Source organism: Arthrobacter sp. Soil_N43 (assembly GCF_057655195.1).
The window spans coordinates 1-44,775 of sequence record NZ_JBDGML010000101.1; the positions used below are offsets into that span (position 1 = coordinate 1).

General features: G+C 66.8%; 43 protein-coding genes. 12 read left to right on the forward strand and 31 right to left on the reverse strand.

Annotation, left to right across the window (positions count from 1 at the left end; translation table 11 throughout):
* From AC3A3W_RS13530 to AC3A3W_RS13545, 4 genes are all read right to left on the reverse strand, one after another.
* Positions 1 to 639: translation initiation factor IF-2 N-terminal domain-containing protein (locus AC3A3W_RS13530; RefSeq protein ID WP_487443555.1), on the reverse strand; the 639-nt coding region annotated here is incomplete at its 3' end.
* A 152-nt stretch (positions 640 to 791) separates the two neighbouring features.
* The gene (locus AC3A3W_RS13535; protein ID WP_487443556.1) at positions 792 to 1,133 is read right to left on the reverse strand and encodes a YlxR family protein; all 342 of its coding nucleotides are present in this window, start codon (positions 1,131 to 1,133) and stop codon (positions 792 to 794) included.
* Positions 1,134 to 1,389: 256 nt separating this feature from the next.
* Positions 1,390 to 2,367, reverse strand: a complete 978-nt coding sequence (gene nusA, locus AC3A3W_RS13540) for a transcription termination factor NusA (protein WP_487443557.1) — start codon at positions 2,365 to 2,367, stop codon at positions 1,390 to 1,392.
* On the reverse strand, positions 2,367 to 2,984 hold the full coding sequence (locus tag AC3A3W_RS13545) for a ribosome maturation factor RimP (RefSeq protein ID WP_487443558.1): 618 nt from the start codon (positions 2,982 to 2,984) through the stop codon (positions 2,367 to 2,369). Before AC3A3W_RS13545 ends, nusA begins: the two co-directional genes overlap by 1 nt.
* A gap of 87 nt (positions 2,985 to 3,071) precedes the next feature.
* On the opposite strand from AC3A3W_RS13545, the gene AC3A3W_RS13550 reads away from it, so the two are divergent.
* From AC3A3W_RS13550 to AC3A3W_RS13560, 3 genes are all read left to right on the forward strand, one after another.
* Positions 3,072 to 4,277, forward strand: coding sequence for a DUF4439 domain-containing protein (locus AC3A3W_RS13550; RefSeq protein WP_487443559.1), 1,206 nt, complete (start codon positions 3,072 to 3,074; stop codon positions 4,275 to 4,277).
* 50 nt (positions 4,278 to 4,327) lie between these two features.
* Positions 4,328 to 5,071: a VIT1/CCC1 transporter family protein gene (locus AC3A3W_RS13555; protein WP_487443560.1), complete on the forward strand. Its 744-nt coding sequence runs from the start codon at positions 4,328 to 4,330 to the stop codon at positions 5,069 to 5,071.
* Between the two features lie 104 nt (positions 5,072 to 5,175).
* The gene (locus AC3A3W_RS13560; protein WP_487443561.1) at positions 5,176 to 6,210 is read left to right on the forward strand and encodes an aminoglycoside phosphotransferase family protein; all 1,035 of its coding nucleotides are present in this window, start codon (positions 5,176 to 5,178) and stop codon (positions 6,208 to 6,210) included.
* 19 nt (positions 6,211 to 6,229) lie between these two features.
* On the opposite strand, the gene AC3A3W_RS13565 is transcribed toward AC3A3W_RS13560, so the two are convergent.
* The 11 genes from AC3A3W_RS13565 to dxr form a co-directional block, all read right to left on the reverse strand.
* On the reverse strand, positions 6,230 to 7,693 hold the full coding sequence (locus AC3A3W_RS13565) for a pyridoxal phosphate-dependent decarboxylase family protein (protein ID WP_487443562.1): 1,464 nt from the start codon (positions 7,691 to 7,693) through the stop codon (positions 6,230 to 6,232).
* 43 nt (positions 7,694 to 7,736) lie between these two features.
* Positions 7,737 to 8,531: a sulfite exporter TauE/SafE family protein gene (locus AC3A3W_RS13570; protein WP_309988548.1), complete on the reverse strand. Its 795-nt coding sequence runs from the start codon at positions 8,529 to 8,531 to the stop codon at positions 7,737 to 7,739.
* Positions 8,532 to 8,549: 18 nt separating this feature from the next.
* Positions 8,550 to 10,361: a proline--tRNA ligase gene (locus AC3A3W_RS13575; RefSeq protein ID WP_487443563.1), complete on the reverse strand. Its 1,812-nt coding sequence runs from the start codon at positions 10,359 to 10,361 to the stop codon at positions 8,550 to 8,552.
* A 302-nt stretch (positions 10,362 to 10,663) separates the two neighbouring features.
* Entirely contained in the window at positions 10,664 to 11,263 is a 600-nt protein-coding gene (locus AC3A3W_RS13580) for a hypothetical protein (RefSeq protein WP_487443564.1), read from the reverse strand.
* A 231-nt stretch (positions 11,264 to 11,494) separates the two neighbouring features.
* Positions 11,495 to 12,382: a GNAT family N-acetyltransferase gene (locus AC3A3W_RS13585; RefSeq protein ID WP_487443593.1), complete on the reverse strand. Its 888-nt coding sequence runs from the start codon at positions 12,380 to 12,382 to the stop codon at positions 11,495 to 11,497.
* A complete protein-coding gene (ispG, locus tag AC3A3W_RS13590) occupies positions 12,345 to 13,511 on the reverse strand; it encodes a flavodoxin-dependent (E)-4-hydroxy-3-methylbut-2-enyl-diphosphate synthase (protein WP_205654503.1) in 1,167 nt (388 codons plus the stop codon). Before ispG ends, AC3A3W_RS13585 begins: the two co-directional genes overlap by 38 nt.
* A gap of 47 nt (positions 13,512 to 13,558) precedes the next feature.
* Positions 13,559 to 13,849 (reverse strand): YciI family protein, encoded by a 291-nt coding sequence (locus tag AC3A3W_RS13595; RefSeq protein WP_487443565.1) that lies wholly within the window; start codon positions 13,847 to 13,849, stop codon positions 13,559 to 13,561.
* A gap of 25 nt (positions 13,850 to 13,874) precedes the next feature.
* Positions 13,875 to 14,360 (reverse strand): hypothetical protein, encoded by a 486-nt coding sequence (locus AC3A3W_RS13600; RefSeq protein WP_487443566.1) that lies wholly within the window; start codon positions 14,358 to 14,360, stop codon positions 13,875 to 13,877.
* Entirely contained in the window at positions 14,357 to 15,052 is a 696-nt protein-coding gene (locus AC3A3W_RS13605) for a MarR family transcriptional regulator (RefSeq protein ID WP_487443567.1), read from the reverse strand. The genes AC3A3W_RS13600 and AC3A3W_RS13605 overlap by 4 nt, the downstream gene beginning before the upstream one ends.
* 102 nt (positions 15,053 to 15,154) lie before the next feature.
* Positions 15,155 to 16,486: a M50 family metallopeptidase gene (locus tag AC3A3W_RS13610; protein WP_487443568.1), complete on the reverse strand. Its 1,332-nt coding sequence runs from the start codon at positions 16,484 to 16,486 to the stop codon at positions 15,155 to 15,157.
* Between the two features lie 18 nt (positions 16,487 to 16,504).
* Positions 16,505 to 17,734 carry a 1-deoxy-D-xylulose-5-phosphate reductoisomerase gene (gene dxr / locus AC3A3W_RS13615; RefSeq protein WP_487443569.1) on the reverse strand — a complete coding sequence of 410 codons (1,230 nt, stop codon included), beginning with the start codon at positions 17,732 to 17,734 and terminating at the stop codon, positions 16,505 to 16,507.
* Between the two features lie 140 nt (positions 17,735 to 17,874).
* On the opposite strand from dxr, the gene AC3A3W_RS13620 reads away from it, so the two are divergent.
* On the forward strand, positions 17,875 to 18,942 hold the full coding sequence (locus AC3A3W_RS13620; RefSeq protein ID WP_487443570.1) for a LacI family DNA-binding transcriptional regulator: 1,068 nt from the start codon (positions 17,875 to 17,877) through the stop codon (positions 18,940 to 18,942).
* 28 nt (positions 18,943 to 18,970) lie between these two features.
* On the opposite strand, the gene AC3A3W_RS13625 is transcribed toward AC3A3W_RS13620, so the two are convergent.
* From AC3A3W_RS13625 to AC3A3W_RS13640, 4 genes are read right to left on the reverse strand one after another with little or no spacing between them, the layout of a single operon-like run.
* Positions 18,971 to 20,419: a glycoside hydrolase family 32 protein gene (locus AC3A3W_RS13625; protein WP_487443571.1), complete on the reverse strand. Its 1,449-nt coding sequence runs from the start codon at positions 20,417 to 20,419 to the stop codon at positions 18,971 to 18,973.
* A gap of 23 nt (positions 20,420 to 20,442) precedes the next feature.
* Positions 20,443 to 21,348, reverse strand: coding sequence for a carbohydrate ABC transporter permease (locus tag AC3A3W_RS13630; protein WP_487443572.1), 906 nt, complete (start codon positions 21,346 to 21,348; stop codon positions 20,443 to 20,445).
* Between the two features lie 8 nt (positions 21,349 to 21,356).
* Positions 21,357 to 22,316, reverse strand: a complete 960-nt coding sequence (locus AC3A3W_RS13635) for a carbohydrate ABC transporter permease (protein WP_487443573.1) — start codon at positions 22,314 to 22,316, stop codon at positions 21,357 to 21,359.
* On the reverse strand, positions 22,313 to 23,734 hold the full coding sequence (locus AC3A3W_RS13640; RefSeq protein WP_487443574.1) for an extracellular solute-binding protein: 1,422 nt from the start codon (positions 23,732 to 23,734) through the stop codon (positions 22,313 to 22,315). Before AC3A3W_RS13640 ends, AC3A3W_RS13635 begins: the two co-directional genes overlap by 4 nt.
* Before the next feature lie 120 nt (positions 23,735 to 23,854).
* On the opposite strand from AC3A3W_RS13640, the gene AC3A3W_RS13645 reads away from it, so the two are divergent.
* The gene (locus AC3A3W_RS13645; RefSeq protein ID WP_487443575.1) at positions 23,855 to 25,333 is read left to right on the forward strand and encodes a lipase maturation factor family protein; all 1,479 of its coding nucleotides are present in this window, start codon (positions 23,855 to 23,857) and stop codon (positions 25,331 to 25,333) included.
* A 21-nt stretch (positions 25,334 to 25,354) separates the two neighbouring features.
* On the opposite strand, the gene AC3A3W_RS13650 is transcribed toward AC3A3W_RS13645, so the two are convergent.
* From AC3A3W_RS13650 to AC3A3W_RS13680, 7 genes are read right to left on the reverse strand one after another with little or no spacing between them, the layout of a single operon-like run.
* The gene (locus tag AC3A3W_RS13650; RefSeq protein WP_487443576.1) at positions 25,355 to 26,194 is read right to left on the reverse strand and encodes an HpcH/HpaI aldolase/citrate lyase family protein; all 840 of its coding nucleotides are present in this window, start codon (positions 26,192 to 26,194) and stop codon (positions 25,355 to 25,357) included.
* Positions 26,195 to 26,209: 15 nt separating this feature from the next.
* Positions 26,210 to 26,809 carry a MaoC family dehydratase gene (locus AC3A3W_RS13655; protein ID WP_487443577.1) on the reverse strand — a complete coding sequence of 200 codons (600 nt, stop codon included), beginning with the start codon at positions 26,807 to 26,809 and terminating at the stop codon, positions 26,210 to 26,212.
* Positions 26,806 to 27,558 carry a CoA transferase subunit B gene (locus AC3A3W_RS13660; RefSeq protein WP_487443578.1) on the reverse strand — a complete coding sequence of 251 codons (753 nt, stop codon included), beginning with the start codon at positions 27,556 to 27,558 and terminating at the stop codon, positions 26,806 to 26,808. Before AC3A3W_RS13660 ends, AC3A3W_RS13655 begins: the two co-directional genes overlap by 4 nt.
* Positions 27,559 to 27,560: 2 nt before the next feature.
* Positions 27,561 to 28,397 carry a CoA transferase subunit A gene (locus AC3A3W_RS13665; protein WP_487443594.1) on the reverse strand — a complete coding sequence of 279 codons (837 nt, stop codon included), beginning with the start codon at positions 28,395 to 28,397 and terminating at the stop codon, positions 27,561 to 27,563.
* 44 nt (positions 28,398 to 28,441) lie between these two features.
* Positions 28,442 to 29,617, reverse strand: coding sequence for an acyl-CoA dehydrogenase family protein (locus AC3A3W_RS13670; protein WP_487443579.1), 1,176 nt, complete (start codon positions 29,615 to 29,617; stop codon positions 28,442 to 28,444).
* Positions 29,618 to 29,619: 2 nt separating this feature from the next.
* Positions 29,620 to 31,818 (reverse strand): acetyl/propionyl/methylcrotonyl-CoA carboxylase subunit alpha, encoded by a 2,199-nt coding sequence (locus tag AC3A3W_RS13675; RefSeq protein WP_487443580.1) that lies wholly within the window; start codon positions 31,816 to 31,818, stop codon positions 29,620 to 29,622.
* Positions 31,819 to 31,837: 19 nt separating this feature from the next.
* Positions 31,838 to 33,445: a carboxyl transferase domain-containing protein gene (locus AC3A3W_RS13680; protein ID WP_487443581.1), complete on the reverse strand. Its 1,608-nt coding sequence runs from the start codon at positions 33,443 to 33,445 to the stop codon at positions 31,838 to 31,840.
* 209 nt (positions 33,446 to 33,654) lie between these two features.
* Between AC3A3W_RS13680 and AC3A3W_RS13685 the strand changes: the two genes are divergently transcribed.
* Positions 33,655 to 34,272: an SACE_7040 family transcriptional regulator gene (locus tag AC3A3W_RS13685; RefSeq protein WP_487443595.1), complete on the forward strand. Its 618-nt coding sequence runs from the start codon at positions 33,655 to 33,657 to the stop codon at positions 34,270 to 34,272.
* A 140-nt stretch (positions 34,273 to 34,412) separates the two neighbouring features.
* On the opposite strand, the gene AC3A3W_RS13690 is transcribed toward AC3A3W_RS13685, so the two are convergent.
* Genes AC3A3W_RS13690 through pdhA form a run of 3 tightly spaced genes read right to left on the reverse strand, consistent with a single transcriptional unit; the run spans position 34,413 to position 38,010 of the window.
* Entirely contained in the window at positions 34,413 to 35,828 is a 1,416-nt protein-coding gene (locus tag AC3A3W_RS13690) for a dihydrolipoamide acetyltransferase family protein (RefSeq protein ID WP_487443582.1), read from the reverse strand.
* Complete coding sequence (locus AC3A3W_RS13695) at positions 35,825 to 36,835, reverse strand: alpha-ketoacid dehydrogenase subunit beta (RefSeq protein ID WP_487443583.1); 1,011 nt, start codon at positions 36,833 to 36,835, stop codon at positions 35,825 to 35,827. The genes AC3A3W_RS13690 and AC3A3W_RS13695 overlap by 4 nt, the downstream gene beginning before the upstream one ends.
* Positions 36,835 to 38,010, reverse strand: coding sequence for a pyruvate dehydrogenase (acetyl-transferring) E1 component subunit alpha (pdhA, locus tag AC3A3W_RS13700; protein ID WP_487443584.1), 1,176 nt, complete (start codon positions 38,008 to 38,010; stop codon positions 36,835 to 36,837). Before pdhA ends, AC3A3W_RS13695 begins: the two co-directional genes overlap by 1 nt.
* A gap of 195 nt (positions 38,011 to 38,205) precedes the next feature.
* Here pdhA and AC3A3W_RS13705 point away from each other — a divergent pair, with 195 nt between their 5' ends.
* Positions 38,206 to 38,679 (forward strand): Lrp/AsnC family transcriptional regulator, encoded by a 474-nt coding sequence (locus tag AC3A3W_RS13705; RefSeq protein ID WP_487443585.1) that lies wholly within the window; start codon positions 38,206 to 38,208, stop codon positions 38,677 to 38,679.
* Positions 38,680 to 38,690: 11 nt separating this feature from the next.
* The gene (locus tag AC3A3W_RS13710; protein WP_487443586.1) at positions 38,691 to 39,188 is read left to right on the forward strand and encodes a hypothetical protein; all 498 of its coding nucleotides are present in this window, start codon (positions 38,691 to 38,693) and stop codon (positions 39,186 to 39,188) included.
* A gap of 93 nt (positions 39,189 to 39,281) precedes the next feature.
* On the opposite strand, the gene AC3A3W_RS13715 is transcribed toward AC3A3W_RS13710, so the two are convergent.
* Both AC3A3W_RS13715 and AC3A3W_RS13720 read right to left on the reverse strand, forming a co-directional pair.
* Positions 39,282 to 40,898, reverse strand: coding sequence for a solute symporter family protein (locus AC3A3W_RS13715; protein WP_487443587.1), 1,617 nt, complete (start codon positions 40,896 to 40,898; stop codon positions 39,282 to 39,284).
* A complete protein-coding gene (locus tag AC3A3W_RS13720) occupies positions 40,895 to 41,290 on the reverse strand; it encodes a DUF485 domain-containing protein (RefSeq protein WP_487443588.1) in 396 nt (131 codons plus the stop codon). Before AC3A3W_RS13720 ends, AC3A3W_RS13715 begins: the two co-directional genes overlap by 4 nt.
* A 180-nt stretch (positions 41,291 to 41,470) precedes the next feature.
* Here AC3A3W_RS13720 and AC3A3W_RS13725 point away from each other — a divergent pair, with 180 nt between their 5' ends.
* The 4 genes from AC3A3W_RS13725 to AC3A3W_RS13740 form a co-directional block, all read left to right on the forward strand.
* The gene (locus tag AC3A3W_RS13725; RefSeq protein ID WP_487443589.1) at positions 41,471 to 42,661 is read left to right on the forward strand and encodes a sensor histidine kinase; all 1,191 of its coding nucleotides are present in this window, start codon (positions 41,471 to 41,473) and stop codon (positions 42,659 to 42,661) included.
* A 44-nt stretch (positions 42,662 to 42,705) separates the two neighbouring features.
* Complete coding sequence (locus AC3A3W_RS13730; RefSeq protein ID WP_487443590.1) at positions 42,706 to 43,425, forward strand: LytR/AlgR family response regulator transcription factor; 720 nt, start codon at positions 42,706 to 42,708, stop codon at positions 43,423 to 43,425.
* On the forward strand, positions 43,422 to 43,769 hold the full coding sequence (locus AC3A3W_RS13735; protein ID WP_487443591.1) for a DUF485 domain-containing protein: 348 nt from the start codon (positions 43,422 to 43,424) through the stop codon (positions 43,767 to 43,769). Before AC3A3W_RS13730 ends, AC3A3W_RS13735 begins: the two co-directional genes overlap by 4 nt.
* A gap of 7 nt (positions 43,770 to 43,776) precedes the next feature.
* A partial coding sequence (locus AC3A3W_RS13740) for a sodium/solute symporter (RefSeq protein ID WP_487443592.1) occupies positions 43,777 to 44,775 on the forward strand: 999 nt, incomplete at its 3' end.

Genomic DNA, 44,775 nt, shown 5'->3' on the forward strand with positions numbered 1-44,775 from the left:
GTCAGTACGGCTGCCGCCCGGACGGGGCATGCCCTGGGACGTCGCGAACGGGTTGTTGCCCGGGCGCGGCGGACGGTCTCCGTCGCCGCCACGGCCGCGGGGCATGCCCTGGGACGTTGCAAACGGGTTGTTGCCGGGACGGGGACCGCCCGGACGGGGAGCCGAGCCACCCTGGCGTGCTGCCGGCGCAGCCGGAGCTTCAGCCTTGGGCGCCGGACGCGCGCCGGGCTTGGCGCCCGTCGACGGAGCGGCGGGGGCAGCCGGCGAGGGAGTTGCGGGCGCTGCGGCTGCGGGAGCAGCAGGTGCTGCAGGCGCGGCCGGAGCTTCAGCCTTGGGAGCCGGAGCCGGAGCGGGTGCCGGTGCCGGGGCGGGTGCCTGGGCCTTCGGGGCAGCCGGACCGGGAGCCGGGGCGGGGCGTGATTCTGCCGCCTTGGCCGGAGCCTTGGGGGCGCTGGCGGGCGCTTCGGTCTTCGAAGCGGCCGCAGCCGGGAAGGCGTTGCGGAGTTTCCGCACAACGGGGGCCTCAATGGTGGAAGAGGCAGAGCGAACGAATTCGCCCAGTTCCTGCAGTTTGGTTACTGCATCTTTGGAAGTAATACCGAGCTCTTTAGCAAGCTCATGTACGCGGACCTTGGCCACATTTCTCCTGTCTCGGTCCGCACCGAGCCAGGCACGAACCGTCTACTTCTTACTGCGGACCTCCGCCGCGAGTGCAGCTGAAAGGTCCATTGCAGAGCGCAACAAAGTTGTCATCGTTGCGCACTCATCGCTGGGAACTCATCGGGTTTCCATCAGTTTTCTGACCCGCTTTCAGGTTGGACGGTTGTTGCTGCGGCCACCGGGGTGTCCACGGCGTGCGTGCCTGCCGTGATCCGGCGTTCGACGGCGGTGGCATCGGTTGCGCCCTTGAGGGCCCTTCCGAATGCACGCCGCTTGACCGCCAGGGCCAGGCACGCTTCGCTGGGGTGCAGCCATGCACCCCTGCCAGCCATCCGGCGTCGTTCATCCACCACGACGGCGGAAGATCCGCCGGCGTCGGAGACGAGCCGGAGTAACTCAGACCGCGACCCTTTGGTCCGGCATCCGATGCAGGTACGTTGCGGCTGATTCCCGAGGTGTTGCACTGCTGCCACTGTCGAGTATCTTCCTGCCTGTACTTATCTGCCTGCCCGGTGCGCAGCCGCTGCCATCTGACAGAAGCCATCTGACGGAAGCCATCTGATGGAGGCGGGCACACACAAGCACACTGATGCCGGCTGCTAGGCACGGTCATGTTCCATTCTAGCCCCTCAAGGCCCCCGGACCCGAAATGCCGGCCGAAACTGCCCGCGGTTAGCGCGGGCAGTTCCGGGTCCGGTTCAGGCGCGGGTGAACTGCGGAAACGTTCGTCTACGCGCGCGGCGCCGCGGCGTCGGACACAATGTCGATCCGCCAGCCGGTCAGCTTCGCCGCCAGCCGGGCATTCTGGCCTTCTTTGCCGATGGCCAGGGACAGCTGGTAGTCCGGCACAACGACGCGGGCGGAACGGGTGGCCTCGTCCGTGATGGTGACGGAATTCACACGCGACGGGGACAGTGCGCTGGCGATGAATGTCGCCGGATCCTCGCTGAAGTCGACGATGTCGATCTTTTCGTCGTTCAGCTCGGTCATGACTGCGCGCACGCGGGAACCCATTTCGCCGATGCAGGCGCCCTTGGCGTTGATGCCGGGGGTATTGGCCTTCACAGCGATCTTGGTGCGGTGCCCGGCTTCGCGGGCGAGCGCGACGATCTCCACCGAGTGGTCTGCGATCTCCGGGACCTCCAGCTCGAAGAGCTTCCGCACGAGGCCCGGGTGCGACCGGGACAGCGTGATGGAGGGGCCCTTGGTGCCGCGGTGCACGTCGATCACATAGGCGCGGAGCCGGTTACCGTGGATGTACTTCTCCCCCGGGACCTGCTCGGGCGGCGGCAGCAGCGCCTCGACCGTTCCCAGGTTGACCTGGATCATGTGCGGGTTGTTGCCCTGCTGGATCAGTCCTGCCACGAGTTCGCCCTCGCGGCCCTTGAATTCGCCCAGGACGTTGTCGTCCTCAACGTCGCGCAGGCGCTGCAGGATGATCTGCCGTGCGGTGCTGGCCGCGATCCGGCCGAAGCCCGCAGGCGTGTCTTCGAACTCTCCGATGGGCACGCCGTCGTCGTCGATTTCCGTGGCCCAGATGGTCACGTGGCCGCTCTTGCGGTCCAGTTCCGCGCGGGCCTTCTCGAAGGCGCCCGGGGACTTGTGGTAGGCAACCAGCAGTGCCTGTTCGATCGTGGGGATGAGGAGATCCAGCGGGATTTCGCGCTCACGCTCCAGGAGTCTTAGTGCGCTCATGTCAATATCCATCAGGCCTCCTCAGAAGGTCCATTGTGCTCATTTTCCAGACCGGCCTCGTCGAGGTGGCTGAACTCAATTTCGACTTTTCCGCTGCGGATCTTGTCGAAAGGAAGTTTTACGGGGTCGCCTTGCCTGGGCTTCATCCCTTTTTTCACGGCAATCTCGGGGACCAGCGTCACGCCCGAATCGTCCACCGACTGGATCCGGCCGGTGACGTTTTCCCCCTGGATCACGTTGACGCTGACCATGCGGCCGCGGGCGCGGTGCCAGTGCCGCGGTTCCTTCAGCGGGCGCCCGACGCCGGGCGAGGAAACCTCGAGGTCGTACGGGCGGCTGTCCATGCTGGGATCGCTGTCCAGGATGTCGGAGAGTTCCTTGGAGATGTCAGATATGACATCAAGGCTGACCCCGCCGGTTTCTTCCTGGGGCAGGTCCACTATCACGTGGACCACGCGGTTGGAGCCTGCGACGTTGATGGCAACATCCTCCAAGTACAGCCTGTGCGCCTGGACCGCGGGCTCAAGCAAAGACCGAAGGCGTTCAGCCTCGGGATTAAGGACAGTCGCGGGTTCAGCCTTTCCCGCGTCGGTCCGGTCTGATGAAGTCGTGGCTTCTGCATTGCTCACGATGCCGGCCGCCTCCCTATAGATGATGTTGTGACTACTAGCGTAACGATTTTCCGGCGGCCTTGGTGCATGGAGTTCTCTTCAGCCGTGACAACATGGTCTGTTGTGAAAGAGGACACCAGAGAAAGCCGCCGGACGGCCAGCTACTTCCGGTATGCCCTCGCGGCCTTCGCCGCGCTCTTGGTCCTCAGCCTTGGTATGACGCTGATTCCGCGGCACTCCCCGGAGGCGCCCACCCCGCCTTTTTCCGAGCAGGCACGGGCATCCGCGCTGGCTGAGACCTTGCGGCTGCGGGGAGCCAGCCAGCAACTCGCGGCAGATTCCTCCGGCGCCCAGCGGCTGATGTACTCACGCACTGTGACATTGCTGACTACGCAGGCGAGGGCGCTGCTGCTTCCCTCCGATGCCCCTTCCTCGGACGATGCCGGCGGAGCCCCAACCGCTGCCCCTGATGCAGGTCCGTCGCCGTCGGCTTCGGGATCTGCCGCCTCCCTTGCCACGGCACCTTCACTGGCGGCCGGGCTGTCCGCCAGCGGCAGACTGCGCCTCACCCACGCGCAAACGGCCGACGGCGGGATGGCGCGGCTGCTGGCAGCCGTCGGTACCGCACAGCTTGTGCAGGCGGTCGCACTCGCCGAGGCTTCCGGGACACCGGTCCCTGCGCTGCCCCCCGCGCCGGCAGGGCCGCGTGCCCTTGCCGCCGCATGCCAGCCGTCAGCTCACCCGGCGCCGTCGTCCGCGCCTGCGGGGCAGGCCGCCGCCACGGTCGCTCCGGTTTCCGCCGAGGGTGCTGCGCCGCCGACAGGTGATGCAAGTGATGCATCCACAACGGCTGCGCTCGGGCGGGTTGTCCGCACGGAGGTGGAGACGGTCTACGGCTACCAGGTGGCGCTGACCCGGCTTGAGGGCCAGGCGGCCGGCCAACTGGCCAGGGACCTGCTGGCCAGGCACGAAGCGCTGGTCGACGAGGCGGAGACCCACAGCCGCGCCTACTGCGCGCCGGTCCCGCCCCGCGAACCCGGATATGCGCTGGATGCGTCGTTCCTGAAGAACCCCGCCACGGGATTGGCCAGCCTGGAAGCCGGCACCCTGCCCGTCTACGGCGATCTTGTGGCCCTGAGTGCCGGCCCCACCAGGCAATGGGCGATCGCATCGCTTCTGGGAGCCGCCCAGCGTGCCGTCCGCTGGGGATCCGACCCCGGCCCCGTCCCCGGACTGGTGCTCGACACCTCCCAGCTTCCCCCCTTGCCGGAAACCGCACCCACGGCGGCTCTCTCGTCCCCGCCGGCGTAATTTCCCGCCGGGCTCTGGCAGCAGGGTGGCGGTGGTGGTTTGCTGGAGCCATGGAGTCAGCGGACATTGCAGGATCTCCCCACGACGGACGGCACGAACACGAGCCGCACAGCAACGACATCGTCCACCGCCTGAACTGGCTTCGCGCCGGCGTCCTCGGCGCGAACGACGGCATCGTGTCGGTAGCCGCAATCGTCGTAGGCGTGGCCGGTGCGACCAGCGACCAGGGCCCCATCCTTGCGGCCGGCGCCGCGGGCTTGGTGGGCGGTGCAGTGTCGATGGCCCTGGGCGAGTACGTGTCTGTCAGCAGCCAACGAGACAGCCAGAAGGACCTGATCGAGAAGGAACGCCGCGAGCTCGCGGAGGAGCCCGAGGACGAGCTGCTCGAACTCACCGCCATTTACCGGAGCAAGGGCCTCAGCGAGGAAACGGCGCAAAACGTGGCCCGGGAACTCACCGAGCACGATGCCCTGGCAGCCCACCTGTCGGCGGAACTGAATATCGACGAGGAGGACATCGTGAGCCCGTGGCATGCCGCATTTGCCTCGGCCGTAGCCTTCACCCTCGGCGCGGCCCTGCCCATGTTGGCGATCCTGCTGCCTCCGGAAGACATCCGCGTTGCCGTCACGTTCGGGGCCGTCCTGGCGGCCCTGGCCCTCACCGGTGCCGTCGGCGCGTGGATCGGTGGCGGATCCAAGGTCCGCGCCGCCACGCGCGTGGTGGTGGGTGGCGGGCTGGCGCTTGCCGCGACGTTCACCATCGGCAACATGCTGGGAGCCAGCGGGATCGTCTAACGGCTGTGCAGCTCCGGCAAACTGTGCAGCCGGCAACTGTGCAGCTCCGGGGCACGCCTGGCCAGCCGGAACGGCCGGCATCGCGGTCAACTACGATGGGGCTGATGAGCCGCACAACTGTCCTTTCCATACCGCCGGATTTTGCGCGCCGATACTCCCGCAGCAGTGCCGGCCGATCGTGGCTGGCTTCCCTCCCCGGGCTGGTGCAAAGCCGGATCGAACAGTGGGATCTCGACGTTGATCTGGAGCCCGGCGCCCTGCCATGGAGCGGCCACGGCGGGATCGTGCTGCCGGTGCTCGCCCAGGGCGCTCCTGCGGCCTTGAAAGTGGCTTTCCCCCACGACGAAGCCCTGGTGGAACGGCATGCTCTGGCTCTCTGGAACGGGCGGGGCGCCGTCCGGCTGCTCGCCTCGGACGCCGGCACGTGTTCGATGCTGCTTGAACGGCTGGATGCGGAACAATCGCTCCAGTCCGCGTCCATGGACGTTGCCGCCGACGTGTGGGGCAGGCTCGTGCGGGAGCTCAGCATTGTTCCGGACGGCCGGGCTCAATGGCGGGAGTTCGTTCACGTCGCCGCACGGGCGGAGCAGTGGAGCGACGATCTGCCCGCCGAATGGGAACAGCTTGGCAGGCCCTTTCCCCGGTGGCTCCTGGAAGCCGCGCTGGAGGTGTGCCAGACCCGCGGTGCCGTGGGACGCCGAACTGGCACCGACGTGCTCGTCAACACGGACTTCCACTTCCTCAATATCCTCGCCAGGCTGGATGGCGCCTCCGGGCACCGGGCCTATGCGGCCATCGATCCGCAGCCCATGGTGGGCGAAGCGGAGTTCGCGGTGGCCCCTGTGCTGTGGAACCGGATACCCGATCTGCCTGCCGCGGACCCGGAAGCGGGCCTGCGGGCCCGGTGCCGGGACTTCAGCATGGCAGCGGGCCTGGATGCGGAAGTGGCCCGCCAGTGGAGCATCGCCCGCGAGGTGGACAATGCCCTGTCCTATGCTTCGAAGCCGGGCCACGGCGGGGATCTCGCGCGGTCCCTGTGGGTTGCCAGCACCCTTGCCGGACGGACATTGGACGGGCTTCCGGCGGCGCACTCGCTGCCCGAGCCGGGCCAGGCCGCCGGGGATTCGCCACCGCCATAGGGCTGGGCACCCGGAATGGTCAGGATTGGCTGCGGCGGACCGTTTCGAGTGCCACCTTCACTGCCTCCACCGCCGTGGCGACGTCGCCGGCGTCGGTGGTCCAGTTGCTCACGGATATCCGCACCACGTCCCTGCCGTGCCAGCGGGAACCGGACATCCACACCGTTCCGTCGGCAATGAGCCGGGCCGCCACGCCGCGGGTGGTGGCGTCGTCGCCGAAGGCCAGCGTGATCTGCGTGAAGCCGACGTCGTTGAGGACTTCCACACCGTCAATCGCTGCCAGCTTCTCCGCCAGCTCTGCGGCACATGTTGCAAGGCGGCGGACCTGTTCGGCCACGCCGTCCCTTCCCAGGGATTTCAGTGCAGCCCACACCGGCACACCCCGGGCCCTGCGGGAAAGCTCCGGCACCTTATGGCTCGGATCACCGCTACCGTCGGCGTCCTGGAGGAGGTAGCTGGCATGCTGCCCCATGGCGCTGCGCAGCGCCTGGGCGTCCCTGACGACGGCGATGCCACAGTCGTACGGGACGTTCAGGCTTTTGTGGGCGTCGGTGGCCCAGGAGTCGGCGCCCTCCACGCCTGCTGTCAGTCCGGCGAGCTCCGGGACGGCCGCGGCCCAGAGCCCGAAGGCTCCGTCCACGTGCACCCAGGCGCCGTGTGCCTTCGACACCGCGACCGCCGTGGCAAAGGGGTCGAAGGCCCCGGAATGCACGTTGCCGGCCTGCAGGCACACCAGTATTGGGGCGGGGCCGGCCCCTTCGATTGGTCCGGAACCTTCGGTTGGCCCGGAACCTGACGCAGAGCGGGCCAGGGCGATGCGGTCCAGGGCACAGTCCAGCTCCGCAGCGTCGATGCGTCCCTGGCTGTCGGCGGGAACCACAGTGGGGCTGCCCATCCCCAGATAGCGCAATGCGAGGTCCACCGTCTCGTGGCGTTCCTCCCCGACAAGGCAGTGGATCCGGGGCGCACCGAAGAGCCCGTCACCGTCCAAGTTCCAGCCGGCGTCCTTCAGCAGCCGCCACCGCGCGGCCGCCAGCCCGGTGAAGTTGGCCATGGTGGCTCCGGTGACGAAGCCGACGTCGGACTCCTCCGGCAGGCCGAGCAGCTGCAGCAGCCAGTTGCCCGCAGCCTCTTCAATGGCCGCAATGGCCGGTGTGGCAAAGCGCATCGCCGAGTTTTGGTCCCAAGAGCTGACAAGCCAGTCCGCCGCCATGGCAGCCGGCAGGGTCCCGCCGATGACCCAGCCGAAAAAGCGTCCTGAAGGCATAGCCATGAGGCCCGGCTCCGCGTGGTTGGCCAGGTAATCCACGACATCTGCCGGTGCCATGCCGGAGGGTTGCAGCTCCCCGTCGAACGCTGCCAGAAGTTCCCGGGCTGCCTGCTGCGGACCCACCCTGCGGTGCGGCTGGCTTTCGAGCCAGCGGATGGCATGCCGGACGGCCGCAGCGAGGGCTTCCTGATACGGCTCCGCACCCGCTGACATAGAGGCATGCTACGCCGCTCCCGGGCGCCTGCGAAGACGTCGCTCAGGCGAAGTTTTCCTGCCAGACGTCGAAGCCGAGCTTGACGATGAGGGCGCCGACCACGGCGAGGAACACCAGACGTACAAAGCGGCTCCCCTGCCGGACCGCAGTGCGTGCCCCCAGGTACCCGCCGGCCATGTTGGCCAGCCCCAGCAGCAGTCCGATTCCCCACAGCAGGGAACCGTGCGGCAGGAAGAACAGCAGCGCGCCGGCGTTGGTGGCCATGTTCACGATTTTGGCCTTGGCACTTGCCTCAAGGAATGCGTACCCCATCGCCGACACCAAGGCGATGACCAGGAATGAACCCGTGCCGGGACCGATCAGGCCGTCGTAAAAGCCGATCACGGCCCCGATGGTGCAGGCCACCACATAGTGAGTCCCGCCGTCGTGCCTGAGAACGGTCAGGTGACCGGCGTCAGGCTTGAGCGCCGTAAACAGCGCGACGGCGACCAGCGCCACGACAATGATGGGCTTGAACACCTCCGCCGGCAGCCGGGCCGCCAGCAAGGCGCCGCCGAAGCTGCCAGCCAGGGCTATGGCCGCCATGGGCAGTGCGGTCCGCAGGTCCGGCCGGACCCGCCCGTAGTAGGTGACGGCGCTGGTGGTGGTGCCGAAGATGGAGCCCATCTTGTTCGTGGCCAGTGCCTGCACCGGAGTGATGCCCGGTACGAGCAACAGCGCCGGAAGCTGCAGCAGGCCTCCGCCGCCCACGACGGCGTCCACCCACCCTGCGGCGAAGCCCGCCACCACTATCAGGATGATGGTGGCGAGCTGGATCGATTCGAAACCCGAAAGCACCCTGGGGACTGCGGGGTGTCAGTTGCTGCGGACGGCGTTGACCACGAAGTCAACTGCCTTGTCCACTGCCACGTTTTCCGCTTCGCCGCTGCGGCGGTCCTTGATCTCGACGACGCCGTCCACGAGTCCCTTGCCGACGGCCAGGATGGTGGGCACGCCGATGAGTTCGGCGTCGCCGAACTTTACGCCCGGGGACACCTTGGGACGGTCGTCGTAGATGACGTCGAGGCCGGCGGCTTCGAGCTCGAGGGCGAGCTGTTCCGCCGCGGCGAAGATCTCCTCGCCGCGTCCAACGGCCACGACGTGGACATCGGACGGCGCCACAGAGCGGGGCCAGACCAGGCCCTTGGCGTCGTGGTTGGATTCGGCCAGGGCAGCCACCGCACGGGTCACGCCCACGCCGTAGGAGCCCATGGTGACCACGACCTGCTTGCCGTTCTGATCCAGGACCTTCAGCTCCAGGGCCTCGGCGTATTTGCGGCCGAGCTGGAAGATGTGACCCATTTCGATGCCGCGTGCCGTTTCGAGCGGGCCGGATCCATCCGGCGCTTCGTCGCCGGCACGCACTTCGGTGCACTCAATGATGCCGTCCCAGCCGAAGTCGCGGCCTGCCACGAGGCCGAAGACGTGCTTGCCGGCCATGTTGGCGCCGGTCACCCATGCGGTGCCGCTGACGACGCGGGGGTCCACGAGGTAGAGGAGCTTGGAGGCGCCCTCCAGGCCGAGGAGCGGCGAAGCCAGCGACATTCCCGGGCCGAGGTATCCCCGGACGATGAGGGGATTCTTGGCGAGGTCCTCGTCCCCTGCGGCTTCGACGGTGATTTCCCCGGCGACGGGCAGGTAGGCGCCGATGTTGGCCTCGACGCGCTTGAGGTCAATACCCCGGTCACCCGGCACACCGATGACCACGATCTGGCGCTCACCGGTGGGCAGGGTGACGGCGAGGACAACGTTCTTCAGCGTGTCTGCGGCCGTCCACGCACCGCCGTCGGACTCGCTCCGCGGAACGAGTTCGTTGGCTGCCGTGACGAGGGTCTCGATCGTGGGGGTGTTCGGGGTGTCCTTTATTTCGGCTGCCGGGGCGTCCGTGAAGTCGATCTCGGCCGGAACGACGGTGGTCACGGCCTCGACGTTGGCCGCATAGCCTCCGGCGGAACGCACAAAGGTGTCCTCGCCGATCTCCGTGGGGTGCAGGAATTCCTCGCTCCTGGAGCCGCCCATGGCGCCTGCCGTGGCAGCGACCGGAATGACTTCCAGGCCGAGCCGTTCGAAGATCTTCAGGTAGGCGGCGCGGTGCGCGTTGTAGCTGGCGTCCAGCCCGGCGTCGTCCACGTCGAAGGAGTACGAGTCCTTCATGATGAACTCGCGGCCGCGCAGCAGGCCCGCACGCGGGCGCGCTTCGTCGCGGTACTTGTTCTGGATCTGGTAGATGCTCAGCGGCAGGTCCTTGTACGAGGAGTACAGGTCCTTGACCAGCAGCGTAAACATTTCCTCGTGCGTGGGGGCGAGCAGGTAGTCACCGCCCTTCCGGTCCTTGAGCCGGAAAATGCCCTCGCCGTACTCGGTCCAGCGGTTCGTGGCCTCGTAGGGCTCCTTGGGGAGCAGTGCCGGGAAGTGGACTTCCTGGGCGCCGATGGCCGCCATCTCTTCGCGGATCACCTGCTCCACCTTGCGCAGGACGCTCAAACCCAGCGGCAGCCACGTATAGATGCCCGGCGCTGCCCTGCGGATGTAGCCGGCACGGACCAGGAGCCGGTGGCTCGCTACCTCGGCGTCGGCGGGATCTTCGCGCAGGGTGCGCAGGAACAGCTTGGAAAGTCGAAGGACCACGGGTAGGTATCCGTTTCTGGGGGAGTGCTGAAATGTCTGGGTACTAATCTACCGGCAAGGCAGCGCCCCCTGCTTCCGCGGGGCTTGCTCCACGGGGGCCGCAACAGAAGAGCCACGCCCCACAGCAGAAGCCCCTGGCCGTCTCCGGCTGGTCATCCCCTGTGCTGGCGTGGCTCCACGGCCGGTCATGCCGTTAATTCTCTGAGACCATCCCGCACCCGCGAAGGCACGGTTACGTAGAACCTATGTGATGGCAGTCACCGAATTCAAATTCCGGTTTCGTGTCCAGCTGATTGGGCCGGCTACTTCACCAGGGCTGCTGCCGAGTCCAAGAGTTTTCCGGTCCTTGAGACGGCGTCCTCCTCGCTGGCGCCGCCTGCGGAGAGCACAGTGATCAGGACGCCGCCCTGCACGGCCTGCGCTGTGATCATCGACTGCTTTTGCCCGTCCGGCAGGGCGGTGTCAGTCCGGTAAGCCATTGTTCCCGACACCGAGCCGATTCCGCTGAGCTTGGTAAGCGTCACTGAAACCTTCATGCCGGACATGGTCATCGACATTTTTGCGCACTTGCTCAGCTCCGCCGACTCGGCAACGCCCTTCTGGAGAAATGCGGCGTCCAGGCCCGAGGTCAGGCTGACGGCCGTCGATGCACCCGTCGCGGCATCGAGGCTGGTACCCATGGCGGCCGCAGCACCCTCAACCGACGGCGCAGCCCCTGCCACCGCCAGTTCCCGGCATGCCGCAGGTTCCACAGCTATTGAGGCCATCATGGTCTGGGCCTGTTCCAGGCTTCCAGAGAGGTCGGCAGTGGACATCACAGAAAATTTCTTGCCGCCGGCGTCCCGCAGTTGGCCCACGAGGGCTGCCAGTTCCGTGCTTGTGTATTTTTGGGCCGGAGTCACACGGGGAGTTGGCGTCGGCGCTGGGGCGGAACTGGCCGCGGTAGCGGAACTGGACGCGGTAGCAGAGCCGGACGCGGTGGCGTCGGAGCCCGTGCCGGGTTCTGATGTGCTTGCCGGTCCGCTGCAGGCTGACAGTCCGGCAACGAGGAGTGCAGAGGTCCCTAAAACGCGCAGGGCTGACGCCAACATACTTCCCCCAAATGAAAGATTGTGTGTGCCGGCAGGCGCCCGCTAGAAGAGAACAGTAGCGAACGTTCCCACTTGGCGGAAGCCCACGCGCTCGTACGTTGCGCGGGCCCGCGAGTTGTAATCGTTGACATAAAGGCTGGTGATCGGAGCCATTTTCTGGGCCAGCAGCACCACGGCCGCCATGTAACCTGCGCTGAGCCCAAGTCCGCGGTAGCTGGGGTTCATCCACACGCCCTGCACCTGGGTGACGTCGGAAGTCACGGCGCCGAGTTCGGCCTTGAACACCACTTCGCCGCCCTTCACGTGCACCAGGGAGTGGCCCTGGTGGATCAGACCCGCGACGCGGCGGCTGTAGAAGTCGCGTCCGCCGAGGTAGGGCGAATAGCCCACCTCCTCCTCAAACATGGCGGCGCAGGCGGGGAGGATGGTGTCGAAGTCGGCGTCCTGTCCAAAGCCCAGGTGCCAGTTGGGCTCGACGGCGGGAGGGCCGGCAATGGTCATCAGGGGCTGGTCAGCCCGCACTTCGTGGGCGACATGCCCCAGATTCTCCAGCTCGCCGTGCAGCGCCAGCACGGTGGGGGCGGGACCAAAGATGGACGCATATCTGCGGCCTGAACGGTGGGCGGCCGCGGCCACAGCCCCGGTCAGCGCGGGGGCAAGCTGCACGGGGACGAGGTTGGCGCCAGCCCAGCAGGCGCCAACCATTGCATCGCCGTCGAAAACGCCCAGGACATTGGCGCCTCCGGGGGTCGGGGCAGCCGTCCCCGTTGATTCCAGATGCGACAGGATGAAGACGTTCGCCACGGGATCGGCCCCGGCCAGCTCGCGCAGCCCGGCTGTATCCGCGGCGCCGAGTGTCCGGACGGTTACACCGTCCGGAGCGGCACCGTCCCTATGAGACGCTAACCACGGGGCTACCCTTGACAGCATCTTCGCCATCGGTCTCCCCCATCTCTTCCGCGATACGCATGGCCTCTTCGATCAGTGTCTCAACAATTTGGCTCTCAGGGACAGTCTTGATGACCTCGCCCTTCACGAATATCTGGCCCTTGCCGTTGCCGGAGGCGACTCCAAGGTCCGCTTCGCGCGCTTCGCCGGGCCCGTTGACCACGCAGCCCATGACCGCAACGCGCAGCGGGATCTCCATGCCTTCCAGCCCGGCGGTGACCTGTTCGGCCAGGGTGTAGACATCCACCTGGGCGCGCCCGCAGGACGGGCAGGACACAATTTCGAGTTTGCGCGGACGCAGGTTCAGCGACTGCAGGATCTGGTTCCCCACCTTGATCTCCTCGACCGGCGGCGCGGAGAGGGACACACGGATGGTGTCGCCGATACCCCGCGACAGCAGGGCGCCAAAGGCGGTGGCGGACTTGATGGTGCCTTGGAAAGCGGGGCCCGCCTCGGTCACGCCCAGGTGCAGGGGCCAGTCCCCTTTTTCGGCGAGCATCTCGTACGCCGCCACCATGACGACGGGGTCGTTGTGCTTGACGGAGATCTTGAAGTCGTGGAAGCCGTGTTCCTCGAACAGGGAGGCCTCCCAGACGGCCGATTCAACCAGTGCTTCCGGCGTGGCTTTTCCGTATTTTTTCAGGATGCCTGGCTCCAGCGAACCGGCGTTGACGCCGATGCGGATCGAGGTGCCGTGGTCCTTGGCCGCCCTGGCGATCTCCTTGACCTGGTCATCGAACTTGCGGATGTTGCCGGGGTTGACGCGCACTGCGGCACAGCCGGCCTCGATGGCCGCGAAGACGTACTTTGGCTGGAAGTGGATGTCGGCGATGACCGGGATCTGTGACTTCCGCGCGATGATCGGAAGGGCCTCGGCGTCATCCGCTGACGGGCAGGCCACGCGGACGATGTCGCAGCCGGAGGCGGTCAGCTCAGCGATCTGCTGCAGGGTGGCGTTGATGTCCGTGGTGGGAGTGGTGGTCATCGACTGCACGCTGATGGGCGAATCGGAACCGACGCCCACCGAGCCGACTTTGATCTGCCGCGTCTTGCGGCGCGGAGCAAGGACGGGAGGCGGTGCGGATGGCATTCCCAGGCTGACCGAGGTCACGTGGACTCCTATGTAATCGAGATATCGAGAGTGTGTAGTGGTGCGGGCTAGGCGTGGTCAGCGAGAAGGCCGGTCACGGGAACCCATTCCGTGGTGCGGGTGCCGGAGATGACGCCGGCGGAGGCGAACGGGTCCTGCTTGAGGATGTCATTCAGGGCGTTCTCGTCGGCGGCCTTGAAGATCAGCAGGGCCCCGGCGCCATCACCGTAGGGTCCGCTGGCGAGGAGAACCCCGTCCTCCGCCAGTGCCGCAGTCCATTCGCGGTGCGAGGGGCGGCTGGCGCTGCGGGCTTCGGAGGATTCGGCGTCGTACACGTACTCAACAGCAAAAACAGTCATACAGATACCCTATCCCGCGGCTGCCCTAGCCGAGGAGCACCACCTTTGTGAAGGCCGCGATGCCTGCAGCCCACAGCATGGAGGACAACGTGCCAATGATGAACCGTTCGGCAGCAACCGGGGTCTCCTTGAGTTCGGCAAAGCGTCCCAGGCCCTTGATGGCCACCACATAGGCAATGGCCACAGGCTGTCCGGTAAGGATGGCTAGGCACACGGCCAGCCGCTCCAGCACGCCAATGATTGCCCCGCCCCGAAGGATCCTCGTGGCGGGCTGTTCGGCCGGCGCTGTCCCCGGCACCGTAATATCACCATTCACGGAGTTGCCATGCCCGGCGGGGCTTTCACGGTCCACGGTGACATCGGCCGAGGGGTCGTCGGCGCTGCCGGCAGGACCCGCGGCGGCGTCGGCTTTGTCATCGATCGTGCGTGCGAGCCTGAACACGAGGGCGGTCACCGGCCAGCCGACGAAACCTGCCGTCAGCAGGGACAATGCGATCCAGAGTGCGTTCACCGTTCTCCTCGGGTGCGTGCTTCCGGGCCGGATGCTTCCAGGATCAGCCCATGCGCGGTGGCCAGCAGCATTTCCGCTGCGGGTCTCGCCGCCCATTCTTCCTGCCATCCGGACCTGATGATGGCCCGGCTCACCGACTGTTCGCTGATTCCCAGTTCCTGCGCCACCTGCTTCTGCTGTCCGTGCCGGCCGGGATCACGCCCGTTCCGGGCACGCAGCGCGTCCACTACGCGCCATTGCGCCTCGGTGCGCTCACGGACCAGCCGCCCCACCAGCCGCAGGACGGCTTCGGCGTTGGCGCACGCCCTGACACCGGCCTCCCCCGTCCCGGCTTCAGCTGCCCCGCGCCGGACACCGCCTGACATGACCGCCAGCGGAACATGGCTGGCGGCAGCCTTGGCCCGGTCGACTGCCTGCCGCGCCGCGACGAAGGCAGCCCCTGATCCTTCCCGCGGGCTTGCGGGCAGCGGCTCATTGACATGCCCGATGCCGATGCCCACATACCAGAGGCCGCTGCGGAGCGCGTGGAGGGCCACGTCCACCACCTCCGCCGGTTCCGCCAGGACGCCCTGGACCTCATCGCCCACCGAGCGTTCAAACGTTCCGGCTGTCCGGGGCAGACCGTCAAGCAGCTCGGGCACGCGATCCATGTCGGCGCTGCTGCCGCGCTGGTCAATGGTCAGAACGTACATGACTCAACCGTAAACGGCTTATCGATCAATATCAATCACTATCGGGCGATTAATCAAAATCAGCCGAAAAGAGCTGATAGGCAGTCATCAGTTGGTAAGGGCTTATCCGAAGAGATTGACGGGCTTAACGATGTCCGCGTAGATGAGCAGCGCACCCATGCCCATCAGCAGCGCGGCCACCACGTACGTCACGGGAAGCAGTTTGGCGATATCGAAGGCGCCGGGATCGGGTTTGCCGAAGAGCTTGGCGACGCGCCGCCGGGCCCCTTCGTACAGCGCCCCCGCCACGTGTCCGCCGTCGAGCGGCAGCAGCGGCACCAGGTTGAAGACCGCCAGCGCGAAATTCAGGCCGGCGAGCAAGCCCACGAGGGCGCCAATTCTGGATTGCACCGGCACCTGCTCCATCGCCGCAACCTCGCCGGCCACACGGCCGACTCCGACCACGCTGATGGGACCGTTCGGATCCCGCGGCTCTTCACTGAAGGCGGCCTTTGCCACCCCGGCCACCCTCGCGGGGAGATTGAGTATGACGCCGGCAATCTGGCTGATGTTCTCCCCCGCCATGGGCAGGACGGACGACGCCGGCTGGGCAACCAGGGCGGTCTGCGCACCGACACCGAGGAAGCCGACGTCCTGGTACAGGAGCTTGCCCTGGTCATCCTTTGCCTGCCGGCCGTCGGCCCCGATGACCGGCCGCGCCGACAGCACCGGCGTAACGGTGGTCGCAACCCGGGTGCCGTTCCGCTCCACGGTGATGCTGACCTCCCGTCCGGCGGACGCACGGATCCAGCTGGTGAGTTCATCCCAGCTGGTCACGGCCTTGCCGTCGAAGGAGGTGACGACGTCGTTGGGCTTGAGGCCGGCGGAGGCGGCCGGCGTCAGCTTGCAGTCGGCGGAGTCCGGATCGACAGTCTCTCCGGCCTTGACCTGGCATTTGGAGACGTCGGCGATGGTCGTGGTCGGGGTGGCGATGCCGAACCCCATCAGCAGCACCGCGGTGAGCACCACGCCGATCAGCAGGTTCATCGCGGGCCCGCCCAGCATCACAACGATCTTCTTCCAGACCGGAAGCCGGTAGAACACCCGGTTTTCGTCTCCCGGACCCACCTCTTCGTGGGCCATGGAACGGGCCTCGCTGGCCAGGGTCTGGAACATTCCCGTGCTGGAGGGCCGCACGGTGCCGTCGTCTTTGTTGGGCGGGTACATGCCGATCATCGACACGAAACCGCCCAGCGGAAGGGCTTTGAAGCCGTATTCGGTCTCACCCTTCTTTTTCGACCAGAGGGTGGGGCCGAAGCCGATCATGTACTTGGTGACGCGCACCTTGAACAGCTTGGCGGGAAGCAGGTGCCCCACCTCGTGGAGGGCAATGGAAACCGCGATGCCGATGGCAACAAAGACGACACCGAGGATGAAGAGGATAACGGGGCTCATGCTTCGATCTGCTGCTTCCTAGAGACTGCTCACTGCTAAACGTTCGTGGGTACGCGCTCGTGCCCACCTTTCAGCATCCAGCACGGATTCGACCGTCAGCCGGGAAGAACCCGGATGTTCGCTGAGGACAGCTTCGATGGTATCGACAATGTCTGTGAACCGGATGCGGCCATCGTGGAAGGCCATCACGGCCTCTTCATTGGCCGCGTTGAAAACGGCAGGGTAGGTGCTCCCCTGCTTCGCGGCGGCCTTCGCCAGCCCGACGGCGGGAAACGCTCCCGCGTCCAGTGGCTCGAACGTCCAGCTGGTGGCCTGGGTCCAGTCGCAGGCCGTGGCCGCGCCCGGAACCCGGTCCGGCCAGCCCAGGCCAAGGGCGATGGGCAGGCGCATGTCGGGGGGCGAGGCCTGGGCGATGATGGAGCCGTCCACGAACTGCACCATGGAATGGACCACGGACTGCGGGTGGACCACGACGTCGATGCGGTCCAGCGGCATGTCGAACAGCAGGTGAGCCTCGATCACTTCCAGCCCCTTGTTGACCAGGCTGGCGGAGTTGGTGGTGACCATCAGGCCCATGTCCCAGGTGGGGTGGGCCAGGGCTTCCTCCGGGGTGACGTCCGCCAGCTGTTCCCGGGTGCGGCCGCGGAACGGGCCACCGGACGCGGTGAGGATGAGCCGGTCCACCTCGGCGGCGGAGCCCGAGCGCAGGCACTGGGCAATAGCCGAGTGCTCGGAGTCCACCGGCACGATCTGGCCGTCCGCGGCGGCGGCCTTGACGAGCGAGCCGCCCACAATCAGGGACTCCTTGTTGGCCAGCGCGAGCGTGGCGCCGGTCCCGAGGGCGGCCAGCGTCGGCGCCAGCCCGATGGAACCGGTGATGCCGTTGAGCACGACGTCGGCGTCCACAGCCGCGATCCTGGTGGAGGCGTCCGGGCCGGCAATGATGTCCGGCCGGTAGGACGTGAGACCTGCTGCCCGGGCGGCGTCGTCGATCAACTGCTGGAGGCGGCCAGGGTCACCGGACGCGATCCCCACTGCCAGTGCCCTCGTGTGGACCGCCTGCCGTGCCAGGAGTTCCAGATTGCCGCCTCCGGCGCTGAGCGCCACCACCTCGAAGAGGTGCGGGGCGCCGTCGACGACGTCAATCGCCTGGGTGCCGATGGAACCGGTTGATCCGAGGAGGACGATTCTGCGCGGCTGGCCCGCTGCTGAACGGCTGGCTGAACGGCTGTCGCCCGAAGTCTGCATGGCTTAAGTATCCCGCACCGCTGGCCGCGGCCGGATCCCGCCGCGGTCACCTTCACCGGGGCGGCAGTACGCGGACGCCAGGCTCACACGCGTTAGGTAGACTACAGCCAAACACAGAGTTCCCAGCCGAGGAGCAGCCCATGAAGCGCAAGGCCACAGCACTGGACGTCGCGAAGCTGGCGGGCGTCTCACGCAGCGCCGTGTCCCTCGTGCTTAACGGCCGGGGTGACGGCAACGTTGCCCTCGAGAGCCAGCAGCGCATCCGCGAAGCGGCCGCCGCGCTCAACTACTCGCCGAACCAGATTGCCTTGAGCCTGCGCAACCGGCAGTCGCGGATTATCGGGATCGTGTCGGACCAGGTGGTCACCAGCCCGTTCGACGGCAACATCATCGCCGGCGCGGACGCCGTGGCCCGGTCGCACGGCTTTGTCACCGTAGTGATGGACACGGAGCTGGACGCGTCCCGGGACGAGGGCGCCGTGGAAACCCTGCTGGACCGGCAAGTGGACGGGCTGATGTACGTGACCGTCGGCCTGCGTCCCCTGCACGTGCCGCCGAACATGGCCCGGGTCCCCTCGATCCTGGCCAACTGCTTCGATGACCGCCCCGATGCCGGCCTTCCCTCGGTCATTCCGGACGAGGTCAGGGGCGGACGGGAAGCCGCCGAGCACGTGATGGCCCTCGGCCACCGCGACATTGCCTTCCTCGCCGGCGACTCCCTGACCCCCGCGGCGCCCCGGCGGATCGAGGGCTACCGCGACGCATTCAAGGGCGCGGGCCTGCCGGTGAATGAGGACCGGGTGCTCCAGGTGGGCTGGGACATCGACGCCGGTTTCCACGGCGCCATGAAGCTCCTCGACGGCGTCGAAGCGTCCACCCGCCCCACGGCGATCCTGTGCGCCAACGACCGCCTCGCCATCGGCGTCGTGCTGGCCTGCTACCGGCTGGGGCTGAACGTCCCGCAGGACGTGTCCGTCATGGGATACGACGACGAATTCCGGGTCGCCAAAGCCATGGTCCCGGCGCTCAGCACCATGGCCCTTCCGCTCCGGGAGATGGGCGCGGCGGCCATGACCGCGCTGCTCGCCGAGGTGGAAGCGGCGCCGCACTTAAAGAACGAGAACGACGGCGGCACCGGCGCTGAAGCCCTGGTCCCCTGCCGCCTGGTGGTCCGGGATTCCACCGGCCCCGTCCCGGCCGGGCGCTAACGCCGGGCCGGGGCCGGGACCCCGGGCATCAGGCCTGGGCCGGGGGCTGCTTCAGTTCCCACACCGTCGCAGCGGCGCCCGCCGGAACGTGCAGCTGCCACTGCTCTCCCGGGGCCGGGTACGCGCGCAGCGTCGTCGCCACCGAACCGGACCGGTAGACCTCCACCAGCGAAGCATCCACGAAGACCCGCAGCTCCTCCCCCGGTGCGATGGTTCCGCTAAAGACTGTCTGCCGGCTGTCCTCCCCCACGATCAGGAGTTCAACGGCGGTGTCCCCACCAGTACCCGCCGCGGCAGCGGACCCAGCCGCCGCAGCAGTCACGAGGGCCTCAGCGAACGGAGGCAGCGCAACGGTTCCGCCCGCCTGGCTGGCCGTCTGCGCTCCACGGTAGGCGTCGATTTCGGGGGCAGGGCTGACGGCAAGGGCGCCGCCGACCACCGAGAGCTCGCGCGGGAAGGTCAGGACCCCGGCCCAGCCGGCGGCGTCAATTTCGTCCTGGCTGCGGCCGCGCCGTCCATCGCGGCCCGGGCCCTCGTTTGCCCAGCCCCACAGCAGGGCCCGGTCCTCCAGCGCTACGATCTGCGGTGCATAGAAGTCGCGGCCGAGATCGGATTTCCCGCCGCTGCGGGGCGTGAAGACGGGCAATCCCGTCTCCGGGTCCTCGGTCAGCGAACCGACCAGGTGCCCCACGCCGTTCGCATGTTCGTGCGCGTCACCTGTCAGCCAGAGCGAGAACATCATCAGCCAGGTTCCGGAGTCGCCTGTGCCGGCGTCACTTGCGGCAGCGTCCCCGGAGGAATCCGGCACCTGTACCAGCTGCGGGCATTCCCAGATCTCAGCCGGCGTGAATTGGGCGGCCACCGGGTTTTCCGACGTCAGCCAGATGCCCTGGTACTTCCAGTCGGACATGTCCTCCACCGTGTACAGCAGCAGTGCGGCGTGCCCGCTCGCGAGGCCGGCGCCCTGCATGGCGTACCGCCTGCCGTTGAACCGGAAGATGAACGGATCGCGCACGGCCGTGACCTGCCCATCGGCCGGCATCGATGCCGCCACATGGCCGGTCTGCTCCCAACGGACCAGGTCCTCCGAGCCGCGGGCGATGACCACCTGTGAGTGGCCCCCGTCGCCGCGGACGCCCGAGTATGCGGCGGTGGGAACACCGCCGTCGTCCGTCACCACCCCGGTCCAGCAGCCGTACTCATCCGGCCCGCCGTGCTGCGGGCGCAGGGCCACCGGGTGTTCCTCCCAGCGCACCAGGTCGGCGGAGCTCACGTGGCCCCAGGCGATGCGGTGGTGCCGGGCGGAGTCCGGGTTGTACTGGAAGAACACGTGGTACCGGCCATTGATGTGGCTGATGCCGTTGGGGTCGTTGATCCACCCCTGCGCGGGGCGCGGGTGGAACCGAGGGAAGGCAGGGTCGGCATGGGCGGCGGCCACGTCGTCGAAGTGGACGGGCGCAAGGTCCTGGGAGGGCATGGTGCGGTCTTTCGGTGAGTAGGTTATTTTCCGGTGCCGGCCGTGAGGCCGTCCTGCAGTGCGCGCTGGCCGAACATGAAGACCACCAGCGCCGGAATCATGGACAGGACAACGCCCGCGAGCACCACGGAGATGCTTCCGGTTCCCAGGTTCCCCTGGAGCGAAACAAGCCCCAGCGGGAGCGTGAAGTTCTGCTCGGAGATGGTCAGGATGAGCGGGCGGAAGAACTCGTTCCAGTGGAAGTTGAACGCGAGGATTCCCACGATCGCCATTCCGGGTATCGCCAGCGGTGCGTACACAGAGCGGAACGTCCGCCAGGGCGTGGCGCCGTCGATCGCGGCGGCCTCAGCCAGCTCCGCGGGGAGCCCCATGAAGTACTGGCGCATCAGGAAGGTTCCGAACGCCGTCGGAATGGCCGGCAGGATCAGCGCCAGGAGCGTGTCCGAGAGGCCCATGCCGCGGATCAGCATGAATACGGGCACTATCGTGACCTGCACCGGCACCATCATGGTGGCCAGCACGATCGAGAAGAGCGCGCCGCGGCCGCGGAACTTCAGGTGCGCGAACGCGTAGCCCGCCAGCGCCGCCGTGACCATCTGGCCCACCGCGATCAGCCCGGTCACCAGCGCGCTGTTGAGGACGAGAAGGACGATGTTCAGCTGCTCGAAGACCTCCCCGTAGGAGGTGAAGTCCGGGTTCCACGGAATGAACGACGGCGGGAGCTTGAAGGATTCCGACGGCGACCGCAGCGACGTGGACAGGGTCCACAGCACCGGACCCAGCGTCAGGGCAGCCGCGATCAGCAGCAGGAGGATGCGGACGGCGAAGTTCCAGCTGAACCTGCGCCGGCTGGGTGAGGTTTCCGGGAGGCCCTCGGACAGCCGGGGGGAATGCCCCGGAGCCAGGCCGTGCTCTGTTGTGGTGGTCATGGCTGGCCTTACTGGTAGAAGACGAATCGTTTGCTGAGCCTGAACTGCGCGGCCGTGATGGCCATGATGATCAAGGTAAGGAGCACGCCGATGGCGGACGCCTGACCGAATTCGAGCCGCTGGAAGGCCGATTCGAAGATCACCATGACGGCGGTGCGGGTGGAGTCGCCGGGGCCGCCGCGGGTCAGCACGTAGGGCTGGTCGAACACCTGCAGGGCGCTGATGATAGCCATCACCGAAGCCACCAGGGTGGTGGGACTCAGCAGGGGCAGAGTCACATGGAGGTGCTTGCGCCAGCCGGTGGCGCCGTCGATCGATGCCGCTTCGTAGGTTTCCACGGGGATGGAGGCGAGACCGCCGATGAACAGCAGGAACGAGAACCCGAAGTTCTGCCACACGTACACCAGGATCACGACGGCGGCGGACCCGCCCGGCGTGGTCAGCCACGGCACCGCGGGGATGCCCACGAGGGACAGGAACCAGTTGACCACGCCGAACTGTTCGTTGAAGAGGTACCGCATGAAGATGGACACCGAGGCGGCGGACAGGATCAGCGGGAAGAAGAAGGCCGAGCGGAAGAAGACGCGCAGCCAGGCCGGCATCTTTTCCTGCACCATGATGGACAGCGCCAGGGCGAGCCCCAACTGAAGGGCCACGGCCACCACCACGAACAGGATGGTGTTCAGGAAGGACACCCGGACAGTGGGGTCCTGGACCACTTCGGAGAAGTTGTCGAAGCCCACGAAGGTGGGGGCCGAGATGATGTCCCAGCGGAAGAACGCAAGCACCACGGAGGCCACGATGGGGATCAGGGTGAACAGGCCCATGCCGAGGATGGTGGGGGCCAGGAAGATCCAGGCAAGCCAGCGCTGGCTCTGCCGTGACTTGGCCGTGGGTTGGTGCCGGGCCTCCGTGGCTGGCCCGGCCGCCTGCCTCGGACGCTCGCGCGGCGGGGTGGTGGTGCTCATGACTGCCTCCTCAGGGCCAGTTCAAGGTCGCGCTGCATGGACGCAAGGGCCTGCTTGAGCTGGCGCTCGTCGCCGCTGACAGCCAGCGACACGTTCTTCATCAGTGCCGTTTCGACGGCGGCCTGCTGCGGCGGCGCCGGGATGGGGCCGGTGGTCGGGAACCGGTCCAGGGTGTCGTAGAAGACCTTCCAGTGGGCCGGGCCCTTGCCTGCGTAGAGCTGTTCGTTGACCATGGAACGTCGCGCCGGTGTGGTGCTCGGGTTCGGGAAGATCAGTTCCATCGCCTCGCGGCTGGAGCTGAACTTGATCCACTCCCAGGCGGCGTCCTTGTCCTTGGCGGTCTTCATGATTGCGTAGCCTGCGGTGCCGAACTGGTGGCGCTGGGTCTTCCAGCGCGGGAAGAACTGGACGTCGAAGTCCCTCTCCCCCATCCCGGCTTCGTGCAGGCCCTGCACCCAGTAGCCTCCTGCCGGCGTGGTGCCGATGCGGTTGGACGCGAACAGCCCGACGAGGGAGCTGCCGCCGCCTTCCTCCGGGCGGACCCCGAGCCCGTCCTTGACCAGCCCGCGCAGGTAATCGAAGGACTCGAAGACGCGGTCGTCATTGGCGTTGGGCTCCAGCCACTCGTACCCGCCGGAACGCAGGCCGCGGGAGGGATCCTTGGCGTAGAAACCGTCCCAGAGCCAGTCCCCGCCGGTGGACCTGGTCTCCTTCAGGAAGCTGGTGTCGTTCGCGTAGAGCCACGGCACCACACCGCCGAAGAGCCGGTTGGTCCAGTAGTACGGGGTGAAGTCCGAGGTGCGGGCCTTGCGCATGGCGGCGAGGCTGTTACGGAAGTCGAGATGGGTCCAGTCGTCCGCCGGGCGCTCCAGCCCTGCCTGCGCGAACGCGGTGGTGTTGTAGTACATGTTTGCCGCGTTCCAGTCCATGGGGAGCTGGTACAGGCTGCCCTTGTACATGAAGGCCTCCACCAGGCTGGGGTGGACGTCGTCGAAGAACTCGGCCATATCCGCGGCATCGCGGCGCACGTACTCGTCCAGTGGATGGGCCAGCTTTTCCGCGAACAGCTGGGCGCCCTCGGTGGCCACGTAGACCACGTCCGGCGGCGTGCCCGCGGCCACCATTGTGAGGATCTTGGTGAAGAAGTCCTTCCAGTCGACGGCCTGGATGGCCTGGACCTTGACCTTGATCTCGGGGTGGATTCGGGTGAACGCGTCGATGGCGCGCTGGCGGGCGGCGGCGTCCGCGGCGGTACCCATGATGGCGATGCTGAGGCTGTTGTCCCCGCGGCCCGGAATGTCGGTCCCGGAGAGCCGCGGCCACGATGCCACGGTCGCTCCGATAATTCCCGCGCCGAGGGCACCAAGGGCGGTGCGGCGGGAGATCTCCCGCAGCTGCCCGCTTGTGGCTCCGGTCATGTCAATTTCCTTCCTAACACGTGTTAGGAACTGTATAAGACCCACCTAACACGTGTCAAGCATCACAATCCGCGCCGTGCTGCACCTTGACGCGTTGGAGGTGCTGAGTAACGTGGAAGCGTGGACTGGGTCGCGTGGCTTGACTGGTTTAACGCGCCGGACTACGAATTCGCCCGGCAAGTGCTGCAGCGTGGCGTCGCGGCGCTGTACTTCGTCGCGTTCCTTTCCTCCCTGAACCAGTTCCCGGCCCTGCTCGGCGAGCGCGGACTCCTGCCTGTCCCGGACTACCTGGAGGCCTTCAGCAGGCTGCGGCGGCCCACGCTGTTCCGCTGGCGTTATTCAGACCGGCTGCTGCGGGCGGTCTGCTGGACGGGGCTGGCCATCTCAGCGGTCCTGGTTGCCGGTCTTCCGCAGCTTGGTCCCCCATGGGTGCCTCTCATAGCCTTCCTGGCGCTGTGGCTGCTATACATGTCGATCGTGAACGTGGGGCAGACGTTCTACGGTTTCGGCTGGGAAATGCTGCTCCTCGAAGCCGGCTTTACGGTGGCGTTTCTTGGCTCGGACCAGACGGATCCGCCCCGGACCATCCTGATCCTCGTGGCCTGGCTGGTGTTCCGCCTGGAATTCGGCGCGGGCATGATCAAGATCCGCGGCGGCCGGGAGTGGCGGGATCTCACGGCGCTGTACTACCACCACGAGACGCAGCCCATGCCTGGCCCGCTCAGCCGCCAGGCGCACCTTCTGCCCAAGCCGTTCCACCGGATGGAGGTGCTGGGCAACCACTTCGCCCAGCTCGTGGTGCCGTTCTTCCTTTTCGCCCCGCAGCCGATTGCCAGCATCGCTGCCGGCATCATCATCTTCACCCAGCTCTGGTTGGTAGCCAGCGGCAACTTCGCGTGGCTGAACTGGATCGCCATCGTGCTGGCCTTCGCGGCGGTCAGCGATCCCGTGGCGCATGCCGTGCTGCCCTTCCTGCCGCTGGACTGGCACACGGCGGGCGGTGCAGGACTGCAGACGCCGCCGTGGTGGCTGGTCATCACGCTGGCAGCGACAGTGCTGCTGGTGGCGCTCAGCTACTGGCCGATCCGCAACCTGTTTTCCCACCACCAGCTGATGAACGCCAGCTTCAACCGCTGGCAGCTCGTGAACACTTACGGCGCGTTCGGCACGGTCACGAAGCAGCGGATTGAGGTTGCGGTGGAGGGAACGCTCGATCAGGAACCGGACGATGCTGCGGACTGGAGGGAGTACGGCTTCAAGGGCAAACCGGGGGACGTCCGCCGGCTGCCGCGGCAGTTCGCCCCGTACCATCTGCGGCTCGACTGGCTCATGTGGTTTTTGCCGCTCCGGACTGTCCATGAGGAGTGGTTCTACGCGTTCCTGGCCAAGCTCCTGGAAGCCGACCGGGCGGTGCTGCGCCTGCTGCGCCATGACCCGTTCGACGGCGAGCGCCCCCGCTGGGTGCGCGCCCGCACCTACCTCTACCGGTTCGCCAGCCGGGCAGAGTACCGCGAGACCGGCCAGCGCTGGATCCGCACGCCGCTGTACGAGGCCATCCCGCCACTCTCGCTGCGGCACGCGCCAGGGCGGCGGCAATAGTTCCTGCGGCAGTCATTCAAGCTAGGTGTGCGCGCCTGCCCGCCTGATGGTGGACTCCGCGTGCTTGAGGATGGGTCCGTCGATCATCTTGCCGTCGTACTGGAACACTCCGCTGCCCGAGGCGTGCGCCGCGTCCAAAAGTTGCCGGGCAGCCGCCACGTCCGCCTCGGTCGGGGCGTAGGCGCCGCGCACCACGGCCACCTGGCTGGGGTGGATGCAGGCTTTCGAGCTGAATCCGGACGCCACGGCATCGCGGGCCTCAGCCCCGAGCCCCTCAAGGTCGGGGATGTTGACGTAGACGGCGTCGACGGCTTCCTTGCCGAAAGCTCCGGCTGCCAGCAGCACGGACGACCGGGCGTGCAGCGCAACGGCGCGGTAGCCGCCGTCGTCCTTCCGGCTGGAAGTACCGCCGAGGGACGCTAGGAGGTCCTCGGCGCCCCACATCAGCGCCACGACGTTGGAGGCAGCGGCGATGGCCGGAGCGTTCACGATCCCGGCGGCCGTTTCACAGAGGGCAATCACATGGAAGCCGTCCAGCGCCCGGAGCTGCTCAGCGCTTTCCGTCTTGGCGAGCATCACCGTCCGGTACGGCGTATGCATCAGGCAGTGCAGGTCCTTTTCAAAGTCCTCGGTGCCGGCAGGGTTGATCCGGATGATGGTCCGGCTGGGATCGAGCTCCGGCCCCTCGCCCGTGCTGCCGAGCTGCGCCAGAATGGCGCCCCTGGCCCGCTGCTTGTCCGGGGCCGCCACCGCGTCCTCCAGGTCAATGATGACGGCGTCCGAACGCTCGGCTGCCTTTTGGAAGCGTTCGGGGCGGTCGGCGGGGCAGAAAAGCAGGGCGGGACCCATCACGAAAGTCATACAGTCATTGTCCGATTATTTTTCCGTCTGCGCTTCCCCGAATGGCCGCGCCTCCCTCTGCGTTTCCCCGCTCCGCTGTGCCTCCAGGTGCGCCTCCCGCATCCACATCAGGCAGCTGCGGGTCGCCAGGGCAACCACCGCGCCGTCCTGGTTGCGTCCGGTGTGCCGCATGGTGACGATTCCCTGGCCGGGGCGGGAACCCGAGAGCCTCTTCCCGGTGACGACAGTCTCGGTGTAGAGCGTGTCCCCGTGGTACAGCGGGCCGGGGAAGGAAACGTCGGTCAGTCCAAGCTGCGCGACGATGGTGCCCTGGGTCAGTTGCGCGACGGACTGCCCGACGACGGTTGCCAGGGTGAACATCGAGTTCACCAGCCGCTGCCCGAACGGCTGCCCCGCGCTCCACGCCGCGTCCAGGTGCAGGCCCTGCGTGTTCATGGTCATCGTGGTGAACAGGACGTTGTCAGTTTCCGTGACCGTGCGGCCAGGGCGGTGCGCGTACACGACGCCCTCCTCGAGTTCGTCGAAGTACAGGCCCCGCTGCTCTATCACGCGCTGGCTGCCGGTGGTTGAGCCGGCCGCAACCCCGTCAGCGCCCTGTTCAGGATTTCCCGTCATACGGTCAGTTCCTGGTCTTCCTCGAACAGCTCGGCACCCGTAGCCGCGGCCACATCCTCGACGGAAACGTTCGGTGCCAGTTCGCGCAACACCAGGCGGGACACCCCGCCCTCGGCGACCACATCAATCACCGCGAGGTCGGTGATGATGCGGTCCACGCAGGCCTTCCCCGTAAGAGGCAGCGTGCATTGCTCCACAATCTTGGGCCTGCCGTTCCGGTCCATGTGTTCCATCATCACAATGACCTTCTTGGCTCCGAAGACCAGGTCCATGGCGCCGCCCATGCCCTTGACCATCTTGCCCGGAATCATCCAGTTGGCCAGGTCCCCGTTGGCGGCCACCTCCATGGCGCCGAGCACGGCAACATCGACGTGGCCGCCGCGGATCATGCCAAAGGACAGCGAGGAGTCGAAGAAGGCCGCCCCCTTGTTGACGGTGACGGTTTCCTTGCCCGCGTTGATGAGGTCAGGATCGACCTCGTCGTCGCCGGGATAAGGCCCGACGCCCAGGATGCCGTTCTCCGAGTGCAATACGACTTCCACCCCGGCGGGGATGTAGTTGGGAATCAGGGTGGGCATGCCGATGCCCAGGTTGACGTACTGCCCGTTTCTGAGCTCGTGCGCCACCCTGGCCGCGAGTTCATTGCGGGTCCAGCCCTTGCCTTCGGGGTGGGACGTTGCCGCACGCCGGTATTCGGGACGGACGCTTTCGGGGCGGGGAGGTGCCCCCGGCGAACTGATCGACTCCATGGCTACGCTCCTGCCTGATCGGTGATACCCGGGGTGGATGGTGCGGATGTGGATGGTGCAGAGTTGGACGGTGACGGGGTGGACGGTGCAGACAGTGTCACCGTCCTCTTTTCGATGCGCTTCTCGCCCTGCGGCGCCACCACGACACGCTGCACGAAGATTCCCGGAAGGTGGACGTGTTCGGGGTCCAGCTCCCCCGGTTCCACCAGCTCTTCAACCTCGGCGATGGTGATCCGCCCGGCCATGGCGCACAGCGGGTTGAAGTTCATGGCAGTGGCGTGGAAAACCAGGTTTCCGTGGCGGTCGCCCTTCCAGGCATGGACCAGGCCGAAGTCGGGCGCGAGGGATTCCTCAAGGACGTAGTCCACCCCGTTGAAGCTGCGCACCTCCTTGGGAGCGGAGGCGACCGCGATGCCGCCGTCGGCGTCGTACTTCTGCGGCAGGCCGCCGTCGGAAACCTGGGTGCCGACGCCCGCTTTCGTGTAGAACGCGGGGATGCCGGCGCCGCCGGCGCGCAGTTTTTCGGCGAGCGTACCCTGCGGGGTGAGCACCACCTCGAGTTCACCGGCCAGGTACTGGCGGGCGAACTCCTTGTTCTCCCCCACATAGGAGCTGACGGTCCGCCGGATGCGCCCGTCGCGGAGCAGGATTCCGAGGCCCCAGTCGTCCACCCCGCAGTTGTTGCTCACCGTTTCCAGTTCCCTGGTTCCGCGGCGGTGGAGCGCGTCGATCAGCGCCACCGGGATCCCGCAAAGACCAAAACCCCCGACAGCCAGCGAGGCGCCGTCGGAAATATCGGCGACCGCATCGTCGGCGCTGGCAACAACCTTGTCAATCATCATTGATCCTTTCAGGGTCCAGACAGACTCGGCCACCGGGCCTTTTAGAGCCCGAGTTCCCGGGCGATCAGCATCAGCTGAACCTCCGTGGTGCCCTCCCCGACTTCAAGGATCTTGGAGTCGCGGTAGTGGCGTGCCACGGTGAACTCGTTGATGAAGCCATAGCCGCCGAATACCTGGGTGGCATCCCGCGCATTGTCCATGGCCGCCTCGCCTGCGACCATCTTAGCTATGGCCGCCTGCGTCTTGAACGGCTTCCCGGCAAGCATCCGGGCGGCCGCATCGTAGTACGCCAGGCGGGCCGTGTGGGCGCGTGCCTGCATGCGGGCGATCTTGAAGGCGATGGCCTGGTACTTGCCGATGTTGTTCCCGAAAGCGCTGCGGTCCTTGGCGTAGCGGACGGAGAGATCCACGCAGCCCTGGGCCGCGCCGGTGGCCAGGGCCGCGATGGCGATGCGTCCCTCGTCGAGGATGGACAGGAAGTTGGCGTAGCCGCGGCCCTGCACGCCCAGGAGGTTGGCCTCGGGGACGCGGACATCCTTGAGTGTCAGGGGATGCGTGTCCGAGGCGTTCCAGCCCACCTTGTTGTAGGCCTTCTGTGCCGTGAAGCCGGGCGTGTCGGTGGGCACCAGGATCGTGGAGATTTCCTTCTTGATGCTCCCGTCTTTGTGCTCCTCCTGGCCGGTCACCGCGGTCACCGTCACCAGCCGCGAGATGTCAGTGCCCGAGTTGGTGATGAACTCCTTGTTGCCGTTGATGACCCAGTTTTTTGCGTCTGCGCCGCCTTCCAGCCTGGCCGTGGTCTTCGTCCCGCCGGCGTCCGAGCCGGCCTCCGGCTCGGTCAGGCCGAACCCTGCGAGCGCCTTGCCCGAGGCAAGCAGCGGAAGCCACTCCTCCTTCTGCGCCTCGGTCCCAAAACGGTGGATCGGCATGGCGCCGAGGGACACTCCGGCTTCCAGGGTGATGGCCACGGACTGGTCAACGCGGCCCAGCTGTTCCAGCGCGAGGGCCAGGGCGAAGTAGTCCCCGCCCATGCCGCCGTATTCCTCGGGGAACGGCAGGCCGAACAGGCCCATGTCCGCCATCTGCGCGACAACCTCATACGGAAAGCTGTGTTCTTCATCATGCTTGGCCGAGACCGGTGCAACCACCTCGTCGGCAAACTCGCGCACGGTGTTGCTGAGGTCCTGGTATTCCTCGCTGAGCTCAAAATCGGCCATAGCTAGGCTCCCTTACGTTCATTGGCTGGTTCTTCGGTGGCTGGTTCGTCGGTGGCTGGTTCGTCGGTGGCTGGTTCGTCGCTGCGGCCGGCCGGTTCGGCGTGGATGGTGGCCAGCACCTGCTCTGCCCTCACCAGGTCCCCGGTCTTCACCGTGATGTGGACCGTGCCGGACACCTCCGCGACGAGCTGGTGCTCCATCTTCATGGCCTCCACGGAGAGGAGCACCTGCCCCGCCGCAACGGCGTCGCCGTTGCCCACTGAGACCGAGACGACGGTCCCCGGCATGGGCGAACGGACTTCGGGGTCGGCCGCACCGGCTTCCCTCTCGATGGCGGCCAGCATGTGCTCGAGGCGTGCCTCCCGGCTGAGCACTTCCAGCCCGCAGCCCCAGCCTCCGCTGCCCACGTGGACGGTCTGCGGGCGGCCATCCCCGGGATGGCCCTCCCAGTGGCATCCGAGGGCGAAGATGCGCTGCTGCCCGTCGATATCGAGGCGAATGGACTCGCCGGTGAGCCCCAGGACGCGGACCTCGTGTTCGGGCCCGTCGTTGACGCGGACCAGGACGTGGTTGGGGTCACGGTCACCGAGCCAGGTGACGGCGGCGGTGGCAATGGCCCCGCCCGGAAGTCCGAAGCTCATCCTGCGGGCCGCGGCACGGCCCAGCCGCCAGCCGCGGACGCTGTCCCAGGGGGAAGCTACGCCCGCAGGGCCCTTGTCCCGGACCCAGAACTGCATGGCGGCGGCTATGACCTCGGGGTCGCCCGCGGTCCGAAACGACAGGCCCGGCATCTTGCGGTCGATCAGCGTGGTGTCCAGATGGCCTGCCCGGACGTCGTCGTCGTTGATCAGGAGCCTCAGGTACTCCACGTTGGTGCCCACCCCGAGAACGGTGTACCGGGCCAGCGCCGCGTCCAGCCGGTCTAGCGCCGACTGCCGGTCCTGGCCCCAGGCAATGACCTTGGACAGCATGGGGTCGTAGTCACTGGTGATGTGCAGCCCCTGCAGCAGCGAGGAGTCGATGCGGATGGTCCCGTCCGTCGGAGCCTGACGGGCCCCGGCATCCGGCGCACCAAAGACGGTGCCGCGTTCATCGAGCAGCACCACTTCGCCGGAGGACGGCAGGAAGTTCCGCTCCGGAATTTCGGCGTACACGCGAGCCTCCACGGCATGGCCGTTCAGCACGACGTCGTCCTGCGCCACGGTGAGCACCTCACCGGCGGCGATGCGCACCTGCCACTCCACGAGATCCACTCCGGTGACCATCTCCGTGACGGGGTGCTCCACCTGGAGCCGGGTGTTCATCTCCATGAAGAAGAACTCGTCCGGGGCGTTGTCCGAGACGAGGAACTCAACCGTTCCGGCGCCGGTGTAGTGCACGCTGCGGGCCGCCTGGCAGGCCGCTTCACCGATGCGCGCACGTGTGGCGCCGCCGTCGTCCAGGGATTCCAGCAGCGGCGAGGGTGCTTCCTCGATCACCTTCTGGTGGCGGCGCTGCAGGGAGCATTCGCGCTCGCCGAGATGGATGACGTTGCCATGGGTGTCTGCCAGGACCTGGACCTCGATGTGCCTCGGAGCCATGACCAGACGTTCGAGGAACAGGGTGTCGTCGCCAAACGCACCCGCGGCCACGCGCCGGGCCGTGGCCAGGGTGGCGGGGAGGTCTTCCGGGCGCTCCACAATGTGCATGCCCTTGCCGCCGCCGCCGGCGGATGGCTTGATGAGCAGCGGATAGCCGACTCCGGCCGCAGCCTCGATCAGCTGTCCGTCCGTCAGGCCGGGCTCGGCGATGCCGGGAACAACCGGGACACCGTATCCGGCAACGTGGTTCTTGGAACGGATCTTGTCGCCCATGACGTCCAGGGACTCGACGCCCGGACCGATGAAGGCGATGCCGGCCGAGGCCAGCGCGCGGGCGAACTCGACGTTCTCGCTCAGGAATCCGTAACCGGGGTGCACCGCCTGGGCGCCGCTATCCTTGCAGGCCCGGATGATCGACTCGATGTTGAGGTAGCTCTCCGCCGCCGCTGCCGGCCCGATCCGTACGGCAGCGTCCGCTTCCCGCACGTGCCGGGCACCGGCGTCGGCGTCGCTGTAGACGGCGACCGAGCGGATGCCCAAGGCCCGCAGGCTTCGGATCACGCGGCAGGCGATCTCGCCACGGTTGGCCACCAGGACGGTGTGGAACAGATTGGTATTCATTGGATTGTTCACTGCAGGCTCACATCCGGAAGAGGCCGAAGGAAGTCTCCGGCAACGGGGCGCGGGAGACGACGTCGAGCGCCAGTCCCAGCACGGTGCGGGTGTCCGCGGGGTCGATCACGCCGTCGTCCCAGATGCGGGCCGTGGAGTAGTAGGGGCTGCCCTGGTCCTCGTACTGCTGCCGGATGGGGGCCTTGAACGCTTCCTCGTCCTCGGCGGACCATTCCTGGCCGGCCGCCTCGTACTGGTCCCGTTTGACCGTGGCCAGCACGCTGGAGGCCTGGTTGCCGCCCATGACGGAGACGCGGCTCGCCGGCCACATCCACAAGAAACGCGGCGAGTAGGCGCGGCCGCACATGGAGTAATTGCCGGCGCCGAACGATCCGCCGATCACCACGGTCAGCTTGGGCACGCGGGCCGTGGCGACGGCGGTGACCATCTTGGCGCCGTTCTTGGCGATGCCGCCCTGTTCGGAGTCCTTGCCCACCATGAAGCCGGAGATGTTCTGCAGGAAGATCAGCGGGATGCCGCGCTGGTTGCACAACTCGATGAAATGCGCGCCCTTGAGCGAGGACTCGCTGAACAGGACGCCGTTGTTGGCCACGATGCCCACCGGATGGCCGTGCAGCCTGGCAAATCCGGTCACGAGGGTGGTGCCGTAGTTCTTCTTGAACTCGTGGAACCTGCTGCCGTCGACGAGCCGGGCGATGACCTCACGGACGTCGTACTGCGCATTGACATCCGTGGGCACGGCACCATAGAGCTCCGCCGGATCAACAACGGGCTCGACCGCGGTGTCCACATCCCAGGCGGGCGCGGCGGGCCGGGGCAGCGTGGCGACGATGTCCCGGACAATCTGCAGGGCGTGCTCATCGTTTTCGGCGAGGTGGTCGGTTACACCGGAGATCCTGGAATGGACGTCGCCGCCGCCCAGTTCCTCGGCAGTGACGATCTCGCCGATGGCGGCCTTCACCAGCGGGGGCCCGCCCAGGAAAATGGTCCCCTGGTTCCTGACAATGACGGTTTCATCGCTCATGGCAGGCACATAGGCCCCTCCGGCGGTGCAGGAGCCCATGACTGACGCTATCTGCGGAATCTTGGCCGCTGACATCTTGGCCTGGTTGTAGAAGATCCGGCCGAAGTGCTCCTTGTCTGGGAACACCTCGTCCTGCTTCGGGAGGAAGGCTCCGCCGGAATCCACGAGGTAGATGCAGGGCAGCCGGTTTTCCAGCGCGATCTCCTGTGCCCGCAAGTGCTTCTTCACGGTCATGGGATAGTAGGTGCCGCCTTTGACTGTGGCGTCGTTGGAGATGACCAGGACCTGCCGGCCGTGGACCAGCCCGATGCCCGCGATCACGCCGGCGCCCGGTGAATCGTCGTTGTACATGCCGTTGGCGGCGAGCGGCGCGATCTCCAGGAAGGGGCTGCCGTCGTCCAGGAGCTGGTCGATGCGTTCCCGTGGAAGCAGCTTGCCGCGGGCCACGTGGCGCTCACGGGACTTTGCCGGTCCTCCCAGGGCTGCCTCCGCGAGGCGCTTCCGCAGGTCGCCCGCGAGCGCCTGCTGCGCAAGGCTGTTGGCTCCGAAGGCCTCGCTGGTGGGATCCAGCCGGCTGGCGAGTGTCTCCATTGACTGCTTCCGTTCCCGGGCAGGACCCGGAGAACCGGGCCGGCCACTTTCGGTTAGTGCCGTGTAACTGAGATTTAGGTTAGTCTCTATTAACTGTGATGTCCAACACACCCGCGGCTTGTTAGAGTTTGCTGGTCCGAGGAGGAAATGTGCCGATCACAGAGCAGGACAGGCTTGCCGGGGACGACCCCGCCGCACCCCCCGAGGCCTTGGCGGGGAGCGCCCACGCCACCGGGGCCACACAGCGCAGCCGCGCCAAGGAAACGCGGCGGCAGGCGCTGCTGTCCGCCGCTGCATCCCTCTTTGCCGTCAACGGTTTCAACCGGGTGTCCCTGGAGGACCTGGGCGCCGCGGCAGGCGTCAGCGGACCCGCCGTGTACCGCCACTTTCCCGGCAAACAGGCCGTGCTGGGCGCCCTGCTGCTCAGCGTCAGCCAGGACCTGCTGGACGGCGGCCAGAGCGTGGTGGCGGCGGCCAGCGACCCGGCGTCAGCCCTGGCCCGGCTGGTGCAGTTCCACGTGGACTTTGCCCTGAGCAACCCCGACGTCATCCGAGTCCAGGACAGGGACTTCAGCAATCTCTCCGCCGACGACCAGGCGCAGGTCCGGGCACTCCAGCGCAGCTATGTGGAGCTCTGGGTAGATGTCCTTGCCGGCATCCACAGCGAGACGGACACGGCCGATCTCCGGATGCGGGCCCACGCGACCTTCGGCCTGATCAACTCCACGCCCCACTCGGTCCGGAACCATGGCCGCCGGATGGCCATCAAGTCCGCCCGCCCGCTGCTGGAGAACATGGCGCTGGCGGCCCTGACGGCACCGGCGTAGCCCCCCTCCGCCGCACCCAGCCCGCACCCCCAACCCGCACAGACGGCCCTGGCCCTCATAACCGTCGCTGGTCAACAGCGGTCATGAGGGCCGGGGCCGCTCTTGTGCAGGGTGGCCGGTGCAGGGTGGCCGGTGCGGACTCAGGCCATCGCCAGCGCCATGCCGGGGTCCGCCAGGAGTGCGCCTACGTCCGCCAGGAACCTTGAGCCCTGCTCCCCGTCCACCAGCCGGTGGTCGAAGGAGAGGCTGAGGGTCATGACCTGCCTGAGGGCGATCTGGTCCTGGTATTCCCACGGCATCTTCCGCACGGCACCCATGGCCAGGATGGCGGCCTCGCCCGGGTTGAGGATGGGCGTGCCGGCGTCGATGCCGAACACGCCGATATTGGTGATCGAGATGGTGCCGCCGGTGAGATCCGCCGGGCCCGTCTTCCCGGCCCTGGCGGTCTCGGTCAGCTCCGTCAGTGCAGCCGAGAGCTCGGCCAGTGTCAACCTGTCCGCGTCCTTGATGTTGGGCACCATGAGGCCGCGGGGTGTGGCCGCCGCGATCCCGAGGTTGACGTAGTTGAACTGCACGATCTCCTGGCTGTCCTCGTCCCACCTGGAGTTAGGCGTGGGGTTGTGCCGCAGGGCAAGCAGTGCGGCCTTGGCCACCAGCGTGAGCGGCGTGAGCTTGAGCCCGGCGAACGCCTTGCCCGACTTGAGCCGGGCCAGCAGTTCCATGGCCGGGGTGACGTCAACGGTGAGGAATTCCGTGACATGCGGCGCCGTGAACGCACTCGAGACCATGGCTGCCGCCGTGAGCTTGCGGACCCCCTTGATGGGCGTGCGCGTTTCGCGTTCGCCCTGCCCTGGCACGGCGCGCCGGGGTTGCCCCGCAGCTGCCGGGAGGCCCTCGCCGCCCACGAAGTTCCGTACGTCGTCACGGGTAATGAGGCCGCCGGGGCCGCTGCCCTGGACGTCCTCCAGCGCTACGCCAAGGTCCTTGGCGAGCTTCCGCACCGGCGGAGTGGAACGGGGGCGTTCGTCGGGTGGGGTTTCGACAGGCCGGGTTTCGACAGGCTCAACCACCGGACGCCCCGTTTCGACAGGCGCGGTTTCGACAGGCTCAACCACCGGAGGCCCCGTTTCGACAGGCCGGGTTTCGACAGGCTCAACCGCCCGTGGCGCTGCGGCGAAGTTGCGCTGCCGGCGCACGGGACGGCCGGTACTTTCGACGACGGCGCCGTAGCCCACGAGGTTCGGCTCCCTCTTGGCGGCGGGCGCCACGCTTTCAGCGGCGGCGGCAGGCTGCCCGCCGGCGTCGCCCTCCACCTCGAAGGAAACAATCGGTTTCCCGACCTCCACCACGGTGCCCGGCTGTTCGTGCAGGGCGGTGATCACGCCGGCGAACGGCGAGGGAAGTTCCACCACGGCCTTGGCCGTCTCCACTTCGGCAATGATTTGGTTCAGGCTTACGGTGTCTCCAACATTCACCTTCCAGCTGACGATTTCGGATTCGGTCAGGCCTTCGCCGAGATCGGGGAGCCGGAATTCCTTGATCATGGTGGCGGTCATCCTTCCAGCCCGCTCAGCGAGTTCGGCCGGCCGAGTGCCCGGTCCACGCCGTCGAGGATCCTGTCCAGGCTGGGGAGATGGTGCATCTCCAGCTTGGAGTACGGGTAGGGCACGTCAAAACCTGTGATGCGGACGGGGGCCGCCTCCAGGTGGTAGAAACAGCGTTCAGTGATGCTGGCTGCCACCTCGGCACCGAGCCCGCCTGACTGCCCGGCCTCGTGGGTGATCACGAGCCGGCCGGTCTTGCGGACCGAGGCCTCCACCGTGGCAAAATCCACGGGGGCCAGGGACCGCAGGTCGATGACTTCAACCGACACACCTTCGTCGGCGGCCGCCGTGGCTGCATCGCGGGCCGTCTTCACCAGCGGCCCGTAGGCCACGAGCGTGACGTCGCGGCCGTCCGCGACGACCCGCGCCTGGCCCATCGGCGGGGCGGAATTGGGATTGAGTGACTCGTCCACCTCGCCTTTGTCGTGGTACCTGCGTTTTGGCTCAAAGAAGATCACGGGGTCGTCACAGGAAATGGCCTGCTGGATCATCGTGTGTGCATCCTGCGGGCTGGCCGGGGTTATCACACGAAGGCCTGCCGTATGGGCGAAGTAGGCCTCCGGCGACTCGGAGTGGTGCTCCGGGGATCCGATGCCGCCGCCATACGGGATGCGGATGGTGATGGGCATCTTCACGGCGCCGCGGGTGCGGTAATGCATCTTGGCCAGCTGCGAGACGATCTGGTCGAAGGCGGAATAGACAAAACCGTCGAATTGGATTTCCACCACGGGCCGGTAACCGCGGTAGGCCAGCCCTACTGCCGTCCCGACAATCCCGGATTCGGCGAGGGGCGTATCAATGACGCGGTGCTTGCCGAAGTCTTTCTGCAGCCCGTCCGTCACGCGGAAAACACCGCCCAGGGTGCCAATGTCCTCGCCCATGAGGACCACTTTGGGATCGTTCTCGAGGGATTTGCGAAGGCCTGAGTTTATGGCCCGCGCAAAGGTCAGCTGCGTCATCAGCGTGCACCTTCTTCAGTAATGGCCCCTGCGGGATCGCCGAAGCTGGCCAGGTAACGGGAGTAGTGGTCCTGCTGGCGGTCCAGCCAGGAGTTGGGAGTGCTGTACACGTGCTTAAAGACGTCAAGGGGTTCGGGATCCGGCATGCCGACACAGCCGGAACGCAGCTCCCTGGCAACTGAGTCCGCTTTATTCCGAACGGAGGATTCGAACTCTTCGGTGAACAGGCCCTTCCGGTCAAGCAGCGCATGGACCCGCGCGATGGGGTCCTTTGCCGCCCAGTCTTCGAGTTCGTTGGCGTCACGGTACCGGGTGGGGTCATCCGCCGTAGTGTGTGGGCCCATCCTGTAGGTGACGGCTTCGATGAAGGTGGGGCCGCCGCCGCGGCGGGCCCGGTCAAGTGCCACGCGCGTGGCGGCCATGACCGCCAGCACATCGTTGCCGTCAACGCGCATGCTGGGCATGCCGAAGCCGGTCCCCCGTTCCGCGAGGTGGGTGTGGGACTGGAGACGCACGGGTTCGGAAATGGCCCAGTGGTTGTTTTGGCAGAAGAACACCAGCGGCACCTGGTAGCTGGCCGCGAAGACCATGGCCTCGTTGACATCGCCCTTGCTTGTGGCGCCGTCGCCGAAGTACACAATTGCCGCGGAATCGGCACCGTCGTTTTGGATTCCCATGGCGTAGCCCGTGGCGTGCAGCGTCTGGGCGCCGATGACGATCTGCGGAATCGCCATGTTGACGGTGTACGGGTCCCAGCCGCCGGAGGCATTCCCGCGCCAGACGCGGAGGATGTCCGTCAGGTCCACCCCGCGGCAGTAGGCCACGCCGTTTTCACGGTAACTGGGAAAAATAAAGTCATCGTCGCGCAGCGAGCGCACGGATCCCACCTGCGAGGCCTCCTGGCCCAGCAGCGGAGGCCAGAGGCCCAGTTCGCCCTGGCGCTGCAGTGCAGTTGCCTCTTTGTCGATCCGCCGGACCACCACCAGGTCCTCGTAGAGCGAGCACAGTTGCTCGTCTGATACGTCCCTGACCCAGGGGTCATACTCCGGATGGCTGACGCGCTCCCCCGAGGGCGTGATCAGCTGAACCAGGTTGTGACCTGCGCCGCCCTGGTGCCCTGTCTTGTTGTCCCGGCCGGCGGTTGTTCCGCCCTGGCCCGCATCGTCTGTCACCACTGTTGCCGCAACCTTCTGACGTCGTGTCACCGTGCCGCGAAAGGACTCGTGATCCTTCCGCTTCCGGCCTTCCGGGCGCCGTTGCTCCGGATAATTGTGACCATACTCACAATGCTCAGGGGGTACAACCACCGCCGGAAAAAGTGAGCAGAATGCACCATTTGGGGGCATTGGACCGTGCTAGTCTTGCGCATTATGCAAGCTTTGGATGGCACCGACACCCGTCTGCTTTCGGCCTTGGCGCGGGACCCCCGACGGACCGTCGTTGCCTTGGCCCAGAAGCTGGGCCTGTCCCGGAACACGGTTCAGGCACGGATGGCCCAGCTCGAAAAAAAGCATGTCTTCCTGTCCTTCGAGCGCCGTATCAATCCGGTCTCCCTGGGCTATCCGCTGATGGCCTTTATATCGGTCCACGTCCAGCAGCAGAAGCTCGGCAGCCTGGCCGAAGAGTTGGCAAGCGTCCCGGAGATCCTCGAAGGCTACGGGCTCACGGGCTCGGCCGACCTGTTGCTGCGGGTCGTGGCCCTTGACGCCGAAGACCTGTTTCGGATCAACGGAAAGATCCTTGCCTGCGACGGGGTGGAACGAACGGACACCGCACTGGCCATGGGCGAGCTGATTCCGTTCCGGATCCAGCCGCTCCTGGACCGCGGTTCGGCAGAAGAATGAAAGGCTCACCAGTGAGTAGCACTCAGGACCCCTACCAGCGGCGGCAGCGGAGGCTGCAGCCGCCCATCCAGCCGCCGGCGCAGAGCCGCAAAGGACTCTGGATAGTGCTGGGGATCGTGGGAGGCGTCCTGCTCCTGGTGGCCGTGGGTGTCGCGCTCCTGCTGAACCTCGTGGGCGGGGCAGCCCGCCACGCCTCGGATGTGGCTGACAGTTTCACCAAGCTCGTCATATCCGGTGAAACAGGCAAGGCCTATGACGACTTCCTGGACCCGGCGCTGAAGCAGCAACTGTCGCGCGAGACCTTCGAATCAGGGGTCCAGAGCCTGAATCTCGATCCGTCCTGCACCTCGGTATTTGACGACCTCAAGGTCAGCGGTGAGAACGGCTCCAACATCGCGGACGTTGTCGGCGTCATCCAGTGCGACGGCAAGGACGTGGAACTCGTGTACCGGTTTTCCGGAACGGACGATCTGAAGATGGTCACCATCCGGCTCAAACCAAAGGGCTGAGCCTGAACAGGCAGATACGGCAGAAGCCCCCGTGCACTTCACGGTGAAGTGCACGGGGGCTTCTGCCCTCCCTGCCTGCTGGTGAGGAGTCGGTCAGTGGTCGACGGCCTTCTCCGCCCCCACGCCGGTCAGCGAGCGGACTTCCATCTCGGCCTGCTTGGCCGGATCTTCCGTCTTCTTGTCCAGGACCGTACCCAGCCAGCCGAGGAGGAAGGCCAGCGGGATGGACACGATGCCTGGGTTGCTGAGCGGGAAGACGGCAAAGTTGGCGCCCGGAATCATGGACGTTGCGGCTCCGGAAACCACCGGGGAGAAAGCGATCAGGAGGATGGCGGAGCCCAGGCCGCCATACATGCTCCAGATGGCGCCCTGGGTGGTGAACCTGCGCCAGAACAGCGAATAGATGATCGTCGGCAGGTTGGCGGAGGCGGCCACGGCGAAGGCGAGCGCCACCAGGAAGGCGACGTTCTGCCCGTTGGCGAAGATGCCGCCCACAATCGCCAGGACTCCGATGACCACCACCGTGCGCCGGGCCACCTTGACCTCGGTGTCGGCGTCGGCCTTTCCCTTGGCGATGACGCTGGCATAGATATCGTGCGCGAAGGATGCTGCTGCGGTGATGGTGAGTCCGGCCACCACGGCGAGGATCGTGGCGAAGGCCACCGCGGAGATAAATCCCAGCAGCAGCGGGCCGCCGAGGTGGAAGGCCAGCAGCGGAGCCGCCGAGTTGACGCCGCCGGGGGCCGCCTTGATGGTGGCCGCACCCACGAGGGCAGCGGCGCCGTAGCCGAGGACCAGGGTGAAGAGGTAGAACAGGCCGATCAGCCAGATGGACCAGACCACGGATTTGCGGGCTTCTTTGGCCGTGGGCACAGTGTAGAACCGCATGAGCACGTGCGGCAGGGCCGCGGTGCCGAGCACCAGTGCCAGGCCGAGTGACATGAAGTCCAGCTTCGATGTTTCGGTCTTGCCGTACTGCAGGCCCGGGTTGAGCACGGCAGGATTGTTGGCCGTGTCCACGGCCGCGCCCAGCAGGCTGGACAGATTGAAGCCGTAGATGGCCAGGACCCAGAACGTCATCACGGCTGCACCGGCGATGAGCAGGATGGCCTTGATGATCTGCACCCAGGTGGTGCCCTTCATGCCGCCGATCAGGACGTACATGATCATGAGTGCACCCACCACGATGATCACGAGGGCCTGGCCTCCCCAGTCGCTGATGCCGAGCAGCAGTGAGATGAGGCTGCCGGCGCCCGCCATCTGGGCCAGCAGGTAGAAGAAGCAGACGGCCAGCGTGGAGATGGCGGCGGCGATGCGGACCGGACGCTGCTTAAGGCGGAAGGAAAGGACGTCGGCCATGGTGAACTTGCCGGTGTTGCGCAGCAGTTCGGCCACGAGCAGGAGCGCCACAAGCCACGCGACGAGGAACCCAATGGAGTACATGAAGCCGTCGTAGCCGTTGATGGCAATGGCTCCGGTGATCCCCAGGAAGGAGGCGGCGGACAGGTAGTCCCCCGCGATGGCCGTGCCGTTCTGTGATCCGGTGAACGACCGGCCGGCGGCATAGTAGTCAGCCGCCGTCTTGTTGTTCCGGCTCGCCCGTAGGACGATCACCATGGTGACCGCGACGAACAGGCCGAAGATGCCCATGTTAAGGAGTGTTGTTTCCTTGAGCGCGGCAACGTCAACCGCTGTGGGAATGCTGATCATTTGGCTGCTCCGCCCGCTGCGCTGCCGGACACTCCTGTGCCCGCTTTGTCGAATTCGTGCCCTTCAATGCCGTGACGGATCTCTGCGGCGACGGGGTCCAGCTTCCTGTTGCAATAGCTGACATACCAGCCGGTGATCGCGAATGTCGTGACGAACTGGAGCAGGCCCATGATCAGCCCGACGTTGATGTTGCCCCACACTTTGGTAGACATGAAGCCCACCGCGTAGTCGGCCAGCAGGACGTACGCGAAGTACCACAGCAGGAACGCAACCGCCATGGGAAACACAAAGCTGCGGTGGCGCTTGCGCAGTTCCCTGAACTGCCCGGTGGCTTGGACTTCCACGAAGTCCGCGGACGCCGCGACGTCCGGAGTTCGGGCATCATTGCCCATGATTCCTCCTCGTTGAGAGTGTTTTCCACACCGGCCTGGGACCCTCCACAGCGGACGCTTCCACAGCAGTGTGACTCCCATCACTGTGCTCCGCCCCGGGGCGGGGTTCCAGTGTTTGCAGGCTCCCGGTCGCTTAGCGGTCGCGATGCTGCGACAAACGGCACGCGTTACGCTGGCAGCATGCCCGACTCCCCTCTCTATGCCGCAGCCGCCGTTGCGGTGATCGCCTTGGCGATTGCCGTCGTCGTGGGCGTGGGGCTCAAGGTGCTCCGCTCCTTCCGTGAGCTGGGCACCGATGCCGAGCGCGCCACCTACAACACCCTGCACGCGGCGTCGAAAGCCGGCCAGCACCTGCGGACGGGACTCAACCCCGCAGGTGCCGCGAAGGCCAGCCGGCAGCTGCGGGGGCTGCTCGGATGCGATGCCCTGGCCATCACCGACGTTTCCGGTGTGCTGGCATGGGACGGCGCGGCCGAGGAGCTCAAACCACAGTTGATGCCGCTGGCCGCCGATGTCCTCGCCGGCGGGCGGACACAGGTGATCACTGCCGGGGATTTTCCGGCGCTGGCCTCCGGGCCCGTCAGTTCCGCTGTCATCGCACCGATCCGCGCCGGATCCCGGGTGGTGGGGGTGGTGGCGGCGTTTGCCCCGTCGGCCGGTGCGGGCCTGGTGCGCGCCACCAGCGAGGTGGCCGACTGGGTGGCGGCCCAGGTGGAGCTGGCCGAACTTGATGCGTCACGGACGCTGCTGATGGAGGCGGAAGTGCGGGCCCTGCGTGCCCAGATCAGCCCGCATTTCATTTACAACTCCCTGAATGCGATCGCCTCCTTCATCAACACGGACCCGGCCCGGGCGCGTGAACTCGTCGTGGAGTTCGCTGACTTCACGCGCTACTCGTTCCGGCGGCACGGCGACTTCACCACCCTCGCCGAGGAACTGCGGTGCATCGACCGGTACCTCCTGTTGGAGCGCGCCCGCTTCGGCGAACGGGTCCAGGTCAGCCTGCGGATCGCCCCCGAGGTGCTGGGCACGGTCATTCCGTTCCTGAGCCTCCAGCCCCTCGTCGAGAATGCCGTCCGGCACGGCCTGGAAGCGAAGGAGGGACCCGGGCACATCACCATCGCTGCCAATGATTCCGGCGCGTTCGCGGAAGTCACCATCGAGGACGACGGCGTGGGGATGGACCCGGTGCAGCTCCAGTCCATGCTCGCCGGACACACGGACGGGGAACACGTTGGCCTGCGCAACGTGGATGCCCGCCTGCGCCAGGTGTATGGCGACGATCACGGCCTGGTGATTGAGACGGCACCCGGGGAGGGCACGCTGATCACCATGCGGGTCCCGAAATCCCAGCCCGGCCACGACGCCTGAGGCTCCGGTGCCCGGCCGGGAGGTCCTGCAGTTAACCTTGAATCATGATTAACGTCCTCGTCGCCGACGACGAGCTGCCCGCAATTGAAGAACTCGCCTTCCTGCTGGGCAAGGATGACCGCATCGGCACCATCCTTCGTGCTTCGTCAGGCGCCGAAGCGTTGCGGGCGCTGGAAACCCAGGCGGTGGATGCCGTCTTCCTCGACATCCACATGCCGGCCGTCTCCGGGCTGGAGGTCGCGGCGGCGATTTCCCGCAGCAGCCGCCCGCCCGCCGTCGTCTTTGTCACGGCAGACGAGGACTGCGCCCTCGAGGCGTTCGAACTGGCCGCGGTGGACTACCTCCTGAAACCCGTCCGCGCCGAGCGGCTGGCCCGCTCCGTGGGCCGGATCAGCGAGCTCATCCGCGACGGCGGCCCCGCACCGGAGATGATCACCGTAGACCAGGGCGGCACAACGAAAATGATCAGGCGCGACGACGTCACGTACGTCCAGGCACAGGGCGACTATGCGAGGCTCCACACGGCGGACGCCAGCTACCTCATCCGCGTTCCGCTGGCGGACCTGGAACAGCAGTGGGCGGACGCCGGGTTCATCCGTACGCACCGTTCCTACCTCATCTCCCTGTCCCACGTCTCGCACCTGAAACTGGCCGCCGTGCGTCCCAGCGTCACGGTGGAAGCGGCCGAGCTGCCGATCAGCCGCCGCCACCTGCCGTCCGTGCGGGAGAAACTGGAAGCCACCCGGATCAGGCCGCAGGCATGACACGGGTCAGGGTGACCGCCCCGCGCTCCGCGGCGAAGCCTGCAGTGGAGTCCAGGGAAGCGGCAGAGGAGTCAGCCGTCGGCCAGGTCTTCGTCCGCTCCCTGATCCGCTCCCAGCTGCGGCTCGCCCTCGTGGTCGCGGGCGGCTTCCTGCTGGTCCTGGGGGCCTTTCCGCTCCTGGCTGCCATTCCCGGGCTCGCGGAGTCGCGGATTGCCGGCATCCCCTTCGACTGGCTGCTGCTCGGCACCGGCATCTACCCCGTGACGGGGATCAGTGCCTGGCTGTACATCCGAAGTGCCGCGCGGAACGAGGCCCGCTACCGCGACCTCGCCGAGGACAGGTGAGGTACCGGTGAACCCGGCCGTCGCCATCGCGGCCTTTGCTGCAGTATCGGTCGCCACGGCCGTCATTGGCTTCTACGGACTAAGGATTTCCCGGACCACCGGCGACTTCTATGTCGCCTCACGTACGGTCCCGCCATGGTGGAATGCCTCGGCGATCGGCGGCGAGTACCTGTCCGCGGCGAGCTTCCTGGGAGTGGCCGGGCTCATCCTGCTGTCCGGGACCGATGCCCTCTGGTTCCCCGTGGGCTACACCGCCGGATACCTGATGCTGCTGCTGTTCGTGGCCGCCCCGCTGCGCCGCTCGGGGGCCTACACCATTCCGGATTTCACCGAGTCCAGGCTGGATTCCCGCGCCGTGCGGCGGGTGACGAGCCTTGCGGTGGTCATCGTGGGGTGGTTGTACATCGTCCCCCAGCTCCACGGCGCGGCCCTCACCATCCGGACCACAACGGGCCTGCCCTCATGGGTGGGGTCCACGGCCGTCGTGGTGGTGGTAAGCCTCACCGTCGTGGCGGGCGGGATGCGCTCCATCACGTTCGTGCAGGCCTTCCAGTACTGGCTCAAGCTCACCGCGCTGGCGGTGCCGCTCGTTTTCATCGTCCTTGTGCTGGCGGAAAACAATTCCCCGGCCGTGGCCGCAGCTGCTGCGAACCCCACCGGCCTGGCACCGGCCGGCCCCTACCAAAACATCTCGCTGTTGGTTGCCCTGCTGTTCGGAACGCTCGGGCTGCCGCACGTGCTGGTCCGCTTCTACACGAACCCCGATGGACAGTCAGCCCGGAGGACCACGCTGATCGTGCTGGGCCTGCTGTCCGTCTTCTACCTCTTCCCCACTGCCTACGGCCTCGCCGGACGGATGTTCGCGCCGGGACTCGCCCAGGCCGGGCAGGCCGACGCCCTCGTCCTGCTGCTGCCCGGACGGCTCATCGGCGGACCGGGCGGCGAGCTGCTCTCCGCCCTCGTGGTGGCCGGCGCCTTTGCCGCGTTCCTGTCCACCACCTCGGGA

Bases quoted from the DNA above. Each gene is read 5' to 3' on its own strand.
- nusA (WP_487443557.1), bottom strand. From the start codon at position 2,367: ATGGATATTGACATGAGCGCACTAAGACTCCTGGAGCGTGAGCGCGAA.
- AC3A3W_RS13555 (WP_487443560.1), top strand. From the start codon at position 4,328: ATGGAGTCAGCGGACATTGCAGGATCTCCCCACGACGGACGGCACGAA.
- AC3A3W_RS13560 (WP_487443561.1), top strand. From the start codon at position 5,176: ATGAGCCGCACAACTGTCCTTTCCATACCGCCGGATTTTGCGCGCCGA.
- AC3A3W_RS13565 (WP_487443562.1), bottom strand. From the start codon at position 7,693: ATGTCAGCGGGTGCGGAGCCGTATCAGGAAGCCCTCGCTGCGGCCGTC.
- AC3A3W_RS13585 (WP_487443593.1), bottom strand. From the start codon at position 12,382: ATGCTGTCAAGGGTAGCCCCGTGGTTAGCGTCTCATAGGGACGGTGCC.
- AC3A3W_RS13595 (WP_487443565.1), bottom strand. From the start codon at position 13,849: ATGACTGTTTTTGCTGTTGAGTACGTGTACGACGCCGAATCCTCCGAA.
- AC3A3W_RS13605 (WP_487443567.1), bottom strand. From the start codon at position 15,052: ATGTACGTTCTGACCATTGACCAGCGCGGCAGCAGCGCCGACATGGAT.
- AC3A3W_RS13610 (WP_487443568.1), bottom strand. From the start codon at position 16,486: ATGAGCCCCGTTATCCTCTTCATCCTCGGTGTCGTCTTTGTTGCCATC.
- dxr (WP_487443569.1), bottom strand. From the start codon at position 17,734: ATGCAGACTTCGGGCGACAGCCGTTCAGCCAGCCGTTCAGCAGCGGGC.
- AC3A3W_RS13620 (WP_487443570.1), top strand. From the start codon at position 17,875: ATGAAGCGCAAGGCCACAGCACTGGACGTCGCGAAGCTGGCGGGCGTC.
- AC3A3W_RS13625 (WP_487443571.1), bottom strand. From the start codon at position 20,419: ATGCCCTCCCAGGACCTTGCGCCCGTCCACTTCGACGACGTGGCCGCC.
- AC3A3W_RS13630 (WP_487443572.1), bottom strand. From the start codon at position 21,348: ATGACCACCACAACAGAGCACGGCCTGGCTCCGGGGCATTCCCCCCGG.
- AC3A3W_RS13635 (WP_487443573.1), bottom strand. From the start codon at position 22,316: ATGAGCACCACCACCCCGCCGCGCGAGCGTCCGAGGCAGGCGGCCGGG.
- AC3A3W_RS13640 (WP_487443574.1), bottom strand. From the start codon at position 23,734: ATGACCGGAGCCACAAGCGGGCAGCTGCGGGAGATCTCCCGCCGCACC.
- AC3A3W_RS13650 (WP_487443576.1), bottom strand. From the start codon at position 26,194: ATGACTTTCGTGATGGGTCCCGCCCTGCTTTTCTGCCCCGCCGACCGC.
- AC3A3W_RS13655 (WP_487443577.1), bottom strand. From the start codon at position 26,809: ATGACGGGAAATCCTGAACAGGGCGCTGACGGGGTTGCGGCCGGCTCA.
- AC3A3W_RS13660 (WP_487443578.1), bottom strand. From the start codon at position 27,558: ATGGAGTCGATCAGTTCGCCGGGGGCACCTCCCCGCCCCGAAAGCGTC.
- AC3A3W_RS13665 (WP_487443594.1), bottom strand. From the start codon at position 28,397: ATGATTGACAAGGTTGTTGCCAGCGCCGACGATGCGGTCGCCGATATT.
- AC3A3W_RS13670 (WP_487443579.1), bottom strand. From the start codon at position 29,617: ATGGCCGATTTTGAGCTCAGCGAGGAATACCAGGACCTCAGCAACACC.
- AC3A3W_RS13675 (WP_487443580.1), bottom strand. From the start codon at position 31,818: ATGAATACCAATCTGTTCCACACCGTCCTGGTGGCCAACCGTGGCGAG.
- AC3A3W_RS13680 (WP_487443581.1), bottom strand. From the start codon at position 33,445: ATGGAGACACTCGCCAGCCGGCTGGATCCCACCAGCGAGGCCTTCGGA.
- AC3A3W_RS13690 (WP_487443582.1), bottom strand. From the start codon at position 35,828: ATGACCGCCACCATGATCAAGGAATTCCGGCTCCCCGATCTCGGCGAA.
- AC3A3W_RS13695 (WP_487443583.1), bottom strand. From the start codon at position 36,835: ATGACGCAGCTGACCTTTGCGCGGGCCATAAACTCAGGCCTTCGCAAA.
- AC3A3W_RS13705 (WP_487443585.1), top strand. From the start codon at position 38,206: ATGCAAGCTTTGGATGGCACCGACACCCGTCTGCTTTCGGCCTTGGCG.
- AC3A3W_RS13715 (WP_487443587.1), bottom strand. From the start codon at position 40,898: ATGATCAGCATTCCCACAGCGGTTGACGTTGCCGCGCTCAAGGAAACA.
- AC3A3W_RS13720 (WP_487443588.1), bottom strand. From the start codon at position 41,290: ATGGGCAATGATGCCCGAACTCCGGACGTCGCGGCGTCCGCGGACTTC.
- AC3A3W_RS13725 (WP_487443589.1), top strand. From the start codon at position 41,471: ATGCCCGACTCCCCTCTCTATGCCGCAGCCGCCGTTGCGGTGATCGCC.
- AC3A3W_RS13730 (WP_487443590.1), top strand. From the start codon at position 42,706: ATGATTAACGTCCTCGTCGCCGACGACGAGCTGCCCGCAATTGAAGAA.
- AC3A3W_RS13735 (WP_487443591.1), top strand. From the start codon at position 43,422: ATGACACGGGTCAGGGTGACCGCCCCGCGCTCCGCGGCGAAGCCTGCA.